The sequence below is a fragment of the Chondromyces crocatus genome, from assembly GCF_001189295.1.
Classification (GTDB): domain Bacteria; phylum Myxococcota_A; class Polyangia; order Polyangiales; family Polyangiaceae; genus Chondromyces; species Chondromyces crocatus.
On record NZ_CP012159.1, the window covers coordinates 2,931,961 to 2,989,631 of the forward strand.

At 68.3% G+C, this 57,671-nt stretch carries 42 protein-coding genes and 1 tRNA gene (2 of these 43 only partly in view); 16 read left to right on the forward strand and 27 right to left on the reverse strand.

Going from position 1 to position 57,671, the window contains the following annotated elements; translation table 11 throughout:
- From CMC5_RS10910 to CMC5_RS10920, 3 genes are all read right to left on the reverse strand, one after another.
- A protein-coding gene (locus CMC5_RS10910) for an MlaE family ABC transporter permease (protein WP_245678395.1) crosses the window boundary here: on the reverse strand, positions 1 to 410 show its 5' portion. It extends 370 nt beyond the left edge of the window; 410 of the gene's 780 nt are visible here — the first part of the coding sequence; it begins with the start codon at positions 408 to 410; its stop codon lies off the left edge, out of view.
- A gap of 55 nt (positions 411 to 465) precedes the next feature.
- A complete protein-coding gene (locus tag CMC5_RS47410; protein ID WP_245678396.1) occupies positions 466 to 792 on the reverse strand; it encodes a hypothetical protein in 327 nt (108 codons plus the stop codon).
- 315 nt (positions 793 to 1,107) lie between these two features.
- Positions 1,108 to 1,875 carry a rhomboid family intramembrane serine protease gene (locus CMC5_RS10920; protein WP_050430349.1) on the reverse strand — a complete coding sequence of 256 codons (768 nt, stop codon included), beginning with the start codon at positions 1,873 to 1,875 and terminating at the stop codon, positions 1,108 to 1,110.
- A gap of 79 nt (positions 1,876 to 1,954) precedes the next feature.
- Here CMC5_RS10920 and cysS point away from each other — a divergent pair, with 79 nt between their 5' ends.
- On the forward strand, positions 1,955 to 3,505 hold the full coding sequence (gene cysS, locus CMC5_RS10925; protein WP_050435841.1) for a cysteine--tRNA ligase: 1,551 nt from the start codon (positions 1,955 to 1,957) through the stop codon (positions 3,503 to 3,505).
- 127 nt (positions 3,506 to 3,632) lie between these two features.
- A complete protein-coding gene (locus CMC5_RS10930) occupies positions 3,633 to 4,583 on the forward strand; it encodes a DnaJ C-terminal domain-containing protein (RefSeq protein WP_050430350.1) in 951 nt (316 codons plus the stop codon).
- A 41-nt stretch (positions 4,584 to 4,624) separates the two neighbouring features.
- Here the strand turns inward: CMC5_RS10930 and CMC5_RS10935 are convergent, their stop codons facing one another.
- The 3 genes from CMC5_RS10935 to CMC5_RS10945 all read right to left on the reverse strand — a co-directional run bounded on the left by CMC5_RS10935 (position 4,625) and on the right by CMC5_RS10945 (position 7,498).
- Positions 4,625 to 5,425 (reverse strand): crotonase/enoyl-CoA hydratase family protein, encoded by an 801-nt coding sequence (locus CMC5_RS10935; RefSeq protein ID WP_050430351.1) that lies wholly within the window; start codon positions 5,423 to 5,425, stop codon positions 4,625 to 4,627.
- A 39-nt stretch (positions 5,426 to 5,464) separates the two neighbouring features.
- The gene (locus CMC5_RS44230; protein WP_218920251.1) at positions 5,465 to 6,667 is read right to left on the reverse strand and encodes a chorismate-binding protein; all 1,203 of its coding nucleotides are present in this window, start codon (positions 6,665 to 6,667) and stop codon (positions 5,465 to 5,467) included.
- 222 nt (positions 6,668 to 6,889) lie between these two features.
- Positions 6,890 to 7,498, reverse strand: coding sequence for a response regulator (locus CMC5_RS10945; RefSeq protein WP_044245019.1), 609 nt, complete (start codon positions 7,496 to 7,498; stop codon positions 6,890 to 6,892).
- A 472-nt stretch (positions 7,499 to 7,970) separates the two neighbouring features.
- Here CMC5_RS10945 and CMC5_RS10950 point away from each other — a divergent pair.
- Positions 7,971 to 8,044: transfer RNA gene (locus CMC5_RS10950), tRNA-Pro, on the forward strand.
- Between the two features lie 163 nt (positions 8,045 to 8,207).
- Here the strand turns inward: CMC5_RS10950 and CMC5_RS10955 are convergent.
- The 4 genes from CMC5_RS10955 to CMC5_RS10970 all read right to left on the reverse strand — a co-directional run bounded on the left by CMC5_RS10955 (position 8,208) and on the right by CMC5_RS10970 (position 14,117).
- Entirely contained in the window at positions 8,208 to 9,143 is a 936-nt protein-coding gene (locus CMC5_RS10955; RefSeq protein ID WP_050430353.1) for an NmrA/HSCARG family protein, read from the reverse strand.
- Between the two features lie 148 nt (positions 9,144 to 9,291).
- Positions 9,292 to 12,051, reverse strand: a complete 2,760-nt coding sequence (locus CMC5_RS10960; protein ID WP_050435842.1) for a hybrid sensor histidine kinase/response regulator — start codon at positions 12,049 to 12,051, stop codon at positions 9,292 to 9,294.
- Between the two features lie 203 nt (positions 12,052 to 12,254).
- A complete protein-coding gene (locus tag CMC5_RS10965) occupies positions 12,255 to 13,232 on the reverse strand; it encodes an electron transfer flavoprotein subunit alpha/FixB family protein (RefSeq protein WP_050430354.1) in 978 nt (325 codons plus the stop codon).
- 57 nt (positions 13,233 to 13,289) lie between these two features.
- A complete protein-coding gene (locus CMC5_RS10970) occupies positions 13,290 to 14,117 on the reverse strand; it encodes an electron transfer flavoprotein subunit beta/FixA family protein (RefSeq protein WP_050430355.1) in 828 nt (275 codons plus the stop codon).
- 108 nt (positions 14,118 to 14,225) lie between these two features.
- On the opposite strand from CMC5_RS10970, the gene nadB reads away from it, so the two are divergent.
- The 6 genes from nadB to CMC5_RS44235 all read left to right on the forward strand — a co-directional run bounded on the left by nadB (position 14,226) and on the right by CMC5_RS44235 (position 22,214).
- A complete protein-coding gene (gene nadB / locus CMC5_RS10975) occupies positions 14,226 to 15,896 on the forward strand; it encodes an L-aspartate oxidase (protein WP_050430356.1) in 1,671 nt (556 codons plus the stop codon).
- Positions 15,893 to 16,840 (forward strand): CPBP family intramembrane glutamic endopeptidase, encoded by a 948-nt coding sequence (locus CMC5_RS10980; RefSeq protein ID WP_050430357.1) that lies wholly within the window; start codon positions 15,893 to 15,895, stop codon positions 16,838 to 16,840. The genes nadB and CMC5_RS10980 overlap by 4 nt, the downstream gene beginning before the upstream one ends.
- Positions 16,837 to 17,952, forward strand: coding sequence for a patatin-like phospholipase family protein (locus CMC5_RS10985; RefSeq protein ID WP_082362381.1), 1,116 nt, complete (start codon positions 16,837 to 16,839; stop codon positions 17,950 to 17,952). Before CMC5_RS10980 ends, CMC5_RS10985 begins: the two co-directional genes overlap by 4 nt.
- Positions 17,934 to 18,413: an MBT domain-containing protein gene (locus tag CMC5_RS10990; protein WP_050430358.1), complete on the forward strand. Its 480-nt coding sequence runs from the start codon at positions 17,934 to 17,936 to the stop codon at positions 18,411 to 18,413. Before CMC5_RS10985 ends, CMC5_RS10990 begins: the two co-directional genes overlap by 19 nt.
- 395 nt (positions 18,414 to 18,808) lie before the next feature.
- A complete protein-coding gene (fusA, locus tag CMC5_RS10995; RefSeq protein ID WP_156338442.1) occupies positions 18,809 to 20,896 on the forward strand; it encodes an elongation factor G in 2,088 nt (695 codons plus the stop codon).
- 7 nt (positions 20,897 to 20,903) lie between these two features.
- Complete coding sequence (locus CMC5_RS44235) at positions 20,904 to 22,214, forward strand: P-loop NTPase family protein (RefSeq protein ID WP_156338443.1); 1,311 nt, start codon at positions 20,904 to 20,906, stop codon at positions 22,212 to 22,214.
- Here CMC5_RS44235 and CMC5_RS11005 read toward each other — a convergent pair.
- The 3 genes from CMC5_RS11005 to CMC5_RS11015 all read right to left on the reverse strand — a co-directional run bounded on the left by CMC5_RS11005 (position 22,168) and on the right by CMC5_RS11015 (position 25,840).
- The gene (locus CMC5_RS11005; protein WP_245678398.1) at positions 22,168 to 23,481 is read right to left on the reverse strand and encodes an MFS transporter; all 1,314 of its coding nucleotides are present in this window, start codon (positions 23,479 to 23,481) and stop codon (positions 22,168 to 22,170) included. The two genes, CMC5_RS44235 and CMC5_RS11005, sit on opposite strands and share 47 nt — an antisense overlap.
- Positions 23,482 to 23,622: 141 nt before the next feature.
- Complete coding sequence (locus CMC5_RS11010; protein ID WP_156338444.1) at positions 23,623 to 25,362, reverse strand: NYN domain-containing protein; 1,740 nt, start codon at positions 25,360 to 25,362, stop codon at positions 23,623 to 23,625.
- A 43-nt stretch (positions 25,363 to 25,405) separates the two neighbouring features.
- The gene (locus CMC5_RS11015; protein ID WP_050430361.1) at positions 25,406 to 25,840 is read right to left on the reverse strand and encodes a DUF6918 family protein; all 435 of its coding nucleotides are present in this window, start codon (positions 25,838 to 25,840) and stop codon (positions 25,406 to 25,408) included.
- Between the two features lie 355 nt (positions 25,841 to 26,195).
- Here CMC5_RS11015 and CMC5_RS11020 point away from each other — a divergent pair, with 355 nt between their 5' ends.
- The 3 genes from CMC5_RS11020 to CMC5_RS11030 all read left to right on the forward strand — a co-directional run bounded on the left by CMC5_RS11020 (position 26,196) and on the right by CMC5_RS11030 (position 31,195).
- Entirely contained in the window at positions 26,196 to 27,503 is a 1,308-nt protein-coding gene (locus CMC5_RS11020; protein ID WP_050430362.1) for a hypothetical protein, read from the forward strand.
- A gap of 150 nt (positions 27,504 to 27,653) precedes the next feature.
- On the forward strand, positions 27,654 to 29,306 hold the full coding sequence (locus tag CMC5_RS11025; RefSeq protein WP_245678399.1) for an NHL repeat-containing protein: 1,653 nt from the start codon (positions 27,654 to 27,656) through the stop codon (positions 29,304 to 29,306).
- 245 nt (positions 29,307 to 29,551) lie between these two features.
- Positions 29,552 to 31,195, forward strand: a complete 1,644-nt coding sequence (locus tag CMC5_RS11030; RefSeq protein WP_245678400.1) for an NHL repeat-containing protein — start codon at positions 29,552 to 29,554, stop codon at positions 31,193 to 31,195.
- Here CMC5_RS11030 and CMC5_RS11035 read toward each other — a convergent pair.
- Complete coding sequence (locus CMC5_RS11035) at positions 31,183 to 32,640, reverse strand: NTP/NDP exchange transporter (RefSeq protein ID WP_050430363.1); 1,458 nt, start codon at positions 32,638 to 32,640, stop codon at positions 31,183 to 31,185. The genes CMC5_RS11030 and CMC5_RS11035 overlap by 13 nt on opposite strands.
- A gap of 12 nt (positions 32,641 to 32,652) precedes the next feature.
- The gene (locus tag CMC5_RS11040) at positions 32,653 to 33,777 is read right to left on the reverse strand and encodes an NADP-dependent oxidoreductase (RefSeq protein ID WP_050430364.1); all 1,125 of its coding nucleotides are present in this window, start codon (positions 33,775 to 33,777) and stop codon (positions 32,653 to 32,655) included.
- Positions 33,778 to 34,558: 781 nt separating this feature from the next.
- Between CMC5_RS11040 and CMC5_RS11045 the strand changes: the two genes are divergently transcribed.
- Together CMC5_RS11045 and CMC5_RS49350 are read left to right on the forward strand one after the other, a co-directional pair.
- On the forward strand, positions 34,559 to 34,936 hold the full coding sequence (locus CMC5_RS11045) for a hypothetical protein (protein ID WP_050430365.1): 378 nt from the start codon (positions 34,559 to 34,561) through the stop codon (positions 34,934 to 34,936).
- A 6-nt stretch (positions 34,937 to 34,942) separates the two neighbouring features.
- Positions 34,943 to 35,176 (forward strand): DUF7336 domain-containing protein, encoded by a 234-nt coding sequence (locus tag CMC5_RS49350; protein ID WP_082362382.1) that lies wholly within the window; start codon positions 34,943 to 34,945, stop codon positions 35,174 to 35,176.
- An 89-nt stretch (positions 35,177 to 35,265) separates the two neighbouring features.
- Here CMC5_RS49350 and CMC5_RS11050 read toward each other — a convergent pair whose 3' ends face one another.
- The 8 genes from CMC5_RS11050 to CMC5_RS48435 all read right to left on the reverse strand — a co-directional run bounded on the left by CMC5_RS11050 (position 35,266) and on the right by CMC5_RS48435 (position 49,261).
- Positions 35,266 to 36,669: an SET domain-containing protein-lysine N-methyltransferase gene (locus CMC5_RS11050; protein ID WP_063796252.1), complete on the reverse strand. Its 1,404-nt coding sequence runs from the start codon at positions 36,667 to 36,669 to the stop codon at positions 35,266 to 35,268.
- Positions 36,670 to 36,800: 131 nt separating this feature from the next.
- Entirely contained in the window at positions 36,801 to 37,985 is a 1,185-nt protein-coding gene (locus CMC5_RS11055) for an acyltransferase family protein (RefSeq protein WP_063796253.1), read from the reverse strand.
- A gap of 248 nt (positions 37,986 to 38,233) precedes the next feature.
- A complete protein-coding gene (locus tag CMC5_RS11060) occupies positions 38,234 to 38,497 on the reverse strand; it encodes a hypothetical protein (RefSeq protein WP_218920252.1) in 264 nt (87 codons plus the stop codon).
- A gap of 671 nt (positions 38,498 to 39,168) precedes the next feature.
- Entirely contained in the window at positions 39,169 to 39,519 is a 351-nt protein-coding gene (locus tag CMC5_RS44240; protein ID WP_156338445.1) for a PE-PGRS family protein, read from the reverse strand.
- Between the two features lie 3,658 nt (positions 39,520 to 43,177).
- The gene (locus tag CMC5_RS48425; RefSeq protein WP_156338446.1) at positions 43,178 to 43,552 is read right to left on the reverse strand and encodes a PE-PGRS family protein; all 375 of its coding nucleotides are present in this window, start codon (positions 43,550 to 43,552) and stop codon (positions 43,178 to 43,180) included.
- Between the two features lie 1,450 nt (positions 43,553 to 45,002).
- Positions 45,003 to 46,238 (reverse strand): tetratricopeptide repeat protein, encoded by a 1,236-nt coding sequence (locus tag CMC5_RS11085; protein ID WP_050430372.1) that lies wholly within the window; start codon positions 46,236 to 46,238, stop codon positions 45,003 to 45,005.
- A 1-nt stretch (position 46,239) separates the two neighbouring features.
- On the reverse strand, positions 46,240 to 47,046 hold the full coding sequence (locus tag CMC5_RS48430) for a hypothetical protein (protein ID WP_050430373.1): 807 nt from the start codon (positions 47,044 to 47,046) through the stop codon (positions 46,240 to 46,242).
- A 31-nt stretch (positions 47,047 to 47,077) separates the two neighbouring features.
- Positions 47,078 to 49,261 carry a serine/threonine-protein kinase gene (locus CMC5_RS48435; protein ID WP_050430374.1) on the reverse strand — a complete coding sequence of 728 codons (2,184 nt, stop codon included), beginning with the start codon at positions 49,259 to 49,261 and terminating at the stop codon, positions 47,078 to 47,080.
- Positions 49,262 to 49,615: 354 nt separating this feature from the next.
- On the opposite strand from CMC5_RS48435, the gene CMC5_RS11100 reads away from it, so the two are divergent.
- Both CMC5_RS11100 and CMC5_RS48440 read left to right on the forward strand, forming a co-directional pair.
- A complete protein-coding gene (locus tag CMC5_RS11100) occupies positions 49,616 to 50,641 on the forward strand; it encodes a PAS domain S-box protein (protein WP_050430375.1) in 1,026 nt (341 codons plus the stop codon).
- A 10-nt stretch (positions 50,642 to 50,651) separates the two neighbouring features.
- The gene (locus tag CMC5_RS48440; protein ID WP_050430376.1) at positions 50,652 to 52,841 is read left to right on the forward strand and encodes a vWA domain-containing protein; all 2,190 of its coding nucleotides are present in this window, start codon (positions 50,652 to 50,654) and stop codon (positions 52,839 to 52,841) included.
- 48 nt (positions 52,842 to 52,889) lie between these two features.
- Here the strand turns inward: CMC5_RS48440 and CMC5_RS11110 are convergent, their stop codons facing one another.
- The 4 genes from CMC5_RS11110 to CMC5_RS11125 form a co-directional block, all read right to left on the reverse strand.
- Positions 52,890 to 53,990, reverse strand: a complete 1,101-nt coding sequence (locus tag CMC5_RS11110) for an STAS domain-containing protein (protein ID WP_050430377.1) — start codon at positions 53,988 to 53,990, stop codon at positions 52,890 to 52,892.
- A gap of 305 nt (positions 53,991 to 54,295) precedes the next feature.
- Positions 54,296 to 55,492 carry an STAS domain-containing protein gene (locus CMC5_RS11115; protein WP_063796254.1) on the reverse strand — a complete coding sequence of 399 codons (1,197 nt, stop codon included), beginning with the start codon at positions 55,490 to 55,492 and terminating at the stop codon, positions 54,296 to 54,298.
- 301 nt (positions 55,493 to 55,793) lie between these two features.
- The gene (locus tag CMC5_RS11120; protein WP_156338447.1) at positions 55,794 to 56,915 is read right to left on the reverse strand and encodes a PAS domain-containing protein; all 1,122 of its coding nucleotides are present in this window, start codon (positions 56,913 to 56,915) and stop codon (positions 55,794 to 55,796) included.
- A 189-nt stretch (positions 56,916 to 57,104) separates the two neighbouring features.
- A protein-coding gene (locus tag CMC5_RS11125) for a PAS domain-containing protein (protein ID WP_050430379.1) crosses the window boundary here: on the reverse strand, positions 57,105 to 57,671 show its 3' portion. 567 nt of this gene lie beyond the right edge of the window; only the last 567 of its 1,134 coding nucleotides appear in the window; its start codon lies beyond the right edge, outside the window — the gene reads right to left on this strand; its stop codon occupies positions 57,105 to 57,107.

Consider the following 57,671-nt stretch of genomic DNA (forward strand, 5'->3'; position numbering starts at 1 on the left):
TTCAGCGGGTCCGCGCCCAGAGCACGGATGGCATCGATCTGCTCGGTGACGGCCATGGAGCCGACCTCGGCCGCGATGCCTGCTCCGATGCGGCCGCCGACCACGATCGCCGTCAACGTGGGCGCCAGCTCGCGTGAGAAGGAGAGACCGATGACGCGCCCCGTGTACTCCATCCCGCCGAACTTCTGCAGGCCGAACGCGAACTGCACCGCCATGACCATCCCGACGAAGAGCGCGGTGACCGAAGCGATCCCGAGCGAGCGCGTGCCGAGCGACTCCATCTGGTAGATGGTCGACGAGATCTCGAGGGGCCTCCGGAACGTCGCGCGGATGGCGCCCCAGGTCATGTCGCCCAGCTGTCCCAGATGCTCCAGGAAATGGGTGAACGTCTCCCAGACGCGGGACGTCATGGGAGGAGGCGGCGGAGGGGCCAGGCTCGGGGAGTGCCCCGTCTGACTCGGGCGATCAGCTGTCATGGGTGGAGAGGGTTGAGAATCCGCGCACCAGGTGCCCGAATGCGTCGAGGCTGCGCTCGAAGTGGGCGGGGTGCGCGACCAGCAGCAGGTCGTAGACGCAGCCGTCCTTCTTCAAGACCCAGACGTCGAACTTCTTCGGAACACCGTCCAGTTTTGCCTGGAGCACGGTGTGCATGGCTTCGCGGCCATCCATGGGGACGACTTCCTGCGACAGGATGTCTCGCTCCGTGAATTGCAGGAAAAGGTGCTGCGTCAGTGCGGTGAGGGGAACGTCATCCTCGCCGCGGCAGCGGCCGTTGATGGCGATGGTCGCCATGTTCCTGTCATCCCGGAACACGATGGTCGAGTGAGACACCTCGACTTGCTGCCATCCGGAGGGGGCGCGTGGGATCCTGAACGCGACATCCGTGCCTCGGTAGACGGTGCCGTCGAAGGATGGACCGCCGCACGCGACGAGGGCGGAGGTCATGAGGAGCAGGGCTGACAGGGGGCGAAGGAAGGCCATACATCGCATCAGCAGCGGGGCCGACGCTAGCACGCCAGACCGCTCTGGGTGATGGTCGAGACGCCACTTCAGTGCTGGTGGGAAGCTGACATGGGAGAGGTGAGCACGGGAGGCAAGGGGTGCCACTCAAGGAAAAGGCCACCGACGCGCAGGCGGACGGGAGCCAGATGGAGGCATCCGGCCCCATCCGTTTGGTGGTGGGCGGCGTGAGGAAGAACGCTTCTTTGGCCAGTCAGGTGATTTTCGTCGGCTCCGGCCGATCATGAAGCCACGGATGAGGAACAGCCCCGCGACGAACCCTCCCAGGTGAGCGAAGAACGCCACCCCGCCGCCGCGGAGACCGATCGCGCCGAGCGCGTTGAACAAGTTGGCGGCGAAATATTCGAGGATGACGATCCAGGCCGGCAGCTCGAAGAACAGGCCGAAGAACACCGTCACGGGCGCGCGGGGGTAGAGCGAACCATACGCTGCGAGGACGCCGGAGATCGCTCCAGAGGCTCCCACCATGGGGATGTGCGAGGCAGGATCGATGAAGAACTGTGCCGCCGCCGCACCGAGCCCGGCGAGCAAATAGAACGCGAGGTATCGCCCTCTGCCGAGCGCATCCTCCACGTTGTCGCCGAAGATCCACAGGAAGAGCATGTTGCCGCCGAGGTGGAGCCACCCCGACGGGTCGTGCATGAACATGCTGGTGAGGACCGTCCAGCTCGCGTCGAGCGGCGTCTGGAGCAGCCGCAGCGGGACCAGGCCGTACTCCGTCAGCAGGCGCTGAGGTGGGTAGCCGGCGGTGATGAGCGCGCGCATCCAGACGAAGGTGAGAATGTTGAGCGCGATCAGCGCGTAGGTGACCACCGGCGTGCGACGGGACGGGAGGTGGTCACGGACCGGGAGCATCGCGGACCCAACTTAAGCACGGCTGGGGCTGCGTGACACCGCCTGGGCTGCCTGTTAGACCCGGTTCGCGATGTCCGAGTTGCGCCTCCGCCTGCACGACAGCATGACGCAAAAGCTCACCCCGCTGGTCCCGCGCCAGCCTGGTGAGGTGCACATCTACTGTTGCGGGCCCACCACGTACGATGTCGCTCACGTGGGCCATGGGCGGGCCGCGCTCGCCCCCGATGTGCTCGTACGCCATCTCAGGAGCCGCGGGCTCCAGGTGACCTACGTCCGTAACGTCACAGACGTCGACGACAAGATCCTGGCTCGGGCGTCGGAGAAGGGCGAGCCGCCTCTGGCGCTGTCGGCGCGCATGGCCGCCCTCTACCAGGAAGACATGGCCGCGCTGGGTTGCCTGAGGCCCGATGTCGAGCCACGCGTCTCGGAGCACATCCCGGAGATCATCGCGCTGATCGAGCGCCTGTGCGATGTCGGCGCCGCTTACGTGATCGAGCTGCCGAACGGCGCGCGGGACGTCTATTACGCCGTCCGGAGCTTCGCGGGTTACGGGAAGCTGTCCAAGCGCAACATCGAAGAGCTGTGCGCGGGGGCGCGCGTCGAGGTGGTCGAACAGAAGCGCGATCCCCTGGACTTCGCCTTGTGGAAGGGCGTCGTCGACGAAGGCGCCTGGGGCTGGGACAGCCCATGGGGGAAGGGACGGCCCGGGTGGCACATCGAGTGCTCCGCCATGGCGTGCCGGTACCTCGGCGCTGGCTTCGATGTGCATGCAGGCGGGATGGATCTCATCTTTCCTCACCACGAGAACGAGATCGCTCAGAGTGAAGCTGCCTGCCCGGCCGATGTCCCCTTCGCGTCCATCTGGATCCACAACGGCTTCGTCAACGTCGACAAGGAGAAGATGGCGAAGTCACTCGGCAATTTCGTCACGCTTCGCGATGTGTACGAGCGGAACGATCCAGAGGCCTTGCGCTACTTCCTCCTGAGCGTCCATTACCGGGGACCGATCGCCTTCGACACCACGAAGCGTGAGAACGGCAGGGTCGTCTTTCCTGGCGTCGTGGAGGCAGAGCGTCGCGTCGACTACCTGTACGGCACCCTGGAGCGGCTGGAAGCGCTCGGGGCAGGTGCAGAGGGGGTGGACCTCCCCGGGACGTTGCCCCGGGGCCTGGCGGCAGTCGCTACCCTGGCGGCGGAGGCGCGGGAGCGCGTCGAAGCGAGCCTCGATGAGGACCTGAACACCCCGGTCGCCCTCTCGGTGCTCGCCGACATCGCCAAGGCGGCCAACGAGCTCGTCGACCTGGTCCAGAGGCGTCGAAAGGATCAGGCGGTCCAGCAGCTGGCGCCTTCGCTCGCTCGTCGTCTGCTGCTCGCTTTTCGAGGGACGCTGGAGGCGCTGGGTCTGCTGCAGACCCCGCCCGGAGCGTACCACGCCCGCACGCAGGCACGTCGCCTGGGTCTCCTGGGGCTCGCGCCCGAAGCGGTCGATGCGCGCGTGGCGGAGCGAGCAGCTGCCCGTCAAGCGAAAGACTTCGCCCGGAGTGACCGTCTCCGGGGAGAACTCGACGCGCTGGGGATCGAGATCGCCGATACCCCCACCGGCAGCACCTGGCGGGTGACTGTGTCCTGACCAGAGGCCGCGTTTGCGGCTGCGGTTGACGACGGCAGGTAGACGGGACGAAGACGGAGATTTAGGTTGTCGGGTGCCCGGATAGACGGGCTCGCTCTGGCCGCACCGCTGTCTGGACAAGTTCCCAATGGCCCGTGACCTCTATGCTGTGCTCGGAGTCCCTCGTGACGGGGATGAAGAGACGATCAAGAAGGCTTTCCGTAAGCTGGCGATGAAGTACCACCCGGACAAGAGCCCGGGGAAGGCCAACGAGCAGAAGTTCAAGGAGATCAACCAGGCCTACGAGGTCCTGAGCGACAAGCAGAAGCGCGCGCTCTACGACGAGTTCGGTGAGGAGAGCCTCTCGCAGGGGTTCGATCCCGAGCGTGCTCGTGCTTTCCGGCGTTACGCGGGCGCGCGGGGGGCGGGCGGTGGAGGGGCGCCTGGCTTCGACGTGCAGGAGATCTTCGGCGGCGGCGGTTTCGGCGGTTCAGGCGGCGTGGGCGACCTGTTCGGCGACCTGTTCGGTCGAGGCGGCGCTCGCCGCGGGCAGCCCGCGCGGGGACGCGGGAGTGACGTCGAGCATCATCTCACCGTGGATTTCAACTCGGCGATCCGTGGGACCACGATCACGGTGCAGCGGCCCGGAGAGGGTGAACCGGCGACCGTGCGCATTCCTCCGGGAGCGCACGAGGGGAGCAGGCTGCGCATCCGTGGACAGGGGAGCCCTGGGCCAGGCGGAGGTCCTGCGGGCGATCTGATCCTTCACATCCACGTCACGCCGCATCCCTTCTTCCGACGCGAAGGCGATGATTTGCATCTCGATGTGCCCATCACCGTGGGTGAGGCGTACCGAGGAGAGAAGATCCGTATCCCCACACCCGACGGCGAGGTGGTGCTGAAGGTCCCGCCCCGCACGCAGACGGGGCAGGTGATGCGGCTCCGAGGCAAAGGCGTCGCTCGCAAGGGCAAGGATGCCGGGGATCTCTACGTGCGATTCCTGGTGCACGTCCCCACGAACGATGATCCCGAAGTCGAGAAAGCGGTCGAGCTGCTCGAGAAGCACATGCGTGATCCACGGAGCGATCTGCGCTTCTGAGCTGTGCTGAGCGAACGGGACGAAGCTCGGCGCGTGCTTACCTACCGCCCGCTGTACCTGGGGGGGCGCTTCTCCATGAACGACGAGAGGGCCTCACCCAGGTCTTCTGAAGCCAGGAAGGCCGAGTTCCACGCGGCCACGTACTCCAGCCCTTCGGCGACGGTCTTGCCCTCTCCGTAGCCCAGGACCTGCTTCACGCCTCGCACAGCGAGAGGCGGATTGGCTGCGATCTCACTGCAGAGCGCTCGTGCCCCTGCGAGCAGCGCTTCGACGTCGGAGAAGACGTCGTTCACGAGTCCGATCTCCCGGGCTCGCGTGGCGGGGACGTCCTTCCCGGTGAAGGCCAGCTCGCGTGTGTGACCCTGACCGATGATGGGCGGAAGCCGTTGCAAGCTACCGAGGTCGGCGACCATGGCGATCTTCGTCTCGCGGAGGGAGAAGCGCGCGTCTGCGGTGCACAGCCGGATGTCACAGGCCGCGGCGAGGTCGAGACCGCCGCCGATGCACCAGCCATGGATCGCTGCGACGACAGGTACGGGACACGCGGAGACGGCATTGAACGCGCCTTGCAGCTTCCGGATCAGGGCCAGCAGCTGCATCCTGGGCCCAGCGGTGCCGCCGCTGGTGAGGTGGGGGCCCAGCTCGTTGAACGCGGCGGGGAGATCGAGGCCATAGCTGAAGGCTTTGGCCTGTGATTTCAGGAGCACCGCTCTCACATCGGGATGCTCGGAGACTTCCTGCATCGTCGACGTGAGTTCCGCAAAGAACGCGGGCGGCATGGTCGCGTGTTCGAGGGTGACGATGGCGACGTGGTCAATGACCTCGATCCGGCAGAAGGGCATGGGAGGGATGCTGCGCAGAGCACCCCGCCGCTGCAAGCCTCACGAGGAGGATGCTTCGCCCGCGTCTGTTTCTGCAGCCTCTTTGGCAGCGGCTTCGGCTTTGGCAGCCGCCTCGGCTTCCCGCTTGGCCGCCGCCTCGGCCTTCCGCTTGGCTTCTTCCTCGCGCGCGTGGAGCGACTCTTGAGCCGCGCGGATGGCCGCAAGCAGTGGGCGCGCCTGACGTAGTACTTCGTAGTGAGCGCTGCCGTCGGAGCTGACCGGCGCTGCTGCCGTGACGGTCAGCTCTCCATGGAGCAGGACCGCTGACGCGCGTCCGAGGGCCAGGTTGACCTCCCCGCCTGGCAGCAGGTATCCAGCGGCTCCGCCGTAGAGCATGCGTGGCCCGGCTTCGAACATGCGTGCGAGCCGCGCCGCCGCTTTGGTGGGGTCACCGACCGGAGCACCGGCGAGGAGCACGTTCCCGATTTCGTCGATGGCCGTGGCAGCGTCGGCATCCGCGTCCGGCAGCGTCTCGAAACTCTCGTCCGAGGCTCCGAAAAGCGTCATGCCAGGTGCAATGGGCGTCTCCACGAAGTCCAGGAAGAAGAGGTTGGACCTGGGGGAGAGGACTCGCAGCGCACGGTAGGCATCGAACACGTTCGCTCCTCTCGGAGCGGCCTTGAACGAGCGGGCCAGCGTGAGCTGTTTTGCCTCGCCAGCCGCGAGTCGCGTGCGTGCTGCGGCGCTCTTTGCAGCGAAGACCTCATCGGATGGCATGGGTTGGAGCGCTTCGGGAAGCGCTTCCGGATCGGGGATCTCGAGTGGAGAGAGGTCCGGGGCCTGTGCGAGCTCCCACGCACAGCGTCTGACCATCCCCTCCGAGGCCCCCGCGATGGTCATCGTCTGTTCGTGGTGATCGAAGAGTGCCACGGTCGGTGCTTTGATGAACCGGCTGAGGAGCGCCATCTGACCCCAAGGATCGAAGCCGAGCGCCAGCTGCAACGCCTCGTAGGCGATGAAACCCACCAGGCCCTGATTGAGCATGGCCGCGAGGCGCCGCGTCCCGTTCGTATCGCCGTCCAGGAGCGCTTCGTCCAGCGTGGCGCTCTTCGTGAGCTCGACCATTTCCTGTCGGAGCGCCGCCAGCGCGTCCTTCCCGTTCGGGAAGAGGGTCTCGCTCCGAGGTCGGTACCCGACGGCGGCATAACGGCCCTCTCCCCACTCGAAGAGGAACGTCGGACGCTCCGGCGCGAGAGTCCTCATCGACGCATAGGCGCGGACAGGTGTGACGTGATCAGCGGGAAAGACACGAACGACGACCGAACTCATGTCCGGCGAGCGTACATGCATCATCTGCGTCGGCGAAGAGGTGCGCGTGCCGCGTCATCGGCGGGCGATGCTTCCGACGCTGTCGATGGAGCCGTGCGTGGAGACGCAATACCCCCCTCTGGGGGGAGACGCAGAGCCGGAGTGGCCCGGCTCGGCTCAGTAGTGACCGAAGAGGTCCTGGATCCGCGATTCGAGCGCGACGGCGATTTTGTAAAGCGACGAGATGGACGCCGACGACTCTGCTCTCTCGATCTGGGAGAGGAGAGAGACGCTCAGACCCGTCCGCCGCGCCATCTGCTTGAGGGTCAGATCCTTGTCCTTGCGGAGGTTGCGGATCGTGTCGCCGATCACGCGGTGAAGTTGCTCCTCCGGGGTGCGCGCGAGACCCTTCTTGCGCATGACCCGCGCGAGCACCTCGCGGAACTCGTCCACGTTGAACGGCTTCTTGATGTAGTCGACGGCATCGAGCTTCATCGAGGCCACGGCGCTCTCGAGGTTCGGGAAGCCGGTGAAGATCACCACGGCGATGTCGCTGTCGACCTTGCGGATCCGCTTCAGGACTTCGATGCCATCAAGCTTCGGCATCATCAGATCGAGGATGATCAGATGGTAGCCACCAGCCCTCACCTCCTCTTCCACCGTTGTCGGATCGGCTAGCGTCTTTACCTGGTAGCCGTCTCGCTCGAGCAGCGTCTGCATGTAGTCGCAGATGGCTCGGTCATCATCGACGATCAGAATGCGTACAGCGGGAAGCTCGATTGCCACCAGTTCCTCCTATCCCTCTCCGCGGCCAGCGGGCCGCTCCCCCCCAGGGGGTCGTGAGAGCGACGCCATGCAGGCGAGGTCTCACTTCTCTTGCCGAAGCCCGGTCGGTCGAACCCGACCAGGCCTGACTGGATTCTGACACCCGGCAGAGCACGTCGCCCCGCCTTCGGTCCAGATTCCAGTGACACTTTAACACGCACCAGGCAACTAGGACCTCAGAGTTTTTGTTCTTCCGAACGCTTTCTTCCTGCTCGTACCCCGTCCTGGGCGCGCTCGCGTGCCAGCTTGGTGGTTTGCCCTTCGTTGATGCCGCTCTGGGGGCCCTTCCCGGCTGATGGGCGGGGATGATTCCAGGACATGTCGAGGGAATGCGAACAGAAGAAGAGAATTCTTCCTCTCGGACGCTTGACAGAAGGGCCTAGTTTGGCGATGTTGCGCGCCCACGAAATGCGGGCGTTGCTTCGTAGCAGCGCGGGGCGTAGCGCAGCCTGGTAGCGCACTCGGTTCGGGACCGAGGAGTCGGAGGTTCAAATCCTCTCGCCCCGACTAAGTTTTGACGATTCAGCCGTGCCGGCCATCACGGCTGTCACTCCGGGGCAAGCGAGCACGCTGGCACCGAGAAGAGTGGCCTGACCAACGGGACAAAGAGCACCCTGAGGTTCAACGATGAGCCTCGGGGTAGCTCGGACCCGAGACGGTGCCTGTTGGTTCAGCTCGGTCCGAGCTGGTCGGGTTGGTACCTCCCTCCGGGATCGCGCTCGGCCCAGCCTGACTTGCGCAGGAAGTCCTCGAACGTGAGCATCCCTGGATGCAAGGCGCGAAGCTGGGGAATCGCAGCCTGGAAGCCGTGCTTGAAGACGGCGGTGAACAGCTCCGCCATGTCCTCGTCCTGCGCGCGGATGCGGGCAAGGCTGGCGGAGCTTCCGGCGAACTCCACGGGGAAGCCGAGTACCCGGGAGAGGGTGTTCGCGATGTCGAGCATCGTCAGCTCGTCCCCGGCGAGGTCGAACCTCATGCCGATGAACTCCTGGGGTCGGTCGAAGGCCATGACGACGAAGCGAGCCAGATCCTCCAGCGCGATCATCTGCAGCTTCGTATCCGGGTCCCAGGGCATGAGCAGCTGTCCTCGAGAGATGCCGCTGCAGAAGCCCAGCTCCGGGTCCTCGAAGTTATCCATGAAGAAGACCCCGCGGACGATGGTCAGCGGGAGTCCGATCGCGCGACCATATTCTTCGACGGCGAGCTTGCCACGATTGACGGATAACTCGGGCGCAATGGTGACGCCGCCGCCGGAGGATTGAATGAAGTGGGCGACCGCCGCATCCTTCGCGGCCTTCATGAGGTTCTTCCCTTGCCTCACTTCGCCAGCTTCCCCGAGCTTGGACCCGGGGGCGCCATCCCAGTAGTTCTGTACCCCGAAGACCCCATGGACGCCGTCGACTGCGGCCTCGAGCGACGTCCGATCATCGAGGTCTCCCGCAATGACGCGCACACCGCTCATGGCGAGTGAGCGTGCTGCGGGTTTGTCCGGGCTCCTGCAGAGCGCTCGTACACGGTAACCGCGTCCGAGCAGCTCGCGCGCGACAGCGCCCCCTTGTCTTCCTGTCGCGCCGATAACGAGTATCTCGCGTCCTGCTGTGTTCATAGACAGGAGCGTATCAGTGGAGGTGTGCGCATTAGCAAGCGCTCTCGGGCGCACGTCGAGCGCATGTTCCGCTACGCCCCGGGCTCATACAGCGCTGTCGCTTCCGTCCGTTCAATCGTGCCCGAAGCGTCGATTCGGGCACATGGCGTCATCCCGTGCGTCCTGCGAGATTCGCGATCACTGCTGCCAGCTCGGACGCTTCAATGGGCTTCGGCACATGAGATTGAAAGCCGGCGAGCAGCGCACGAGTTCGATCCTGGGCGCTCGCATATGCCGTGAGAGCTGCAGCGGGAATGCGTCCCCCTCGCTCCGGGCTGCGAGCGCGGAGCCGCCGGATGAGGCTGTATCCGTCTTCGCCCGGCATCCCCAGATCGCTGAGGATCACGTCTGGTTTGATGCGCTCGATGGTCGCCAGCGCGTCCGTCACGGTGGCTGCGGTGGTCACCGTGGCGCCCTTGCGTTCCAGCACTGCGCCGACGAGCTCGCGGGCGTCGGGCTCGTCATCCACGACGAGGATGTGCAGCCCTTGCAGTGTGGGCTCGCTGTCGAGCAGCGCCGCTGCATTGTCCAGCTTGCGCAGCGCGCTCGCGCCCACCGCAATCGGCATCTCGACGGTGAAGATCGCCCCCCTCCCCTCGCCGGCACTCTCGGCGCGGACGACACCGCCGTGCAGCTCGACCAGGTGGCGAGCGATGGCGAGGCCCAGACCGAGGCCGCTGTGGGGGCGGGTGCTCGTGCTGTCTGCCTGGCGGAAGCGGTCGAAGACGTAGGGCAGGAACTCCTGGGCAATGCCCTGCCCGTTGTCGCGGACTTCGAGGCGGGCCGCTCCCCCGATCCGGACCAGCTGCACCGAGACCCGACCCCCCTTGGGCGTGAACTTGATCGCGTTGGACAGGAGGTTCCAGACCACCTGCTGCAAGCGGGTCGGGTCGCCCGAGATCGGCCCTGCGGATGGGTCGAGCGACACGCTGATCTCGATCCCCTTCGCGTCGGCACCGTGGCGGACCGCGTCGATGGCCGCGTGGACGACTGGAGGCAGATCGAGTGCGGTCACCTCGAGCCGCAGCTTGCCCGTGATGATGCGTGATGCATCGAGCAAGTCCTCCACGAGCTGCGCCTGCAGCGCGCCATTCCTCTCGATCGCTTCGAGCGCCCGGGCCTGGGTCTCCGGCTTGAGAGATCCCTGCCGGAGCATGCGCGTCCAGCCCAGGATGGCGGTGAGCGGCGTGCGGAGTTCGTGGGACAGCGTGGCGAGGAACTCGTCCTTGGCGCGGTTCACCTGCTGTGCCTCGCGATAGAGCTGGGCATTGTCCAGCGCGAGCGCCGCGAAGCTGGAGAGCTCCTCCGCCAGCGTGAGATCATCGAGGTTGTACCGGCGGCCCGGCTGCGCCGAGACGAGGGTGATCGCGCCGCGGGTCCTGCCGCGAGCGCGCAGCGGGACGATCATCGCGGAGCGGACCCCGAGCTCTCGCAACAGCGCCAGGTAATTCAGATCCCGGTCGTCCGGGCGGACCGCTGCCGACAGCTCGACGCGGCGTTCTCCGGGGCCCAGCTCGGTCCACGTCCCGGAATCCGAGTCCTGGATGTCGGGCCACAGGATCGACTCACCGGTGCGGAGGACCCCGTGCACCGCGTACGGCACATCGGGCTCGGATGGATACCGTCGACGGAGCGCATCGATGACATCCCCCTGCGCGGACTCCAGGTGGATCGCAGAGAGGCGCACCACGGACCCATCGGACTCGAGGATGTCCACGATGGCGCCATCCGCGACGTGAGGCGCGGCCAGGCACGCGACGTTGCCCAGCGTCGCCTCGAAATCGAGTCCTGACAGGGCGAGCTTGCGGCTGGCTTCGCTGATGAACTGACGACGCTGATCCTCGCGGCGCTTCTCCGTGACGTCACGGAATACCAGCACCACCCCGATCAGCTCGCCTTCGTCGTTGCGGATGGGCGCCCCGCGCTCGTCGACGGCCAGCTCGGTGCCGTTCTTCCGCACGAGCTGGGTGCTCTCCGCCAGACCGACGAGGGTGCCACTCCGGAGCACCTTCGTGACGGGGCTGTCCAGCTCCTCGCGCGTCCGCTCGTCGAGGGTTCGGTAAACATCACCCAGCGGCAGCCCGCGCGCCTCGCTGATGCTCCAGCCCGTCAGCGCTTCGGCCATCGGGTTCATGAACTCGATGCGCCCTGCGCTGTTGGTGGCGATGACGGCGTCTCCGATGCTCTTCAAGGTGGTCGCCAGCCAGGCTTCGCTGACGCGCAACTTGGCTTCGAGCTGCTTGAACTCGGTGATGTCGGCGAAGATGGACAGCGCACCGACCAGCTCGCCGTCACCCGACACGATGGGCGCGCAGCTCCCGAGGAGCATGCCGTGGGTGCCATCGAAGCGCTGGAAGTGGACCTCCTCGGCGGTGATCACGGCCCTGCTGCTCAGACAGCGGTTCATCGCCCAGTCACTCGACGCATAGGGCCGCCCGTCGGGGTGGAATGCCCGGTACTGGCCCCACTGCTCGACGGTATCCGCCGTCGCGCTGCCCGCCCAGACCCGCTCGGATGCGCGGTTCTGGAGGATGATCTTGCCGTCTGCATCCGAGACCAGCATCCCGTGCGGGCTGTGGTTCAGGATCACGTCGAGGAGTCCACGATCCTGGCGAGCGAGGACCCGCAAGCGCTCCACCTCACGGCGGAGGGCCTCGACTTCGAGCTCGTCGGGGGGCGCCGTCTCCTCCACCGGCGTGAGCTGGAACGTGGCGCTCGCGGCGGGGCGAACACTGGCAATGACGCGGTCGATCTCGGCGACAGCGGGCCCGATGAGACGTCGCTGCTCCGCGCTGACGGCCGCGTCGAGGATCACCGAGCGGGCCCTGCTGAGCGCGGAGATCAGCGACGTATCCGCACGGTCAGGCATGCCAGAGGAATCCCATGAGCCCATAGCGCTTACAAGAGGGCCGAGCAGCCCCTCCATCACGTGGTCGCCCGAGACAGCGAAGGCGCGCGAGGACAGAAAAATGCTGTAACCGTACCGGGGCGTCCCTACGGAGAGGCTGGCAGAACGTATCGGGGAAAGGCAGATCCGCAGCTCGGGTGACTCCCCAGGGAGTCACCCCGGGATCAACCGCGTGCGGACTGGATCTGCTTCGTCAGCTCGGGCACAGCTGCGAAGAGGTCGGCCACGAGACCGTAGTCGGCGACCTGGAAGATCGGCGCGTCGGCATCCTTGTTGATGGCGACGATCACCTTCGAGCCCTTCATGCCAGCGAGATGCTGGATCGCGCCGGAGATCCCGATCGCGATGTAGAGCTGAGGGGCGACGATCTTGCCGGTCTGACCCACCTGCAGATCACCGGGCGCATAGCCCGCGTCGCAGGCGGCACGGCTCGCGCCGACGGCGGCTCCGAGCACGTCCGCAAGCGGATCGATCACCTGGTTGAACTTCTCCTTCAGAGCGCGGCCACCCGACACGACGACCTTGGCCTCGGCGAGCTCCGGGCGGCTGCTCTTGACCTGATCGAACGAGACGAACTCCACCCGTCCTGCCGCTGCACCCGGCTGCGTCACCGCCACCGCCTCGACGGCCGTCTGAGCGCCCGACGCATCTGCGGCGGCGAAGGCACTCTGCCGGACGCTCACCACCTGGATGGGGGTGGAGACGCTGACGAGCCCGAAGGCGTTGCCTGCGAACATGGGACGCCGGTAGCGGAGGGAGCCGCCCTCGGTGATCACGCCGGTGATGTCGCTGGCGTAGCCTGCGTCGAGGCGCGCCGCGACGCGCGGCAGGAGGTCCTTCCCGTAACCGCTGGCTGCACCGACCACGACGGCGAAGCCGCGCGACTTCGCCACCTCGGCGACGGTCGGCGCGTAACGCTCTGCGAGGTAGGTCTCGAGCGACGCATCCTGCGCGACGAGCACCTTGGCCGCACCGAGCGACGCAGCCTCGGCAGCCGCGGCATCCAGCCCGCTGCCGATGACCAGGATCGAGTACGTGCCTCCGAGCGCCGTCGCCGCCTGGCGCGCGAACGTCACCGCCGAGTGCGTCGTCTTCTTCAGCTTGCCTTCGGCCGCCTCGGCGACCACGAGAACATCAGCCATGGTTCCACCTCACCGCAACACGCGAACAGAAAATCGAAGAAGTGCTTGCCTCGTGCCTCACAGGACCTTCGCCTCGTCCTTCAGGCGTGTGACCAGCTCACCGACATCCTTGACCTTGATGCCAGCCTTGCGAGCCGGCGGCGGCTCGAACGAGTGGTACTGCACCTTGAGCCCCTGATCGGCCGCGAGGTCGGCGAGCTTCACCTCCGCGAGCGGCTTCTTCCTCGACGCCATGATGGCGGGCAGCGCCGCGAAGCGGACGCCGTCGTTGTACTTGAAGGTGCGGGCCGTCTTCAGCGAGTACACGCTGGTCGGTGCGACGATGCGCAGATCCACCGTGACCACGGCGGGCAGACGCACGCGCAGCGACGCCACGCCGCCATCGACCTCGCGGCCGACGAGCAGCGCGCCCTGCTCCTCCTGGATGGTCGCGGCGAACGTCGCCATCGGCCAGTCGAGCAGCTCGGCGAGCGCCTGACCCACCTGGTTGGAGTCACCGTCGACGGCCTGCTTGCCCATGAGCACGACGTCCGGCTTCTCGCGCTCGACGAGAGCCTTGAGTGCGCGAGCGACGAGCGCCCCATCGAGCTTGTCGTCGGTCACGTCGACACGGATGGCGCGGTCGGCGCCCGTCGCGAGCGCGGCGCGGAGGGTCTGCTCCGTCTCCTTCGGACCGAACGTCACCACCACGACTTCGCCCGTGCGGGCCTTGGGCGCCTTGCCGTCCTCGGTGAGGCGCAGGGCTGCCTCCAGCGCGTACTCATCGAACGGGTTGGGCTTCCATTCGAGCCCGGTCGTCTCGATCCGTTCACCCGACGGCGGGATTTTGACCTTGTTCGCGTTGTCCGGATCAGCGACGCGCTTCAGTGCAACGAGGATCTTCACGGCTACCCTGTCTCCTGAGTTTGTGGTGATGACGCGGGGCGTTAGCTAGGAAACGCTCAATGACAGCGTTGTCGTTGTGCGTCAAGGAGCCTGCTACGCTGCCGCGCCGTGGCTGTCACGACCGATTTTCTCGTGGTGGGCAGCGGAATCGCAGGGCTCACCTTCGCACTGGATGCTGCCGCGTTCGGCGAGGTGACGATCATCACCAAGCGGAGCCGCGAAGAGACCAACACGAGGTACGCTCAGGGAGGCATCGCCGCCGTCTTCGATCCCGAGGACACGGCCGAGGCTCATGTACAGGACACGCTGGCGGCGGGCGGCGGCCTCTGTCACCGCGTGGTGGCGGAGATCTGTGCCAACGAAGGGGCAGCGCGGGTGCGCGAGCTCATCGAGCGGGGGGCCAGCTTCGACGCGGAGGATGGCCGGCTACGGCTCGGTCGTGAAGGCGGCCACAGCGCGCGACGCATCGTTCATGCCGCGGATGCGACCGGTCAGGAGATCGAGCGTGCCTTGCTCGAGCGGGCGGCCAACCACCCGAACATCCGGATCCTGGAACACCAGACGGCCATCGATCTGATCATGCTCTCCCGCTTCGGCGGCCCCGATCTGTGCGCTGGAGCCTACGTGCTCGACGAGAAGGGTGGAGACCGAGCCCATGGCTACACCGTCCAGACCTACCTGGCGCGGGCCACCGTCCTCGCCTCCGGCGGCGCGGGCAAAGTGTACCTGTACACCTCGAACCCCGACGTCGCGACAGGGGACGGTGTCGCCATGGCGTACCGCGCGGGCGCCGAGATCTCCAACATGGAGTTCTACCAGTTTCACCCGACCTGCCTGTTCCATCCGCAGGCGAAGAGCTTCCTCATCACCGAAGCGCTGCGAGGGGAGGGGGCCGTGCTGCGGCTCCTGGACGGCACGCCGTTCATGAGCAACCACGACCCCCGCCGTGAGCTCGCACCGCGCGACATCGTGGCGAGGGCCATCGACTTCGAGATGAAGCGCACCGGCAGCGACTACGTGCTGCTCGACATCACCCACAAACCCGCGAGCTTCATCCGCGAACACTTCCCGACCATCCACGCCCAGTGCAAGCGGTTCGGCGTCGACATCACCTCCGAGCCCATCCCGGTCGTACCTGCCGCGCACTACCTCTGCGGCGGCATCAGCACCGACCTGCACGGGCGCACGACCATCCCGGGCCTCTGGGCCATCGGGGAGTGCGCTTGCACCGGCCTGCACGGGGCCAACAGGCTGGCTTCCAATTCCTTGCTCGAAGGCCTGGTCTTCGGTCACCGCGCCGCGACCAAGCTGGGAGGCCAGCTCCACGAGCTGCGACAGAGCCCCTTCCCCAGCGTGCCCGAGTGGCATGCCGGCGACGCCGTGGCCAGCGACGAAGAGGTCGTGGTCACCCACAACTGGGACGAGCTTCGCCGCACCATGTGGAATTACGTGGGCATCGTCCGTTCCAGCGCCAGGCTGAGGCGAGCGGCTCGCCGCATTGCCCTCTTGCAGGACGAGATCCGGGAGTATTACTGGAAGCACCTGGTGACCCGCGAACTCCTCGAACTCAGGAACATCGCCACCGTCGCGGAGCTGATCGTCGCCTGTGCCGCTGCACGTCACGAGAGCCGAGGGCTGCACACCACCATCGACCATCCCGAGGTGGACCCCAGGTTCGCAGCGGACACCGTCTTGAAGAGAGGCGTCCCTCCGCATCTCCGTGGCAACGGAGGCCCCGCCGCCGCGCCAGCCGCGCCCTCCTGGGTCGACCCCCGATGAGCGATCCGCCTCCCGCCTTCCGGGAAGACAAGCCACGCGGCCTCCGCGGAGGTGATCTGGGCGACCCCGAAGAACGACCCATGTCGCTGCCTCTGGCGGCCGTCTGGGCCCTCTCGATCACCTTCCTGTTCGTCTGGTTCCTCGCGGTGCTCGTCGCCATCCGGCCCTCGGCCCAGTCGGACCTGGTGAGCACCTTCGGATGCCAGGCCGTGGCCTACCTGCTCGGCCTCTTCGGCATCCTCCGACTCCACGCACCGCACGCCTCGATCCGGGATTTTCTCGGCATCCGGCCGACCCACCTCGCGTTCTTTCCCCTCGCCGTCTTGCTCGGCCTCGCGCTGGAGGCGCCGATCGGCGCGCTCTACGACCTCATTGCGCGGCGCTGGCCGACACCTCGGGAGGGCGAACTCGAGCTTCTGAACACGCTCGCCAGCGGGACGGCCATCGAGCAAGCCACCCTCGGGCTCGTGCTCGTCGTGCTCGGTCCCGCCCTGGAGGAGGTGCTGTTCCGCGGCGCGCTCACCCGCCCCCTCCTGCGCCGCTACGGCGCGCCCGTGGTCATCGTGGCGACGGCAGCGCTCTTCGCCATCGCCCACTTCCAGCCTCAGAAGTTCCTCCCGATCGGCCTCTTCGGCCTGGCCCTGGGGATGGTGCGGTACGCGAGCGGCTCCATCCTCCCTGCCATGCTGATGCACGCCACCTACAACGCCGTTCCGTTCGTCGCCCTGCTCGGCGCGTCGGCCGACGTCGGTGCTGCCGAGGCCGTGCCCACCGACGCTCCTCGCCCCTTCGACCTCCGACAGCTCCTGATCGACCCTGCATCCCTCCCGCCGGCAGCCGTCGCCGGGAGCACCGTCCTCGCGGCCCTTCTCCTGGCAGCCGTGTTCGCGCTCGCCGCCAGGTCCAAGACGGCCACTCAAGCCCGCCACAGAGACCACGCATGAAGACCACCGAACCCTCAGGGGGCACTCCCCGGGCCCGTGTCAGTTTGTGCCTTCCCGGCGGCGGCCTGTCGGGAGCCCTCTACCAGATCGGCGCCCTCGCTGCCCTCGAGGACGGCGTCGCAGGCTTCGACAACCAGAGCTTCACCCTCTACCTCGGCAGCGGCAGTGGCGCGGCCGTCGCTGCCGCGATCGCCGGCGGTGTCCCTGTCGATCGCATCTACCGCGCGCTCCTCGATCCGGCCGACAATTTCTTCCCGCTCGAGCGAGGTCACCTCATGCACCTCGACCTCGACGAGTGGCGACGCGCCCTTGGCACGAGCTGGGTCGCTCTGCGCCACGCCTTCGCCAGGCTCACCTCGCGGGGTGACACACCGACCAACGCACCGGGTCATTACCTCCTTCTCGAGCAGCTCGACAGGCTCCACGACTCGCTCCCTGCCGGCCTCTTCAAGCTCGACCGCTACGAGCGCTTCCTCGCCGAGTTCTTCCTGCGCCGAGGCATCCCCAACGGGTTCCGCGCCATGCCCAGGCGGCTGCTCATCCCGGCCCACGACCTCGACTCGGGAGAGCGCGTCGTCTTCGGCTCCTCCGGCTACGAAGACATCCCTGTGTCGCTCGCCTGTGCGGCCTCGCTCGCTCTCCCCCTGTTCTTCTCGCCCGTGCGCGTCGACGACCGCCACTTCCTCGACGGCGGACTGGGCCACGTCGCCCACCTCGATCTCGCCGAGGCCGATGGCGCAGATCTCGCCATCGTCGTGAACCCCCTCGTCCCCGTCTCCACGGCGCGGCGAGCCATCCCGACCGGACATGGCGCGCGGGACAGCGTGCGCGACAAGGGCCTGCTCTGGATCTACAACCAGGCCCTCCGCGTCGGTGCCCACGCGCGCCTGCACCAGGACGTCGCGCGCGTCACCGCGTCGAGCCCGCTCCAGGTCCTCGTGCTGGAGCCCGAGCCCACCGACGCGCTCCTGTTCCTCCAGAACCCTGCCGGCCTCAAGGCGCGACGAACGATTCTGGAGTATGCCTACCGCACCACACGCGAACGGATCACGCACTGGATGGAGCGGAACCGCGCCGTCGTGGAGCGCTTCGCATGGCAGGAGGCACGTTGACGGTGATCACGAAGGGCGCGGCCCTCATGCTCGGCCTCATCCTCTCACTCGGCGCTTGCAAGCGTCAGTACGCGGTGGGGGACGAGGTCCTCGTCGAGTGGGAGGGCAACGTCTACCCCGCCTCGATTCTCGAGGCCGTGAGCCCCACGAAGTACAAGGTCCACTTCGAGGGCTACGATCCCGTGTGGGACGACGTCATCCCCCGTGATCGCATCCGCGGCCTCGCCGAAGGCAAGGTGGTCCACCCCGAGCCGCCGCCCAAGGTGCGCGCGAAGGCTCTCCAGGCCGCGCAGACCAACATGTACAAGGTCGGCGATCGCGTACGGGTCGATTTTCACGGTCACATCTACACGGCCGTGATCACGGCAATCGTCGGACAGGAGCGCTACCGCATACACTACGAAGGCTACGGCCCCGAGTGGGATGAGACGGTCGGTCTCTCCCGGATCCAGCCCAAGTAGGTCGCTCCGGCGAGCGCCAGAGCGCCGACCTGAACAGAAGCCGAAGCGCAAATACAAGGCTCAAATGTGCGGGTTTGGGAGTGCTGCCGATTTTTCTCTGGCGTGGCGAGGCTGCGCGAATTAAAAGCCGCGCCGAGTTTCCGGTGTGAGGACCGCATTGCGTGTTCGGCTCGTGCGCTGAGGGGGGAAGCGCCGCGTCGTTCACGGTGGCCCTCTCACCCGACGAAGGTGAGACTTGCTCGACGTGGCTGGTCTCACTGGTGACGCGGATCCCGTCACGGTTTACGTGATCCGCTCCGGGCTTCAGGGTACCGCCGTTGCGGGCCTCGCCCGAAAGAGGCCGGGGCGCCCTCGTTGCGCCTCTTCAGCAGCAGCAGTAGCACCATGGAGCTCCAGTGATCGCCGAACTCTCCAAGCTGAGGAACATCGGGATCAGCGCCCACATTGACTCGGGCAAGACCACGCTGACCGAGCGCATCCTCTTCTACACGAAGCGCATTCACGCCATCCACGAGGTCAAGGGCAAGGACGGCGTCGGCGCCAAGATGGACTCGATGGATCTCGAGCGCGAGCGCGGGATCACCATCCAGTCTGCGGCGACGCACTGCACCTGGGCCAACCACCAGATCAACATCATCGACACGCCAGGCCACGTCGACTTCACCATCGAGGTCGAGCGAGCCATGCGCGTGCTCGACGGCGCCATCCTGGTGCTGTGTGCCGTCGCTGGTGTGCAGAGCCAGTCGCTCACGGTCGACCGGCAGATGCGCCGGTACGGCGTGCCCCGCATCGCCTTCGTGAACAAGTGTGACCGCGCTGGCGCCAACCCGCTGCGCGTCCGCGACCAGCTCCGCGAGAAGCTCAACCTGAACCCCGTCCTGCTCCAGCTCCCCATCGGCTTGGAGGACAAGTTCGTGGGCATCGTCGACCTCATCAAGATGAAGTCCTTCCGCTTCGAGGGACCGAACGGTGAGACGATCATCGAGGGACCGATCCCCGACGACATGGCCGAGGAGGCGAAGAAGGCCCGTGAGACGATGCTCGACGGCCTCAGCATGTTCTCGGACGCGCTGACGGAAGCGATCCTCGAGGAGAACGTCACCGAGGAGCTCCTGGTGAAGGCGGTCCGTGACGCGACCATCAAGCTCCAGATCGTCCCCGTGATGATGGGCTCCGCCTACAAGAACAAGGCGGTCCAGATCCTCCTCAACGCCGTGAACGCCTACCTCCCCGCTCCGAGCGACGTGCCGAACAACGCCGTCGATCTGAGCAAGAACGAGGAGAAGGTCTCGCTCACGAGCGATCCCGAGCAGCCGCTCGTCATGCTGGCGTTCAAGCTGGAAGACGGTCGCTTCGGCCAGCTCACCTACATCCGCGTCTACCAGGGCACGGTCACCCGCGGGAAAGAGATCATCAACACCCGCACGGGCAAGAAGCACAAGGTCGGCCGCCTCGTCCGCATGCACTCGGACGACATGGAAGACATCGACAGCGCCAGCGCTGGCGACATCGTTGCCCTCTTCGGTATCGACTGCAACTCGGGTGACACCTTCACCGACGGCACGCTCAACTACGCGATGTCGTCGATGTACGTCCCCGATGCCGTCATCCACCTGACGGTGGCGCCCAAGGACAACAAGGCCCAGGCCAACATGTCCAAGGCCCTGCGCCGCTTCTCCAAGGAAGACCCGACCTTCCGCGTCGGCGCCGATCCCGAGACGGGTGACACCGTGATCTCGGGCATGGGTGAGCTTCACCTCGACGTGTACATCGAGCGCATGAAGCGCGAGTACTCGGCCGAGGTGATCGTGAGCCCGCCGCGCGTCGCCTACCGCGAGACGGTCACCCGCCGCGTCGACTACAGCTACACCCACAAGAAGCAGACCGGCGGTTCGGGTCAGTACGGCAAGGTCGCGGGCTTCTTCGAGCCCTACGCCGACGGCCGCTACCAGTTCAACGACGAGATCGTCGGCGGCGCCATCCCCCGCGAGTTCATCTCGTCGGTCGACAAGGGCTTCCAGTCGATGCTCACCAAGGGTGCCCTCATCGGCGCTCCGGTCACGGGCGTGGCGGTCACCGTCAATGACGGCGCGGCCCACGCGGTCGACTCGTCGGACATCGCCTTCCAGGAGGCCGCACGCGGCGCCTGGCGCGAATCCTATGCCAAGGCTGCCCCCCACATCCTCGAGCCCCTCATGAAGGTGGCCGCGGAAGGGCCCAGCGAGTTCCAGGGCGGCATCGTCGGCATCCTGATGCAGCGCCGTGGTATCATCATCGGGTCCACGGAGGCTGACGGCTTCTGCCGCGTCGAGGCCGACGTCCCCCTGGCCGAGATGTTCGGCTTCTCGACCATCCTCCGCTCCGCCACCCAGGGCAAAGCCGAGTTCTCCATGGAGTTCGCACGCTACGCTCCGGTCCCTGTCCAGATTGGCGAGGAGCTCATCAAGAAGTACCGCGAGGAGCTGGCCAAAAAAGCAAAGTGAGGTCCCCATGTTCCGGAGAGAGGTGAACGAGCGGAGCCCGATGCGTGTGTTCGAGGGATCGATGCACGGCGGGCTCGGACCCGGCAATGTCGGCATCGTCGCCTCTCCTCCGGGAGTCGGGAAAACCGCACTCCTCGTGCAGATCGCGCTGGATGATCTCCTGCGCGATCGCAAGGTCCTTCACATCTCCAGAGAGCACGCGGTCGACCACGTGCGCTCGTACTACGACGAGATCTTCCACGACATCTCCCAGACCTCCAGGCTCGAAGGCCCGGAGGCCATCCTCCTCGACATCGAGCGGGATCGGCTGATCCTCTCGCTGCTCGGTCAGGTGCGCCGAGGCGCACCGAGCGAGGGCGGGATCGTCCAGAAGATCCAGGAGATGGTGCTCTTCGCGCGCGACATCGCGCACTTCGAGCCCGACGTCATCGTCATCGACGGCTTCGACGCTTCCACCTCCACACCGGAGGCCGTGAAGGCGCTCGCCGACCTTGCACGAGAGCGCAGCGCAGAGCTGTGGTTCTCGGTGCAGACCCCGGCGGGCGCCGACGTCGGCGCGTCCCTCCCTGCCCCGATCGCCGCCATCGTGAACGACGTGGCGGTCGTCGTGTGTCTCCAGCCCGAGCGTGACGTGGTCCGCCTCCGCCTCCTCAAGGATCACGCGAACACGAACCTCAAGGATCTGCACCTGCGGCTCGACCCTCACTCGATGCGCGTCATCGACGAGGACGTGCGGCCTCCCTCGGAGCGCCCCCGTGATCCCCGCAAGTTCCGCCTCATCTCGGGTGGCGCCAAGGGCGCCGAGGCCGAGTTTGGCGCCTGCGCCGAGCGCTGGGAGTTGCACGAGACCAACTACAGCTTCGAGGGTCACAAGCTCCTCGAACGCGAGCGCGGCGTCGTCACCCTCAGCGAAGACGAGCTGCGCAAGGGCGACTTCAGCCTGATGTACGTCTCCCGTCGCCTCGGGCGCGTGCTCAGCGAGATCCCGCTCGTGCGCAACGTCCTGCAGACGATCTGGCACCAGCTCAACGCGGCGTCCCAGGTGTTCGTCGTCGGCATCATCCAGGAGGATGGCACCGTGCGTGGTGGGACGGGCTGGGGTGCAGAGCTGGCCCGACTCTGGAAGAAGCCGCTCTACGTCTACGACCAGCAGCGACGCGGCTGGTTCCGCTGGAGCGGGAAGGCGTGGGAGATGGACCTCGCGCCCACGATCTCGCACGAGAGCTTCGCCGGCATCGGCACCCAGGACCTCTCCGACGAAGGTCGCGAAGCTATCCGGGACCTCTTCCTGCGTAGCTTCGGCGCGCCTGCGAGCTGATCGCGTCCCGCGACGGCCGCTCCCGGAGCGGCAGCAACAACCCCAGGAACGCAACGGACAGCGCGACCCCGAGGGCGAACAGCCCTCTGTAGCCGAGCGCTGCCACCACGTAGCCGGACAGCATGCCGGGCGTCTTGCCCAAGGTCTCCACCCCGGCCAGCAGCGTGTAGTGCGTCGCGCCGACGGAGCGGCGCACGCGCGACATCATGAACGCGAACATCGCCGTGGTCAGCGCACCTCCGAAGAAGTGCTCCAGGATCGACACGGTCAGCACACCCGCCGCCGGTGGCTTCCCACCCAGCGACGCCAGGTACCACGGACCGGAGAGCGCAGCGGCCCTGAGCACCGCCGCGAGGCCCACCGCCCCGAGCAGCGGCATCCGCCTCGCCAGCTCCCCTCCAGCGAGCGACCCCGCGATCGACGCCACCATCCCGTACGTCCCGATCCACTTCCCGATGTCCGACATCGTGTAGCCCGACCCGATGAGGTACGGGATGAACATCGCGTCGACCATCGACTCGCCCAGCTTGTACGTCCCCACGAAGAGCAGCAGCCACCCGGCACCGGGCACCTTCAGCGCCTCCAGCAAGCTGCGCAGCACACCCCGCAGCGACCCGGGCGAGCCCTCCGCCGCGCGCTCGTCGCCGTCGCCCGCGCTCTCTGGTTCGCGCAGCATCAGCGTCGCACCCAGTGCAGCGAGCACCAGCGCCGACATGACGAAGAACATCCCGCTCCAGCCGATCCACGGGCTCGCCCACAGCAGCCACCCGCCAGCGATCAGCATCCCCACCTTGAAGCCCACCACCTGCGCCGCGTTGCCGCGCCCGAGCTGATGCGGCTTCAGCAGATCGATTGCCAGCCCATCCACCGCGATGTCCTGCGTCGCCGCCAGCAGGTTCATCAGCAGGATCAACACCAGCAGCGGCGTCAGCCCTTGGGACGGCGGCGTCATCGCCACCGTCGCGCACGCGAGCGCGAGCAGCACCTGGAGCGGGATGATCCACGACTTCCGCCGACCCACGCGCCGCGACCCGTACCGATCGACCAGCGGCGCCCACAGGAGCTTGAGCGTCCACGGCATGGCCAGCGCCCCCGCCAGCCCCACCTTCTTCAGGTCCATCCCTGATTCGGTCAGGTACCCACGCAGACCGTGTGCCTGAAACCCGAACGGCAGCCCCTGCGCGAGGTAGAGCGTGGCGAGCGCCGCCAGCGTGCCAGCAGCGGCGGGCTCGCGCGCTCCTGGTTTCGACACCCGACCCGTGTTCACGCCCTGCATTCTAGGCGGAACCGCCGTCGAACCCGTCGTCGATGGCGAACCGACACCACCACGGCGCCCGACGCCCCGAGGCCGTGGAGCGCGGCCTCACCGGACGGCGCCAGGGCCCCCCCCCGCGCCCGACGTCTCGGCTCACTCCGCGGGCGTACCACCTTGCGGCGAGGTACGGACGCTCTTCGGCACCGCCGTGCTCGGCGGCAGGAACGCGGCCGAGAGCGGGATCCCCGACGCGGGCGTGTGCTCGTCCGGCGGCAGCGCCCCCAGCAACCACCGCTCCAGCTCGTTGCGCTCCTCGGAGGTCAACGACAGCTGAGCGACCTCGCACAGGGCGAGCACGTTGCGCAGGAACGCATGCCCAAGCACCCGCGGAGGCCACGCCCGCGGCGCGTCGTACAGCGGAAGCCCACCGTGGATGATCCCACGCACCACCAGCGTCACCGCCACACGCGACGCGCTGCACGACCGCTCGGCGAGCCGATCACGCGCCAGCTTCGACGCCACCCCCAGGTGGAACGACCGCTCCGAGAGCACCTCCGAGAGCACCTGGAACACCGCCGCGAACTCGATCGAGGGCAAGCTCGGCGCGCCGGTGATCTGCCGGATCCGCTGCACCGAAGCGGGCAGGTCCGCCACGGCCGTCGGCGTCGTCTCCTCGGTGTCCGGCGACAGCAGCCGGTGCCGCCCTGGATCGGCCAGCATCTCCACGCCGTCGCGCTCCAGCACCACCAGCGCCGGGTCGGCCACGTCGAGCAGCAGATCGCGCAGCGAGCCCGCCTCGCCCCAGTGCTCGTCGACCACCTCGCTCCCCAGGCGACGGAGCACCTCGTGCGACGCCGACGCCAGCGTCACCGGCCCGGGTGAGTTCGTCACGTACGAGCGCACCACCCGCACGATGCTCGCTCGCAGCGCGTGAGAGCGGGCCTCGAGCGGCGCCTCCTCGGTCACGGGCAGCGCCACCAGGAACCAGCTCTCGGCGTCGGTGTCGATCAGCCGCAGCCGCGGCTCCCGCCGCAGCGTCTCCTCCGTCAGCGCCCGCAGCCCGCGGAAACCGAGCCAGTCCTTGCTCGCGCTGAACTCCGGAAAGCGCAGGTAGATCCTCGGCAACGACCGCGCCGGCAGTTGCCCTGCCGCCCGCGTCGCCTGGTACACCGCCTCGGCGATCTGGGCGAGCAGCGGCCCCTGATCTCCCTCGCCCGAGGTGGAGCGTGGCGTGCTCGGCCCGTCTCCCGCTGCGATACGCGTCGGCATGGGGGGCGGCGCGTCGCTGCCCGACCCGCGCGTCCCGGCCGCAGCGCTCCCCGCGCCGGTGTAGCTCAGCGCCTCGTCGGCGCTCGTGATCCCGAGCGCGTCCGCGATGAACCGATCGTCGGGCATGACCTGATCGCACGCCGCCGTGTAGGCCGCCGCCGCGTGGCCCACGGCCACCACCACCGTGCGCCGATCGTGCGCCCGCAGCCGCAGCAGCACCGGCGTGAAGTCGGCGTCGCCGGACATGATCACGAACTCCTCGAAGCGCGTCGGATGGCTCAGCGCATCGAGAATGTCCATGACCATCCGGATGTCCGAGCTGGTCTTTCCTTGCGCCGTCAGCGGCGGACAGTCGACCACCTCGAACGCCGCGCGCGTGAAGTACGGCCGGTATTTGTGGAAGGTCTTCGGGTTCAGGTAGCACTTGCGGACCAGCACCGCCGTCGACGGAGCGCCCTCCACGCCCTCGGCCCTGGCACCCACCAGACCGCGTTCGAGCCAGGTGATCCAGCGCGCAGGCTCTGTCGCGAACACCTCGGCCGCGTACGGATCGATCCGCGTCAGGCCGAGGTAGATGTTGTCGAAGTCGACGAACAGGGCGGCGCGCGTTCGCTTGCCGTACATCGCGGTGCTCTTTGCGGGCGCGTTCTCGTCCACGCTGTTGCGCTCAGCCTGCGTGTTTCTGGAGCAGCTGGCTCAGCCGAGGCACCGCGTCCTCGACGTGCTTCTTCGCCGAGCCCCGGAGCTTGTCGTACGCGCCACGGACGACGCCGTTGCTCGAGTTCCTCGCCTTCGCGTCGGTCACGCTCAGCAGCGCGTCCGCGACCCGCGAGCGGTTGGCCGTCAGATGATCCGCGGGCTTCCCCTTCTCGACACCCTCGAGCCAGATCGGATCGAGCTTCCCGACGAACTCCGGCAAGAGCCTCTCCACCACGTGCGCGACGAAGCCGGGCTTCACCCCCTTCACCGCACTGTAAGCCGCCTTGACCGCGAAGCCGGAGAGCCCACCCTTGTCGCCGACCTCCTGGTCGATCAAGCGGCAGCAATCATCGATCACTTGGGCCTTCTTGCTCGGATCCGTCAGCTTCTCGCTGAGACTCATGCCTCTGCTCCTTCGGAGGGTGGCAGCGCGCGCGGCGCTTGCACGTGGACGGCGGTCTTTACCACACCGCAACCGGAAACGTGTCTGCACCCTTGCACCGCTCGAAGCCAGCCCACACCGGTCCGCGCGGTGGGTGCGCGAGCGCGTGTCCATGACGGTTGGACCTCCCTTCCTCGCATGCGCGGTAGCTCACCTTCAGTCATACTCGCGATGTAAGTCTGGTCACCGTCTGGTCGCGGACCGTGGGACGACTGTCGCCCACGTCAGGGATTCGTCCCAGGTGAGGAAGGCCAGGCCGGCAGCGCCGGCGGCTCCCGCGTTCTGCGACGGCGGTCTCCTGACTCGAGGGGGGGGGATGGACGTCATCTGCACCGTGTGTGGCTCTGTGTCCCAGGTCTCCGTGGAGGTCTGGGCCGCGTCCCAGACGACACCGGACATGGCATTTGCTTGCGTGGACTGTGGCAAGGCGGACGCAACGCCGAGCCCGGAGACCCCACTGAACCGTGAGGCCATTCGCCCACCACCACCACCGACCCCGCCGCCGCGACGCCCGTCCCAGCCGGCGGAGTTCGACGAAGGCGACACCATCGACGACCTTCGTCTGCTCATGAAGAAGTCGCTCGCGGCGGTCGTCACGAACCGTGTCGAGCGCACGAAGACCTTGCCGTCGGCGTCGGCGCACCTCGTCGCCACCTCCTGGCCGCCGCCGCAACCCGGTGCGTCCAGCGTCGCCACGGGCGTCGAACTCGAGCCTTCGCGGCCGACGCCCGTCTCCCCGGAAGACCCCGACATCGAGGCCACCGCGAGCGTGCGCCACATGATCCAGGTCTGCGACACGCTCGTCCCGGTCCACGTACGACAGCCTCTGCTGCCGCGCCGTGCGTGGGCCGCCCTGGTCGCCTTCGGTGCATGCACTGCGGCCCTCGGTGCGGCCGCTGGATTTCATGCCGGCGCCACGTCCCGCCCCCTGGTGCTCGCCCCCATGACCGCCCCGCCCACCGCGGTGATGATGCCGGAAGCACTCGCCCAGAACCACGCGCCACCCAGGCCGACCGCGCGTGGCCAGGCGCCGATCTCTCGACCTCCTCCGCTCCCTGACGCGGAGGAGTCCGTGTACGACCTGGAAACCCCACTGCCCGCGGAGCCCACGCCGACCGCAGCGTCCCTCCAGCCTCCGATCACCCCGTCGCGACCCGAGCCCCCGAAGGGCGGCGTGCTCGCGCAGGTCGTCCACGATGCCGACATGGCGCCCGACGCGTCCTCCGAGCCGCTCGCCACGGCGAGCGTTGCGCTCGCCGAACAACGCCGACCCGCCCCGGCCGAGAGCGTCGCTGCTGCGCCGACCCCGCAGGCGCAGGCGCCGCGACCTGCGCCCCGCCGCGTCTCCGAGCAAGCGCTGAACGACGCCATCTGGGAAGCCGTCGCCGCATCGCCGCCCGCCCAGCCAAAGCCCATGTCTGCCCCGCACGCCGTCGCGCGCACCTCGACCCCGACCTGGCTGTCCACGCTCTCGTCGCCTCCCGCTACCTCGCCTCCTGCGCCGGTCTCGGCCTCGCCGCCTCCCGCTGCCTCGTCTCCTGCGCCGGTTTCGGCCTCGCCGCCTCCCGTCACCACCCCCGCGCCTGCGTCGGTTTCGGCCTCGTCGCCCTACGGCGACGGCTGACGTCTCGGAACGTCCTCTCCCACCGATCGATCTCGCTCGCCCGTGCGATTGCCATAGCGCGCGACACGCCTACATAGCTTGCATCGCCTGGTGCAGCGCTTCGCTCGCACCGGCGCGCCGCCGCCTTCGGGCAGGCATGGAGGTCGGGCCATGACGAGGTTCGCGTGCGCTTCCGCGGCGACGCTGACGATCCTGCTCGACGGCAGCCGCCTGATGGCGTGCGAGCCCACGCCCCTTGCTCAGGGGGCCGCGCTGCACAGCGCCAACGGCATGGCCTTCGACGCCGCGGGCGACCTGCACGTCGCGAGCTTCCTCGGCAACGAGATCGTCAAGTTACGACCCAGCGACGGCCTCGTCCTCGGACGCATTGGCAAGAGCGACGGCGTCGACGGCCCCGACGACATCACCTTCGGCCCCGACGGCTCCCTCTACTGGACCAGCATCGTCTCTGGCGAGGTCGGTCGACGCACCCCGCTGGGCGTCACCACCACGCAGCACGTGGCCTCTGGGGTCAACCCCATCACCTTCTCGGGTGACGGCCGCCTCTTCGTCGCCCTCGCCTTCTTTGGCGACGCCCTCTACGAGCTCGATCCCGACCTCGTCGATCCTCCCCGCCTCATCGCCAGCAACTTCGGCTTCCTCAACGGCATGGACTTCGGCCCTGATGGTCGCCTCTATGCCCCGGTCTTCAGCGAAGGCAAGGTCATCCGCATCGACGTCGACTCCTGCGAGGACGCCACGGATCCCTACACGGAGTGCGACATCGACATCGTGGTCGACGACCTCTCCTTCCCTGCTGCCGTCAAGTTCGACCCCCTCGATCGCCTCCACATCCTCGACCAGGCTGGCGACGTCCATCGCTTCGACCTCGTCACCCAGCAGAATCTCCTCCTCGCCCAGCTCGCCCCTGGACTCGACAACCTCGCCGTCGATGCCCTGTGTCGGGTCTTCGTCTCCAGCGGCAACGACGGCTTCGTCGTTCGCCTGAACGGCAACGGATCCACCGACGAACTCAGCCCCGGCGGCATGATCGCCCCTGGCGGCCTCGCGCTCCTCGGCACCGGCAGCGCCGCTACCCTCTACGTCGCCGATGTCTTCTCCCTGCGGGCCTTCGACCCCGCCACCGGCGCGCAGACCGGCGTGCAGGCTGGTGAACTCGGCGCCTTCAGCGGCCCGACCCTCACGTCTCCGACCAACGTCTCCCCTGACGGATCGAACCTCCTCGTCAGCTCCTGGCTCGGCAACGTCGTCCAGGTCTGGGACCCTATCGCCGAGGCCGTTCTCGAGAGCTTCACCGACGTCGAACTCCCCAGCAACGCCATCCGCTTCGAGGGCGACGTCATCATCGCCGAGCTCGGCTTCGTCGCCGACACCGGCCGCATCACCCGCCACGGCACCAGCGGCAGCGCCGTCCTCGCCAGCGGCCTGGGCGCACCGGGGGGCCTCGCCGCCTCGGGCGACGACCTCTGGTTCTCCGACTGGGGCACCGGCGAGATCTTCCAGCTCATCGACGGCGGCATCGTCCTCAGCCCACCCCTCCTCCTCGTCGATGGCCTCGACCAGCCCGAAGGCCTCGCCGTCCGCGCCGACGGCAAGCTCCTCGTCGTCGAGAGTGGCGCGGGCCGCCTCGCACTCGTCGACCCGGCGACCCTCACCGTGACCCCCCTCGCCACCGGCCTCGCCACCGATCTCCCTGCCGTCACCGGCCTCCCGGCTCAGCTCACCTTCAGCGGCCTCGCCGTCGCCCCCTCCGGCACCGTCTACATCGCGGGTGACGAAGGCAACGTGATCTACAGCCTCTGAGCCGCGGACCGGCGCCCCCTCGCACCTCGTCCCCACCTCCCGTGATCACGCACACACCGTCGTTTCTGCGGTGATCCAGCCCTCTTGTCCGTCCGCAGGAGCTTGCGTCCGTCGGACCGTCTTTCACACTGAACGGTTCTGCTCGCCCCTGCGTCTGCCACCGCACGTCTCGCAGAACCTGCATGGATGCAGCGCTTCTGCCGCAACGCCGCGCCGCAGCCCTGGGCGGGCCTGGAGGTCGGACCATGACTCGATCCGCGTGTGCTCCCCTGTCGACCCTGACGCTCCTCCTCGGCGCCCTCGGCCTCACCGCGTGCGAACCCACCGCCCTCGCCCAGGGCGCCGCGCTCCACAGCGCCAACGGCATGGCCTTCGACGCCTCGGGCAACCTGCACGTCGCCAGCATCCTCGGCAGCGAGGTCGTCGAGCTCCGGCCCAGTGACGGCCACGTCCTCGGACGCACCGGCAAGAACCTCGGCGTCGACGGCCCCGACGACATCACCTTCGGCCCGGATGGCTCCCTCTACTGGACGGGCCTCGCGGCTGGCGAAGTCGGCCGACGCACCCCGGCAGGCGTCACCACCTCCCAGAGCGTCGCCCTCGGCGTCAACCCCATCACCTTCTCCGACGACGGCCGCCTCTTCGTCGCCCTCGCCTTCCTCGGCGACGCCCTCTACGAACTCGACCCCGATCTCATCGACCCTCCCCGCTTGATCGCGAGCAACTTCGGCTTCCTCAACGGCATGGACTTCGGCCCTGACGGCCGCCTCTACGCACCCGTTTTCGGCCAGGGCAAGGTCATCAGCATCGACGTCGACTCCTGCGACGACGCCACCGACCCCTACACCGAGTGCGACGTCGTCACCGAGGTCGACGACCTCTTCATCCCTGCCGCCGTCAAGTTCGACCCCCTCGACCGCCTCCACGTCGTCGACCAGAGCGGCGAAGTCTTCCGCGTCGACCTCGTCACCCAGCAGAAAGACCTCATCGCCCAGCTCGCCCCTGGCCTCGACAACCTCGCCTTCGACGCGAGCGGCGATCTCTACGTCTCCAGCGCCAACGACGGCTTCGTCGTCCGCGTGAACAGCAGCACCTCCATCGACGAACTCAGCCCGGGCGGCATGGTCGCCCCTGGCGGCCTCGCCCTCCTCGGCACCGGCAGCGCCGCCACCCTCTACGTCGCCGATGTCTTCACCCTCCGCGCCTTCGATCCCGCCACGGGCGTGCAGACTGGCCAGATCATCCCCTTCTCCGGCCACTCGGCCCTCACCACCCCGACGAACGTCGCCCCGGATGGCGCGAACCTCCTCGTCAGCTCCTGGTTCGGCAACGCCGTCCAGGTCTGGGACCCTGCCACCGAGGCCGTCCTCGAGAGCTACAGCGACTTCGAGTTCCCCAACAACGCCATCCGCTTCGACGGTGACCTCATCGTCGCCGAGCTCGGCTTCGTCCCTGGCACCGGCCGCATCTCTCGCGAGACCGGAAGTGGCCGCACCGTCCTCGTCAGCGGCCTCAGCGCCCCGGGTGGTCTCGCTGCCTCGGGCGACGACCTCTGGTTCGCCGACTGGGGCACCGGCGAGGTCTTCCAGCTCATCGACGGCGGCGTCGTCCTCAGCCCGCCCCTCCTCGTCGCGGGTGGCCTCGACAAGCCCGAAGGCCTCGCCGTCCGCGCCGACGGCAAGCTCCTCGTCGTCGAGAGCGGCGCGGGTCGCCTCAAGCTCATCGACCCGTCGACCCTCACCGTGACCACCCTCGCCACTGGCCTCGCCACCGGCCTCCCGGGCATCACTGGCCTCGCCGCCTCGTTCACCTTCAGCGGCATCGCCGTCGCCCCGTCGGGTGACGTGTACGTCGCCGGCGACCAGGGCAACGTGATCTACACCCTCTGATCGACAGCGCCTTCCTCTCGCGCGGCCTCCACCTCCCGCGACCGCCGCGCGTGACTCCTCCCCAGGAACACCGCGATCGCGAACCACGCCCCTGACAGCGCCGCCGCGATCCCGGCCAGCCCCGAGAGTGCGAGCCCCAGCGCCTCGAACCCCGTGTACATCCAGGCGCTCAGCGTGTCGCCGCCCCGGTAGATCACCGTGTCGATGAACGCCTTCGCCTTGTACTTGTCCTCGCGCGACACCACCGTGAACAGCACCTCGCGCGCTGGACGCGACAGCGAGAAGTTCGCGATGCGCCGCACCACCTGGAAGCCCACCACCACCGAGAGCACCGGCGCCTGCGTGAGCACCCCGAAGCCGAGCAGCGTCAACACCGGCACCACGCACAGCGTCACCCCCACCCCGAGCCGGAGCATCGCGTGCGACGCCAGGAAGAGCTGCGCCAGGAAGGTCACGCTGTTCACGACGAGATCGATCCGCGCGAACAGCGCCGCCCGCTCCCCCTTGTCCGCGATCGCCGCCCCCACGATGCTCGTCTGCTGGAAGTACAGGAACGTCGACGTGATCGTGTACAGGAACAGATACCCGCACACCGCCAGCAGGTAAGGCGACCGCAGCGGCGCCAGCAGCGACGACCACACCGTCCCCCGGATCGGCTGCTCCTCCGTCGGGACCCCCGCTCCCTGTGCCTTCGTCCCTTCGGCCTTCGTCCCCTGCGCCTTCGCTTCCTCCGCCGCGTCTCCTTGCGCCTCCGCCCCTCGCTCTCCCGCGCCGAGCGCCTCTGGCTCGGCGTGGATGCCGCGGACCGCGAGCGTCGTCGGCACCAGGATCCCAGCGGCCAGGAGCAGCATCCCGGACGGCGACACCTTCAGGAAGGCCGCTGCTTCCGGCGGCGCGAGCACCAGCGACGCCGCGGCCGAGCCCACGATCCCCCCCAGGCTCCCCCCGGCCGCGATCGCCCCGAAGAACCGCTTCGCCTGCTTCTCGTGGAACACGTCCGCCATCAACGCCCAGAGCACCGAGATCGCGAACACGCTGAACACGCTCGACCACACGAAGAACGCCCGCTCCACCCAGAGCGCCCCTGCCTCCGGCAGGTGCCCGAGGGCGAGCCAGAACGCCACCAGCATCCCGGCCGACCCCAGGTAGATCCCGGGCACCAGCCGCCGCGGCGTCGACCACTTCACCACCGCCGCGTAGAGCGGCATCGCCACCAGCATCACCACGAACGTCGCCGTGGTCAGCGAAGACAGCTCTGGCCGGAGCCGCGTCGCGATCTCGTCGCGCACGGGCCGGATGAAGTACCACGTCCCCAGCACCGCGAACGCCACGAGCGCGCCCCAGAACACGCTCCTCGATTCCCTGGGCCGCAGCGGCTCCGCGCCGAAGAGCGTCGCGCGGAGTTTCGCGCGGAGACCAGTGGACGTCGAGGTCGTGTCGTTCATGCGGTCACCCGATCACTTCGGTTCTTCGCCGATCAGGAGCACCAGCTTCCCCCGCGTGTGCCCCGTCGCGATCTGCGCGTGCGCCTTCTCCACCTCTGCCAGCGGGTACGTCTGCGTCACGTGGACCTGGAGCTTCCCGGCCTCGAAGAGCCCCCGGATCGCATCGAGCTGCTTCGCGTCCGGCCGCACGTTCGCCCCCACCCCGAGCGCACCGTGCTTCTCCAGCGTCGCGGCGTCGGGCGTGCCCACCAGCGTCACCACGAAGCCGCCCCGGCGCACCAGCGGGATCGCCGCCGTCAGCACCTCGCCACCCACCGCGTCCAGCACCACGTCGACGTTGCGCACCACGTCGGTGACCCGCGTCGTCGTGTAGTCGACGACCTCGTCGGCCCCGAGCTGCCGCAGCAGATCCAGGTTCTTCGTCGATGCCGATGCGATCACCCGCGCGCCCCGGAGCTTCGCGAACTGGATCGCGTACCCACCGAGCCCGCCCGAGCCCCCCTGGACGAACACCGTCTGCCCGGCCCGCAGGTGCCCCGACTCGTACAGCGCTTGCCACGCCGTCAGCGCCGACGCCGGCACCGCCGCTGCGTCCCGGAACGAGAGCGTCGACGGCTTTCGCGACGCCTGCCTCTCCGGCACGATCGCGTACTCCGCGTGCGCGCCACCGCGCTCCCTCCCCATGTACGTGTAGATCGCGTCCCCCGGCTTGAACGCCGTCACCTTCGGCCCCACGGCCTCCACGACCCCCGACAGCTCCCACCCCAGCGTGTACGGCAGCCGGATCAGCCCACGCAGGCTGCCAGCGCGCACCTTGCTGTCGAGCGGGTTCACCCCGGCCGCCACGACGCGCACCAGGAGTTCCCCCTCCTGCGCCACCGGACGCGGCACGTCCTCGTAGCGCAGCACCTCGGCCCCGCCGAACTCGTGGATGCGCACCGCCTTCATCGTCGCCGGCGTCGGCTCGGCCTTCGCGTCCGGCGAGCTTCCCGAGGCCGCCGGATCGACCGAGGCCTCCGCTGGCGCGAGCGCCCCTCGCGTCTCCGAGCTGGCCGCGCACGACGCCGAGGAGAGCGCCCCGAGCGCCAGCATCAGCAACGATCCCACCCCGACCCAGGCCGAGCGCGACGTGGTCATGCGTTTCTCTTTGCTCCCATCCAGTCGACGCCGCTGGCTCCGTGCGCGCGGGTCCCCTCGTCGTAGTGGCCCCCCGTCACTCGCTCAACGCAAAACGCGGCACAGATCCTTTGCCTGCCAGGCACGTGCGGCTCGGCCATCCCGGTGGTGTGCGGTGTGAGGAGGCGAGGGCGCGAGTTGGGCGAGGTCGCGAGGCGAGGCGTGTCCCCGAACGGCCGTCCCGCGGTCCGCGAGCGCGGTCTTTGTGTCGTCGACCGGTCAAACCCCCCTGTGCACGAGTGACCGGAGGGTGTTCGACCAGTCAAACCCCCCTGTGCACGAGTGACCGGAGGGTGTTCGACCGGTCAAACCCCCTTGTGCACGAGTGACCGGAGGGTGTTCGACCGGTCAAACCCCCTTGTGCACGAGTGACCGGAGGGTGTTCGACCGGTCAAACCCCCTTGTGCACGTGTGACCGGAGGGTGTTCGACCGGTCAAACCCACAAAGACCACGAAAACGGGCCCCGGACGACGCCTCGACCGTGGTGGAGACCACGAAACAGGCCTCCGTGGACCGTCCTCGCCACCCTCGGGTCGCCTTCCTCCTGCCGTGTCGTCCGTCCTCGCGGCCCCTGACGTGAGCGCGCCTGCGTCGCCCGCGACCCGGATGCCGCGACGCGGACATAAGCTCAGTGCTCCAGCTCACCGTCCTGGATTGCCCGCGCGCGCCTCGCGGCGGTAGGGTTCTTCCGCAGGCCATGGTGCGCACATTGGACGCCATGGCGCGAGGGAGGACCCAGCCATGTCCGGACACCGAGTCTACGAAACGCTCCAGCGCTCCGACATCGAAGCCCTGTTCGACGTCGGCGCTTACGTCGCCCTCGCTGGCGACGCCTCGCACACCCATGGGGCCACGGACTTCAAGGCCTTCCACCTGGAGCTGAACCTCGGCATCTCCGACGAGCAGATCCGCGAGCTCCAGAGCCGCCACAACGCGACCTACATCAAGCTGAAGCCCGGCCTGATGCTCGGCGGCGGCAAGGTCGACCTCGAGGTCTACCATTACGAGCAAGACCTCCTCGCGCTTCTCGACAGCAGCTCGCAGTACAACCTCCGCACCGGCCGCGCCGCCTACGACCATGGCGAGACGCTCGGGATGATCGACCTCAAGCTGAAGTAGCGCCCAGTGCCGCGGGTCCACATCCTTCAGCATGCTTTCAAGACGCCTGAAGGGGTGGGACCCCTCGCGCTGATCGGCGTGTACCCGAGCAAGGAAGAGGCGGAGGCGGCCGCGGCTCGCCTTCGTTCTCAGCCGGGATTCCGTGACCACCCGGAGGGCTTTCAGATCAGCGAGCTGTTCCTGGTCACGGGGCCAAGGGACGCATCCCCCAGAGCAAAGCGACGCAGAGCGCGGCGATGACCGCTCCACCTTGACCTCACCCGTCGTGCAGAAGGTCGCCGTGACGCTCCTCGCGTCGTGGCGCGCTTCCCGTCACGGCGCTCCTCGCGTCACGGTGCGAGGAGAGCCGCGCTGCGGATCGTGCCTCGGCACAGGGCACTGCCGCACGGGCAAGGGGAGGGGGAGCGGCTCGGTCCCGCGAGGGTCGCGTGATCGAGGGTGATGGCTTCGCCCTTGCGGATCGGGCGCCTCGCGACGAAATCGAGGCCGTCGAGGGCCACGGTGGGGTCGCAGCTGTGGTGGGTGGGGAACCACGCCTCCGGGTCGTCGCTCCACATGGCGTGGACCTCGTCCGAGATCGGGTGGGCCCACCGGGCGAAGACCTGCTTTCGCCAGGAGGGCCAGGTGCGCTCCACGTGCGCGCGGGTCACGAGCTGCATGGGGCGCTCCTCGTTGCAGAACACGCGCTCGCCTGCGGCGATGTCGACGGTGGCCACGATGCCGAGGCCTCTCTCGGGGTGGTGGCGGAGGGTCCATTTCGGTCTGCGCAGGTCGCGACGGCGCAAGGCCGTGGTCAGGATGTGTTCGATGAAGCCCCGGTGCCCCCCCGGGTCGTGGGAGAGGATCAGGTCCGCGGCGCCCGGGGCTTCGGGCGGGTAGAACAAGCCGGGGTTCGAGTTCACGTCGAGCAGGTAGAGCCGGCCGTCGCGGTCCATGCGGATGTCACAGCGCGCATAGCCCACGCCCTTCAGCGCCTCGAAGATGCGCGCCGCCACGCCTTGCAATCGTTCGGCGAGGTCGGCGTCCTCGACGGGGCGCGACGAGAGATCATCGTAGCCGCGCCATTTCAGATCGAAATGCTTGAACGATTCTCCGGGGGGAAACACGACTTCGAGCGGGGGGTAGCAGCGCGGGGAGCGCTCGCCGGCGGGCGGCTCCGCCACGAGCACGGTGAACTCGCGCCCCTCGACGAACTCCTCGATGAGCGCGCCGCCATGCGCGTCCACCACCTGGTCGACCCTGGCGAACAGGGCGTCGGCGTGGGTCACGCGGCTCGCGGCAGTGAGGCCGAGGCTGCCATAGCCGTCCGGATGCTTGACGAAGAGCGGGAAGCGCAGGTGAGCGGCGGCGAGCTCCGCCTCGTCACGACTCTCGGCGAAGACATGACGCGGGGTGTCGATGCCGACGGCGTGGCACATCAGCTTCATGGCCTTGCGGGTGATCGGGTAGAAATGCGGGTCCGCACCCGTATAGGCCTGGCCCTGGCGTTCGAGTTCGATGACCACCTCGAGGCCGGCGCAGTCCTCTTCCCAGGTGCCGTCGCAGAGGTTCACGAAGGCATCGAAGCCGCGCTTGGCGAGCTGTCGCACGGTGCGTACCGCCGTGGCTTTGTCGACGAGGCACACCTCCCACTCGTGCGACGGGGCCCAGAGGGACGGGTCCGGGTACGGGTCGAGCCCGTGAAACGGCGACTCCGAGCGCTCGTAAGACGCCAGCAGGGTACACAGCCGCATGGAATGAAATTCTTATCACCGTGTCCCGCGCGCGAGCCAGTGGAATGGGAGGAGGGGTGCGCAGCGGAATGCCGTCATGACCGGGTGCGTACCATGGCCGCGTGGTGAACGCCTCTCGGCGCAGAGCGTGTCTATGGGATGCCCGTCGCGCCAGGTCCGTCGGTGGCGACGTGGCGGCGGCGCCCGTGGCGTCGAACGATCGGCTCCTCGAGATGGGTGTACATGAGGACGGCGACGACGATGGAGATGGCCATTGCGGCGAGTGCCAGAAGGGTTCCCGACCACCAGGCAAAGCGCTGCTGGGGGCCGACGGCGTGTCGGAAGATGCGCAGGACGGGGTAGTGCACGAGGTAGAGGGCGTAGGAAGCATTGCCGAGGGCAATCAGGACAGGATGCCCCAGCCATCCGGTGTGGCCGGCGAGGTCTCTGGTGGCCAGGGTGGGGATGACCATCGCGAGGGGAACCGCCAGGGCGGCGCCGAAGAGGTAGGCGGTTGGCAGGATCGGAATGGCCAGGAAGACGAGGCCACCGAGGAGCAGCGGTGGCCACAGAGGAAGCCGCGGCCACAGGCGTGCCTGAACGAGTCGCGCCGCGAGGATTCCCAGGATGAATTCGAGCAGTCGCGTGGGTGGGAAGAAATAGACCAACCATACTTGCGTGATGGGCAAGGGCATCCACCAGGTGCCCGTGTGTGGCTCTCGAAGGAGGTAGGTGAGGGCGGGAAAGAGAACGATGAGCGCTGCGACGAGGGCGAACCAGCGCCACAGCCGGTGCGCAGGGATTCGCTGGAACCGGGGATGAAGGAATGGGAAGAGCGCGTAGAAGAAGGCCTCGCAGGAGATCGACCAGCTCACCGGGTTGACGCTGCCGAGGTAGTCGATTCGTGGCACCCAGTTCTGGAGCAGGACCAGGTTGATGAAGGCCGTGCCAGCGTCGAGGCCTGCTTCTGCGCCGGGTAGCAGGGATGGCGTCGATATCGTCGCCAGGAAGAGGATGGTGACCAGCCACGTCAGCACATGATTGGGAAAGATCTTGGCCGCACGGCGCCGCCAGAAGGCACGAGGAGGGTCCGATGGAGGCGCCGACCAGGTCAGGATGAACCCGCTGAGGACGAAGAAGGACGACACCGCGGCCGTCGCGGGTAACAGGGTGAGACGGAATGGATCCGTCTGCGGGTCGGTTCGAAAGAACTGAGCATGATAGAAGGTGTGGGCGAACAAGACCACCGAGGCGAGCACGAACCGATAGCCGGTGAGTATGGGCAGCCTCCGACGCTCGGCAGGGACGGAGTCTGCAACTGCGGGTGGCGATTGCATGACTCTCTCCTTAGAGAAGGGCTCGCAAGCAGGGTAGTGGGCGAGATGAGGGATGAAGAATGCATCGTCGGGTGCCAGACGGACGAATGACTGGAGAGATGGAGGAATGGAAGAGATCGTGGAGGAAGGCCTCGCGCGACCTGACCCTCCGCATGACCGACGCTGCCGAGAGGGGCGAGGTCTTTGCACGCTCCTTGGCGGCTTCAGGGATGTCGTCAGCGTCGCGTACGGCTACTCATCCGTGGACATCATGAGTCAGGCACGATCTTCCACTGGCCTGGTGTCACCGCAAACTCCCACTCGGCCTGGGACAGCGCTCCATCCAGTGTGTCGTGGTAGGTGTCCGTCAGCTCGCGCCCCTCCGCGTCGACGTAGAGAAGATAGAAGCCAGGGTCAGATGCGTACTGCACAATGCTGAGGGCAGCAGGCGACAAGAGAATCGCGCCATTGCGTGTGTGTCGTGCCTTCCCTGCGGTTCCTTCGGGCAATGCGATCTGTCTCAGGAGCTTCATGGTCATCGAATCTACTCCGCCATGGCGCTTTCGATGATACGCCCGCCCGGAGCGTCGTGAAGGCCGCTGCTCTCTCCCTGGAAGACCGCTACGTGTGCATGGCTGGAGCCGTCGCTGCCGCTCCTCGACGCAGCCCATGAATGCGTTCATGAGCTGCGATTCGCGGGCTGGCGTTTCTCGGGCTGGCGCTTCTCGGGCTGGCTCGGTCTCGTTCGGTGCTCTCACCCGGGGATACCTGCGGTGCCGGGCTGGGTGCAGGGACCGGGAGGGGAGGGGAGGGGAGGGGAGGGGCTGTGGATCAGGGGAACGGGGCGCTTCCCTTCCGGGTGCAGGTTTCCAGGATCAGGAATGAGCGTGAGACGGGTGCGGCTGTGAGGAGCCGGGGCGATGGCCGGAGTCTGGAGGGGGTGGCTGGCAGATGACCGGGGGGGGCGGGCAGGTGACCCGCGTGTGGGCAGGTTTCCTGCTCCCGAGCAGGGCAGCTCTCGGTCGATGCCATGATGGCCGTGCGCTCGAGGGGATGAATGGTTCCTGTCAGAAGCTGGCAGGCGACCAATCACCCATGGAGACCTACCCTTCAGGAGATGAGGTATCCACGGACCATAGATGCTGTCGCCGCGGCCATGACGCGGGCCGCGTGACATGATTCTAGGGCGGCGGACGATTGATGATCAGGGGAACTCTTGCTGCGGGGCCTTGATGCCTGGCGCGCCAGCGTTCTGCTGAGAGCTGCCCTCGCCTCCCAATCCTGCCTCGCCTTGTGTCAGACGGACCTCTTGTGAGGTGCTGACGGTCGCGCCGCTATAGGCAATGGCAAGGGCGTGACCACCACGGCCACCACCGCCCTGCCCCCCTGCACCGCCAAATCCTCCTGCTCCGCCACTGCAACCTCGCTTGGCGTTCCCACTTGGGTTCCCCCCTGGGCCGCCAGCGCCGCCAGCACCCCCCTCTTGCCAGGCGCCACCAGCACCTCCCTTACCGCCATTGCTGGCTTCGAGGGTGCAGTCGTTCAGAGAGACCATTGCGTGGATACTTGCCAGTGCAATGCTGGAACCGCCGGCTTCACCACCCTGTCCTGGTTTGCCGCCGCAGCCGCCCGAGCCACCACTTCCGCCGCTGGCACCGGCCCCCGCCACGTTCCCTGGGCATGTGGCTGAGCCTCTGGCGCCACCGCCGCCACCGCCACCCTGGCCGGGCTTGCCGGGGGTGCCAGGGCTGCCGCTCACGCCGGCGTAACCACTCTCGGCGGTCAGCGTTCCCAGGCCAGTGCCTCCGCTGCCGGGTTGCCCAGGTTCGCCATCCTCGCCTTCTTCGCCATTGCCACTGGCCGCGCAACTCCAGCTGCCTGAAGCTGGTTCTCCATCACCAGGTGCGCCGGCAGCGCCTTCCTGTCCAGCCTCACCTGTCATCCCGCTCGCGAGAGCAGCATCGCCACCTTTGCCTCCGATGGAGGGCGTACCGCCGTCTCCGCCGCACTCACCGATGACTGCGGCGCCGCCATTGGTCATTGCCTCCACGCCAAGCGTACTGCATGCATCCCTTCCAGGGCGTCCAGGCATTCCCCCCTGCGCTTCCGGCACCGGATCTCCGGGTACAGCTGGCGCTCCCGGTGCCCCGTTAGCGCCATTGCCTACAACAATGGCGCATCGCTCTAGCTCCGCGGTCACGCCAGCTGCAAGCACGCCGATCGACGAAGCGCCTGGCGTCTCCGCGTCCGACGCGCGGATCTCCAGATCCTCCAGCCGCGTCGTCCCATCCCCCGCGAGCAGCTTCACCGCTGGCACATCCGGCGGGCCATGCACGCTGGTCTTCGTGTCCTCCTTCCAGATCCATCCGGCGGAGCAATCGAGCCCGCCGAAGATCGTCACCCCTGGGCGCACCTCGACCTGCTCCTCGAACACCTCTCCGCAGGCATAGACGCGGGGCACCCCTCGCTCCACTGCCACGAGTGCGGCGTGACTCAGGCTTCGTTTCGGAGCGTCTTTGTTGCCGCCATGGTTGCCGTCGTCCCCACGAGTGTTCGACACCCAGACGCCACAGTCGTCTTCGACGGCCCTGTCGCTCCCCTTCGGGATGCACGCTACTGGTGTTCCCGTCCCACCGTCACCGCCTGCTCCCGCGCCAGCCGTCGTATTTTCACCATCGATCTCGAACTGGTCGAGTCCACTCAGGGCAGCGCAGCTCATCACGTTCGTTGCGATGAGCAGTCCAGCGCATAGGTAGCTGCTGACCTTTGGTCGCTCCTTGGCAGGATGCATCTCGGGACGGCCCGAGCCGTCCTCGTTCTGTGTGGTAAGTGAGCCGAGAGGGGCTCCATGAGCGGCGCTTGCAAAGCGCGTCGAGGGCCTCTCTCGGGGTATGGCGATCGTCGTTCGTGTCCCCATCCATCCACCTCCTTCGGAAAGTCTGCTTGGTTGTCACAGACTCGCTCGGGGATATCCCACGACGGAGCGTGAAGGAGCCCTTCACCGAGAAATCGGTCGAGAGCCGAGTACAATCACGAATGAGGGGGGATGGCGATCAGCGGAAATCTTGCTCAGTGGCTGCGATGCCGTCCGTGCCGCTGTTCCCCGCGTCATGGTTGTTGCCGCCAAGGCCACCTGTTCCAGGGGTGCCTTGCACACGGCGTGTGTCCTCACTCAGGGCGACAGGCGTACCCTTGTAAGCGAGGCTGAAGGTGTTGCCACCCGCGCCACCGCCGCCGGGACCACCCTGGCCTCCGGTCCCGCCAATGCCGCCAACGCAAGCATTCGCTGACGACCCGACGCCTGTGCCCGGTGTGCCTCCCGGGCCACCTGCACCGCCTCGTTGTGAATCGCCGCCGACCCCTCCCTTGCCGCCGTTACCTGCTTCGAGGCTGCAATCGTTCAGGGAAAGTTTTGCTTCGACGCTTACGAGCGCGATGCTGGAGCCACCTGCTCCGCCTCCTTGCCCCGGCTTGCCCCCGCATCCACCAGAGCCGCCGCTTCCGCCGCTGGCACCGGAGCCCTGAGGGACGCCGCCGCAGAAGGAAGGACCTCGGGCGCCGCCGCCACCTCCGCCGCCTTGTCCTGATTTCCCAGTGCTGCCCGGGCTGCCGGTGGCCCCTACATAACCACTCTCAACGGTCAGCGTTCCCAGTCCTGAGCCCCCGCTTCCGGGCTGCCCAGGAACGCCATCCTCGCCAACCTGACCATTGCCAGTCCCAGCGCAGCTCCAAACGCCCACCGTGGGTTGGCCAGTACCCGGGAAGCCGAAGGACCCAGACACCCCAGCCTCGCCGTTCAGGCCCGTGTCTGCGCGGCCATCGCCGCCTTTGCCGCCAATGGAGGGATCGACGCCATCATCCCCGCACATGCTCGCGACCTCTGCACCCCCTGCGGTCGTCGCCCCCGCCCCGCTCATGGTGCAGGCATCGCGTCCCCCATTCCCTGGCGCTCCTGCCTGCGCTCGCGGCACCGGATCCCCCGGCATAGCCGGCTCCGCGCCCGGCGCACCCGGCGAGCCGTCAGCGCCGTTTCCCACAATGATCGCACATCGTTCCAGCTCTGCGGTCACGCCTGCAGCGAGCACACCGATCGACGAAGCCCCCGACGTCTCAGCGTCCGGTGCGCGGATCTCCAGATCCTCCAGCCGAGTCGTCCGATCCCCCGCGAGCAGCTTCACCGCTGGCACATCCGGCGGGCCGTGAACGCTGGTCTTTGCCGTCCCCTTCCAGCTCCATCCCGCAGAGCAATCGAGTCCCCCGAAGATCGTCATCCCAGAGGAGACCTCAATTTGTTCCTCAAACACCTCCCCGCAGACGTACAAGCGTGCAATTCCCCGCTTCGCCGCCACGAGTGCTGTGTGTTGCAGGCTTTTCTTGGGCGCATCCTTGCTGCTGCCGTCGTTGCTGTCGTCCCCCCGGCTGCTCGATACCCATACGCCGCAGTCATCATCGACGGCGACTTCGTTGGTCTTCGGGATGCACGCCACCGGCGTGCCCGTCTCCTCACCACTTCCTCCTCCAGCGCTACCCGTCGTATCACCACTGTCGATCTCAAACTGGTCGAGCCCGCTCAACGAGGAGCAAGCCATGACGCTCATCGCGCTAAGCAGTCCAGCGCATAGATACCTTCTGACTACGCCCAGTCCGTGCTCGGCTCTCTGCTCCTGAGGGCCTCTCGCTCCCTCTTGAACAAGTACTCGGGGCAGGCCAGAGAGCGTGCGTTTGTCTGCACTTCTCATGGGTAAGGAGGTCCTCTCGCGTTGTTCGCATCGTGTCAAATTCGTATTCATCCCGCCGCCTCCTTCAGAGGGTCGGCTGCGTCGTCGTGCAGTGCAGGAAATGTCCTGCTGGCGACCCTGCTTGAAAAAGCCCTCTTCACAGAGAAATCAACCCGAACTCTCGTTTGGGTGGCAATAGGCATGGCAGCGTTCGACGGGTGTCGTGCTCCAACGGGGGGCCGGTGAATGGATGACGAGCAGGAAGCAAGCTCGTCCCCGAAGGACTGAGTGCTCCCGTCGACCATGGGAACTGTTCTGCCCCATTCGCCACGTGCCTACAGGCTAGTGCTCGCCCCGATGAGGAACAATCACAGCTGCCAACCAGGGGTTTTCCCGCTCAGCGACTGAGGAGCGACGTAACGCCGTTACAGGCCGTCGGAACATTCAGCCGAGGATGGGTAGTTCGAAGACAGGCGAGCCACCCCCCTCGATGGCTCAGGGGAACTCTTGTGCGTCGGCTTTGCTGCCGGACTCCCCCGCGTTGTTCGCCCCGTTGCCATCACCACCTAGCCCGCCTGGACCCGCGGAGCCTTGCAAGCGGCGGATCTCGCCGCTCGTGCTGACCGGGGTGCCCTTGAAGGCGATGGAGAGGGTGTGTCCTCCGGCGCCACCGCCACCGGGGCCCCCTCGACCGCCGTCCCCTCCGTCCCCCCCTCTGCAGCCTGCGCGGGACAGGTTGACTCCCGTGCCTCCTGGTCCCGACGTTCCACCAATCCCTCCGAGTTGGAGATCGCCGCCGAGTCCGCCCTTGCCGCCGTTCCCTGCTTCGAGGGCGCAGCCGTTCAGAGACAGCGTTGCCTCGATGCTCACGAGCGCGATACTTGAGCCGCCTGCTCCGCCGCCTTGCCCTGGCTTGCCGCCGCAGCCACCGGAGCCGCCGCTTCCGCCGCTGGCGCCTGAGCCCTGCGTTGCGCCGCCAGGACAACTGCCCGGACCTTTTGCTCCGCCACCCCCTCCGCCTCCTTGCCCCCGTTTGCCAGCAGTTCCCGCATTGCCGCTGATACCAATGTAGCCACTTTCAGCGCTCAAGCTCCCATTGCCAGTGCCTCCGGTGCCCGCGTCACCGTCGACCCCTGGCTCTCCTGCATAACCAAGTCCGGTGCCGGTCGCACAACTCCAGGTGCCTGCACCGTTGGGCTCTCCAAGACCCGCTTGGCCCAATGTGCCGACCTCACCGGGCTCACCATCGCGTCCTACCATGAAGGTTCCATCGCCACCCTTTCCTCCAATGGATGGCTCGCCTCCATCTTCCTCGCACATGTTCACGACCTGTGCGCCCCCTGGGGTCGTCGCCCCATCCCCAGCCATAGTGCACGCATTACGTCCCGGATTCCCTGCCGTTCCCCCCTGCGCTCGCGGCATGGGATCCCCCGGCGCTCCCGGCGCCCCATCGGCACCATTGCCTGCAACAATGGCGCATCGCTCCAGCTCCGCGGTCACGCCAGCTGCGAGCACGCCGATCGACGAAGCGCCCGGCGTCTCCGCATCCGACGCGCGGATCTCCAGATCCTCCAGCCGCGTCGTCCCATCCCCCGCGAGCAGCTTCACCGCTGGCACATCCGGCGGCCCGTGCACGCCGGTCTTCGTGTCCTCCTTCCACACCCACCCCCCGGCGCAATCGAGCCCGCCGAAGATCGTCACCCCTGGGCGCACCTCGACCTGCTCCTCGAACACCTCGCCGCAGGCATAGACGCGGGGCACCCCTCGCTCTGCCGCCACGAGTGCAGCGTGCCTCAAGCTCTTCTTGGGTGCGGCCTTGCTGCTGCCGTCGTTGGCGTCGTCTCCCCGGCTGAGCGACACCCAGATGCCGCAGTCATCCTTGACGGCCTCGTCGCTCCCCTTCGGAATGCACCCTGCCGGCGTCCCCGCGCCGCTCCCCCCATCGCCGCCGCCGCCATCGCCGCCGCCGCCGCACGAATTCGTCTGTGCGCAGTCGTCGGAAGCGCTCGAGCATCCCGCACTGGCGCCGAGGACCGCGGCGGTCATGAGTCCCAGTGTGGCCAACCCCCGTCCGAGTCGTCGTCGTGTCGTCGTGTTCATGGTGTTCCCTCCGTCGTGTTCTCGAAGCTTGCGGGCGTGCTCGCGTTCCAGTCTCGCCTTCCCGGCGTCGGGGTGGCTTGCGGCAGCCCTTTCATCATCGACGCTTTCTCGCGAGCCGCCCGCGCCGAGCACGAATTCGCGCGCACCGCCGACGCATGCGCCATCGGCTCGTACCCCACGGATCCGTGCGTCAACCCTGCGTGGGCATCGACGCTGTGCATCAGAAGGTCCCTCGCAGCGAGAGTCCCCCACCTTGCCAGCTCACGCTCGGCGCGATCTCCACGGACTTGCGGTTCGACCGGGAGGCGAGCACGTAGGACGTGACCATGTACGCGGCGGTGCCGGCGAGGACGACGCCTCCGCCGATGAGGAAGGCGGTGCCGGTGTTGGCGAGCGCATCCTGGTTGTCTCGCATGCCGCGCAGCGCGGTGCAGGCGCCAGGCTGTGGCGTCGGCGAGCACCTCTCCCCTGTCCCGTCGGCCACCGTCCCTTGCAGGTGGCTCAGCAATGCGTCGGCCGCGCGCGCCTCTCGCCCCGAGAACCCGTGCAGCACGGCGCCAGTGACCATCCCGAGGGCGCCCACCGCGAACCCGCCCACGAGGACGTACGGCAGCGGGTGCTTCGCCACCGGCGGGGGCAGTTGCTCGTCGTGGATGACGGATGTCGACGTCGAGGTCGACATCGACGGGCGTGGCTTCAGCTTCACGCTGAGTGGCTCCTCGCCGCCAGCCTTGCCGGCCACGTTTTCGTATTCGGTCCCGTAGTTCTCGGCGCGTATCTCCAGGATGTGAGGGCCGGGGCGGAGGACGAGCGCGTCCAGCCAGGGGCCGCGGCCGAGGGAGCGGCCGTCTTCGAGGACCTCGGCGGTCGGCGGGTCGAGGGTCAGCCGCACGCGGGCGACGTGCTTGATCGCCTCGTCGTACAGGGTCTGCGCCGTCTTGCGCCGGTCCAGGGTCGCGGGCGTGACGGTGGGGCCGCTGGTCGGGGTCTCGCGCAGTGCGTAGGCGAGGTGGCGCACGGCGTCCTCGTAGCGCTTCAGCTTGACCTCGCAGCTCCCGAGGTTCAGGGCGACCTGCGGGTGCTGCTTCATCAGCCAGGCGGCGGTGAGGAGGGTGCGGCACTCCTCGTATTTCTCGGCATCCCAGGCGGCGACGCCGCGCTCGAACATCTCGCGGGCCATGCGGGTGAGGTCGTCGTCGGCCGAGGTGTTCTCGGAAGGCGTGGGCTGCGGCTGGGCCTTGGAGGCGGTCGCAGGTTGCGCTGGCGAGGGCTGCGCTGACGAGGGCGGGGACGCTGCGGGTCGTGCTGCTGGAGGTTGCGGCGTTGCGGGTTGCGTTTTCGGCGCGGCAGGGGTCGCTTTCGGCGCGGCAGGAGGAGGCACCTGCGCGACGGCGGGCGCGGCGAGCAGGGTCGTCGCGAGGAAAGCAACTCGGGTCCAGGAACGCTCGTGGCTCATGTCAGAACTCCGGGATGCGTCCGCCAGGCGGCGGCTTCTGAGGGGGTTTGGGGGGCGCCGGCGTCGAGGTCGTCGTCGGCAGGGGGGTCGGTTTCGACGTCGTGGTGGCAGCCGGTGCGAGGGGCGCTGGCGTCTCGATGGTGGGAGGTGGGACTGCGGGGGCCGTGACGGCAGGAGGCGTCACGACAGGAGGGATCACGACAGGAGGCGGTACGGCAGGCGGTGGAATTGCGGGAGCCGTGACTGCGGGCGTCGTGACTGCGGGAGCCGTGAGTGCGGGAAGTGGGATCACGGGAGGCGCAGGTGGCGCTGGGGGGATGGTGACGATCGGCACGGGCACGGTCGGCGCGCCAGATGGCGCGGTCGGGTCGGGGGCCGTGAGCGGTGCGCGAGGGGTCGAGGGGTCGTCGACCGGTGGGTGGGGTGGCTTTGGCGTGGCGGGGGAGGGGGTCGATGCAGGGACCGCGCGTGTCGTGGGCGCGGGAGCGGCGTGGCGGCTCCTTGCGTCACGGAGGGACAGGGCAGCGGCGAGCACGAGGGGGGCGAGGATGGAGAGGGCTGCGCAGAGGGCGCTGAGCCAGCCAGGCCAGGCGTGTCGCGGGGCGTGGAGAGGCGCGGCGTGAGGGCGCGCGGCGTGCGGGCGCGCGGTCGGTCCGCGGGTCGGGGTGGTGCCGTGGCTGTCGAGGGCTGCTTGGACACGGGGGGCCTCCAGGGCGCGACGCTTGTTCTCCTCGGAGGTGGCGCGGTTGGCCACGCGACGCTGTGTCGCTTCGGTGGGGAGGTACTTGCTGAACTCGTCGTCGCTCATGGTGTTCGTGCGCTCGCAGGTTGGAGGCGCGTCAGAAGGGACGCGGCGGCGGCCGAGGTGGCGACGTGGGGGGGGTCGGGGCGGTGGTGGTCGGTGGCGGCGTCGTGGGGGGCGTCGTGGGGGGCGTCGTGGGGGGCGTCGCGGGAGGGCTCGGGGCGCGCGGCGATGCGGTGGTCGCAGGGCGGCTCGTGGTCGCCGTGGTCGCCGTGGCCGCAGGGGTCTGCGCAGGGCGAGGGGTATCGTGCGTCGTCGTCGCGGCGGGAGGGGTCGTCGTCGTGGCAGGGCGCGCGGTCGTGGCAGAGCGTGTCGTTGCGGCAGGGGAGGGCTCTGCGGAGACGGCGTTCCTGGTGGGGTCGACCGGAGGCGTCACCGGAGGCGTCACCAGCGGCGCAGCGAGGGAGGGGCTGGCTTCCTGGGCGTCGGGAGAGGTCTCCGTGGGCTCGGGCGGGAGCGGGAGGGCGGCGGCCTCGGTGGTCTCGGGCAGGGGCAAGATGATGGGGGGAAGGACTTCACGGGTCGTGGTGGGGGCGGCCGTGCGCTGGGGCGGGGCGGCGCTTCGGGAGGTCGACCAGAGGCGCAGTCCAGCAGCCAGGACGAGGACGACGGCGCACGAGGCGAAGGCCCAGCGCAGGCTGACCCAGAGGGGGCTGCGCGGCGCGGTGGTGGGGGGGGCGACGCGCACGGAGCCGGCGTGAGCTTGCGGGGTGTCGGTCGACGATGCGCCGTGGGCGTCGGCCGAGGAGGTGCGTCGGGGGCTCGCCGAGGGGGCAGTCGATGGGGGGCTCGGGCCGCCTGGTGACGGGCTGTGGCTGACCTCCGGGATGCCGGTCGAGGGGGCGCGTGGGATGCTGGTGGAGGGGGCACGGAGGGCGCCAGGGGAAGGGGCGTGGCTGGCTTGCGGGGTGTCGGCGACGGGGCGCCAGGTGGTGGGGAGCGCAGCGTCGAGGCTGGCGCGGAGGTGCTCCTCGGGGCGCATGCGCGCGGTCTCCTGGAGGAGCGCGAGCGGGATGCCGCGGCGGGGGGTGGGCGCTTCGTCCGGTCGGTCCGGCCTGGGAGAGGGCGGGGCGGCGGGGGACGTGGGAGGGTGCAGGGGGAGGGTGCGGTCGCCGAGGGGGGCGCCGCCTTTGCCGGAGTCGAGGGGGTCGGTCATGGGCTGCGGGGGCTTCTCGGGCGAGGGCGTCTCGGTGGGAGCGTGGCGCGGGCTCGAAGGGCGACGGTCGGCCATGACCGGCGTGGCGCGGTCGAACTCGCCTTCGGCGTGGGGGTGTGCGGCGGCGTAGCGCGTGTACTCGTCGGTGAGGGCGGCGTGGGCGGTCTCGGCGTCGGGGCGATGCGCGGGGTCCTTGGCGAGCATGCGGTCGACGAGGGCGCTGAGGCGCTCGGGGACCTGGTCGAGCACGGAGCTGGACAGGGAGCGCGGGGTGGCGTGGAGGTGGTTCTGCTGGACGACGCGGCCGCTGGGGAGTTCGCCGGTGGTGGTGCCGAAGGCGTGGCGGCCGGTGATGAGTTCGTAGAGGATCAGGCCGGCGGCGTAGACGTCGGAGGCGCGGGTGGCGCCATGGGCGAGGATCTGCTCTGGCGCCATGTACTGGACGGTGCCGATGTCGGAAAACAGGTCGCTGGAGGCGTTGCCGTCGACGCGCCGGGCGACGCCGAAGTCGACGACTTTGACGAGCCCGTCGCGCAGGAGCATGACGTTCTCGGGCTTGAGGTCGCGGTGGATGATGCCGCCGCCGTGGGCGACGCGGAGGGCGTCGACGATCTGGATGGCGATGGAGAGGGCGCTCTTGAGGTCGATGCGGCCAGCGTGCTGGAGCAAGCGGCGCAAGGAGATGCCGTCGATGCGCTCCATGACGAGGTAGACGAGGCCGCCGTCGGCCATGCCGGCGTCGTAGAGGCGGACGATGTTGGGGTGGTCGAGGTCGGCGAGGATGCGCGCTTCCTTGCGCTGGCCGATGACGAAGGTGGCGTTGCGGTCGCGGCCCTGGCCGAGGATCTTCAGGGCGACGGGGCGGTCGAGGTACTCGTCGACGGCGTCGTAGACCTGGCCCATGCCGCCCTCGGCGATGAGGCCGGTGATGCGGTATTTGTGCAAGCGGTCGCCGGTCGTGAGCGGGAGGTCGGCGTGGGCGCCGCTGCTCGTCCCCGTGCGGAGGATGCGCGCCGTGCTGGAGGCGCGCGCGTCGGCGAGGCCCAGGAGCCGGCGCCAGTTCATCCGCAAGCCTCCTGCGGGCGCGAGGGGGCGGTGCTCGGGGGAGCGGGGGTCCACGGGGGGGGCTGGAGAGGGCGGCTCACGGGGCGCTGGTTCGTCGGGTGGTGGAGGGGGGAATGGGTGAAGCGGTCCTCACAGGGTGGCTCGTTCACACCGGACCCCAAATGAAGAAATCGGGAAGGAGCCCGCGTGGGCTCACAACAAGGACAGGCCCCCCGGCGTTGACGCGATGCTAAGCGGTTATCGCGCTGCGTTAAAGGTCCGTGGTAGGGACCAGCGGACGGGCCGTTTTCGGTCCGCATGGTAGGGTCGTGGGTTGCGCGGCCGTCGTGCATCGGGGGGTGTCAGGTCTTTCTCATGAGTGATCCTCGTACGCAGGCGCTGGAAGAAGAGGTCGAGCGGCTCCGCGCGCAGGTGGCCGCGCTGGAGTCGGAGGCCTCAGGGCTGCGAGAGGAGCGGGATCGGTTCCGCCGTCTCTGCGATCTCTCGCCGAACGTCATCTACCTCTACGACTTGGACGAGAGCCGGAACCTGTACGCGAACCGACAGCTCGCCGAGCTGCTGGGGTACGGGACCGAGGACATGCTCCGGATGGGGGGGACCTTGATGGCGACGATCGGTCATCCGGACGACATGGCGGTGATGCCAGAGCACATCGGGCGGCTGCGGCAGGCACGCGATGGGGATGTGCTGGAGGTGGCGTACCGCTGTCAGAGGCCGGATGGGAGCTGGCGGTGGCTGCTCAGCAAGGACATCGTGTTCGGCCGCGACGAGGCAGGAAGGCCGCGGTGGATCCTGGGCGTTGTGGAAGACGTGACCGAACGACGTCGGGCCGAGGACGAGCTGCGGCTGCAGGAGCACGAGATCGCGCGGCAAGCCGAGGAGCTTCTGGTCCGCGAGGCGGAGCGGGCGGCGCTGCAAGACCAGGTGATCGAGGCGCACCAGGTGGCGATGCGGGAGCTGTCGACGCCGCTCATGCCGATCGCCGATCAGGTGCTGGCGATGCCGCTCGTGGGGACGATCGATCGCGAGCGGTCGCAGCGCATCCTGGAGGTGCTGCTGGACGGGATCTCGGAACAGCAGGCGCACGTGGCGATCCTGGACATCACCGGGGTGCGCGAGGCGAATGGGCAGGTGGCCGATGCGCTGATCCGGGTGGCGCGCGCGGCGCGCTTGCTGGGCGCGGAGGTGGTGCTCACCGGGGTGTCGCCATCGGTGGCGCAGGCGCTGATGGCGGCCGATGTGGACCTGGGTGAGACGCTGACCCTGGGGACGTTGCAAGCAGGGATTTCTTATGCGCTCCGACGAACCGGGGGGGCGTCGGGCGGTGAATGGAGGGGGAGACGCGGGCCGGCTCTGGTCAGCGCGCGCTCGATCCGGTAGCCATCGCCCCGTGGTACCCTGGCGACCCCTTGCCGCCCCGGTCCGTCTCCCGCTGACGCTGTGCGTGGTGTGTGCGTGGATCTGCGGGCTCTTCGCCCCTGCTTCGGCGCGCGCGGAGGCACCAGTCGAGCTGCTGCCGGCCATCCCGCCGGGCTCGCCAGCAGCGGGGGAGGGGGTGGTGCGCAGCGTGATCGTGGTCGAGGCGTCGTCGTCGCTGCGGGCGACGGATCCGAAGGGGCAACGCAAGCTCGCCGCCGAGCTGCACGTGGATCTGTCGCGAGACGGGGACGAGGTCGCGGTGGTCGCGTTCGCAGGGACGGCGCGCGAGGTGACGTCGGGGTTCGTGACGATCCGTTCTCCAGAGGACCGGGCGACGCTCAAGCTGGCGATCCGGGGGATCGGGACGGAGGGGGTGTGGGCCGATTTCTCGGCGGGGCTCGCTGCGGGGCGGAAGCTGCTGGAGGCGGCGCCGGGCAGCCCGTCGGACCGGGAGCTGCTGCTGATCCTGGGCGACGAGAGCTGTGATCCGGATCCGCGTGGGCCGCTGGGGGTGGCGGCGCAGGTGGCGCGGCCGCACCGGATGGATGCGTTCTGCCACGAGAAGGTGCTGAAGGAGATCGTGCCGGCGCTCGGGGGGGCGCCAGTGTTCGCGTTCGGGCTGTCGCGGTCCGCGCCGCGGGCGTTCCTGGAGGCGCTGGGGCGCGCGTCAGGGGGGCTCGGGATGGTGGCGGCGGAGGCGGATGATCTGCCGCGTTTCATCGCGGGGATCCATGCGCGGTTGCGGGGGACGGCGCTGATGAAGGGGGCGCCCGGGGCGGCGATCGAGGTGCACGATGGCGCGGGTTCGCTCGACGTGGCGCTGGTCGCGCCGCGGGGGGCAGGGGCGCGGTTGCTCGACCCGGCCGGGGTGGAGGTGCCGACGCACAACGAGAAGCCCGGAGAGGTGCTGTTCGTGGAAGGGCCCGCGTACCGGCTCTTCAAGGTGGCGAGCCCTGCAGTGGGGGCCTACCGGGTCGCGGGCGGGGCCGGGGGGCGCTTCGTGGCGGTGGAGGGGTCGTCGCTGTGGCTGGAGTTCGTGGACGCGCCCGAGGTCGCCGAGGTGGGCAAGGAGATCGAGGTGCGGGTGCGCCTCGCGTCGGCGTCCGGGGAGCTGCCGTCGCTGGCGTTCCTGGATCGGCACGAGCTCCACCTGCGCGGCGCGCAGGCGGCGTCCGGGGAGCTGGGCTGCTCGGGGCAGCTCGCGACGGTGAAGCCGGTGCTGCTGCGGCGGGGCGCCGACGGGATCTACCGGGCGCGCCAGGCGCCGCGCGCGCGGGGGGAGCTGTGCTTCCAGGCGGAGCTCGTGCCGGGTCCGGGCGGGATGCTGACGCGACGGAGCGCGCCGCTGGTGGTGCGGGCGGTGCCTCGGCTGAAGCTCGTGGCCGCCGGGATGCCAGCGTTCGCGCCGGTGGTGCAAGGCCAGGCGGTGGAGGCGATGCTGTCCCTGGAGGGGAGCGAGATCGCGGTGCCGCTGGAGGCGCAGCTTTCGCTGGAGGGAGGGCCAGGGCTGTCGCTGTCGCCGGCGTCGATCGCGCTGACGGCGGAGGGGCCGCGCGTGTTCACGCTGCGGGTGGAGGCGGATCCAGCGGCCGAGGGGGGGCCTCGGTCGGTGAAGCTGGAGGTGCGCCCCGTGAAGCCGAAGGGGCACGAGACGAGGGCGATCCTGCTCGAGGGGGAGGTGACGGTCGTCCCGTTGACGTTCTGGGAGCGCACGCACCCGTGGATCGCGGTGGGCTCGGGGGGGCTCGTGCTGCTCCTGTTCGGGCTGGGGTTGTTCTTGCCGCCGCGCTTCGGTCGTCGGCTGGTGCTGCGCTACGAGGATCGGCGCGCGCCGGAGGTGCCGCGCACGGGGACGTGCGTGCTCCGGAAGCAGGCGCGGGCGGGCTTCTACCGGGGCGCGCGGCTGCTTCTGGGGGCGGCGGGGCCGGTGCGGACGGGCGCGGTCGTGGAGCTGCGGCCCGCGTCGGGGGGCGGGGTGGTGGCGCGGCCGCTGGGGGGCAAGGTCGTGCGGGAGATCCCGGCGGAGGATGCGGTGGCGCTGGGGGAGCCGCGTGAGGTGCGGGCGGTGGTGCTGAAGGACGGGGTGTTCCGCTGCGCGCCGTCGGCACGCTACGAGGTCATCGACACCGGGCTGGTGTTCTGGATCGAGGTGGGGCGGTAAAGAAGGGCGGGGTCCTGGAGGGCCGGTGTCCGGCGCGCAGGCCTTCGCTCAGTCCTCGACCCGGCTCATGTTGCGGATGCAGTAGGAGAGGGCGGCGCGCAGGTTGCGGTGGGTGACGATCTGGGAGAGGTCGGCGCCGAGGGTGATCATGGTCTGGGCGACGGTGGGGCGGATGCCGGCAACGATGCCTTCGGCGCCGAGCAGGCGGATGGCGTTGACGAGGCGGAGCAGGTAGCCGGCGACGCCGGTGTCGACGACCTCGACGCCGGTGAGGTCGAGGACGGCGTAGCGGGCCTGGCTCTGGGTGATGCGGTCGAGGAGGTTGTCCATGACCTCGGCGGTGCGGCTGCTGTCGAGGACGCCGAGCATGGGGAGGGTGAGCACGCCGTCCCAGACCTCGATGATGGGGGTGGAGAGGCGGCGGATGATCTCCTGCTGCTGTTCGATCTTGGCGAGGCGTTCGCGGAGTTCGTCTTCGGCTTTGCGGACGCGGGTGATGTCGATGGAGAAGCCGAGGACCATGACCTGCTCGCCCCGGGCGTCGCGGATGGGGACCACCCAGCTCTCCCAGTGAACTCCTTGGGCGGAGCTGAGGTAGTGGCTGCTCTCGCCCGTGAGGGCGCTGCGGACGTGCTCCATCGCCACCTTCGACTCGCCGTAGACCTCGAAGATGTTCTGCGTCACGAAGTGGCCCTGCGAGAGGCCGACCACCTCCAGCGCTTTGCCCTGCTGGTAGGTCAGGGTGCCCTGGAGATCGCAGCCCCAGATGACGGCGGGGAGGTGATCCGAGAGCGCGTCGAGGAGCAGCTCCTTGGTGCGCGGGGGGCTCTCGGCTTCGCACCGGAAGGCGCCGTGGATGCCGCTGCCGTCCTCGGTACGGGCGGCGTGGAACCGCACGGTCTCGTAGTCTCCTTGCGCGTCACGCACGCGGACGTCGAGCCCTTCGGGCGTGGTGCTCTGCGCGAGGCGCGCCCAGGCGGCTTCGAAGAGGGCCCTGTCCTGGATGTGCACGAGGTCGTGGAGCCGGGCCCCGGGTTCACCTCCCGCGCCCAGGTGGCGTCGCAGCGCCGCGCTGGTGAGCTCCAGCCGTCCGTCGACGGTGGCGACGAAGAGCAGCTCGGGACACGTCGAGAAGAATGAATCCAGCAATGCGCTCGGTGTGTCTACGCCCACAGGGAACTCCGGGTCGTGTGCCAACGGTTCGGCGTATCAGAAGGGCACCCGAGGCGAAAGGCGACAGGGGAGTAAACCCCGCGTGATGAAACCACTTTTTCGGTGTCGGGAGTGTGTGGAGACGCACGGGGGATGCCCTGCGGGTAGGGGCCATGACGTGCGCGCAAATGTTGCCGGCTGCCTCGTTCGAGCATCCACGCATCACCCCATTGCAATGGGACGAGCGAGGTCGGTGCAGGATGGGCTCGTCCTGCGTTCGGGCGAACCGGACGGTGGGTGTTTCAATCGTGCGGGCGCTGCCGTGAAGGCTTGGTGTCGGGGGCGCCGAGCGCACCGAGCGCACCGAGCGCACCGGGGGCACCACGAGGAGACATCTGGCGGATGCAGTAAGAGAGGGCGGCGCGCAGGTTGCGGTGGGTGACGATCTGGGAGAGGTCGGCGCCGAGGGTGATCATGGTCTGGGCGACGGTGGGGCGGATGCCGGCGACGATGCCTTCAGCGCCGAGCAGGCGGATGGCGTTGACGAGGCGGAGCAGGTAGCCGGCGACGCCGGTGTCGACGACCTCGACGCCGGTGAGGTCGAGGACGGCGTAGCGGGCCTGGCTCTGGGTGATGCGGTCGAGGAGGTTGTCCATGACCTCGGCGGTGCGGGTGCTGTCGAGGACGCCGAGCATGGGGAGGGTGAGCACGCCGTCCCAGACCTCGATGATGGGGGTGGAGAGGCGGCGGATGATCTCCTGCTGCTGTTCGATCTTGGCGAGACGATCGCGGAGCGCGTCCTCGGCGTTGCGGACGCGGGTGATGTCGATGGAGAAGCCGAGGACCATGACCTGATCGCCGTGGGCGTCGCGGATGGGGACCACCCAGCTCTCCCAGTGAATCTCCCCCGTCGTCGTGAAGTAGTGGGTAAGCTCGCCGTTGATGGCTCGGTGGACGTTCTCCGTCACCCTGGGCACGTCGCCATAGACGTCGAAGATGCTGTGGCCCAGGAAGTGATTCTGTCGCAGCCCGAGTGTGTCCAGGACCTGGCCCTCCTGGTAGATGAAGGTGCCCGCGAGATTGCAACCCCAGATGACTGCAGGGAGGTGCTTTGCGAGGGCCTCGAGGAGGAGCTCCTTGATGCGTGGGGGGCTCTCGAGGTCGAGTCGCAGCGAGCCGTGAATGGCGGTGCCGTCCTGCGTGCAGGCCGCATGGAGCGTCGCCATTCCATAGGCGCCCTGCACGTCCCGCAAGCGCACGTCGAGCCTCTCGGCGGTGGTGCTCTGCCGCAGGCGCGCCAGGGCCGCTTCGGCGAGAGGTCTGTCCTTCGGGTGGATGAGATCGAGGAGCTGAGCCCCTGCCTCTCCCCCCGCACCCACGTGGTGCCGCAGCGCCGCGCTGGTGAGCTCCAGCCGTCCGTCGATGGCGGCGACGAAGAGCAGCTCGGGACAAGTCGAGAAGAATGAATCCAGCAATGCGCTCGGTGTGTTTGCGGCCACAAGAAACTCCAGGTCGCGTACCAATGGTCCGACGTATCAGATGACCACTCCCTCCGGAAGGCGACTGCGGGGAATCCATGCGTGCCAGGCGTACTCTGGCGATTGCGAGCGTGTGTGGACTCGCACAGCGTACGTGAACCCGGTGCGCGTCATGACCTGAGCGCAAATCTTGCCGGCATGTCGCGTTGACCTCCCACGACGACGGAATGGGACGAGGCGGTATGCAGGTGGGGCGGCGAGGCGAGCGAGGCCGTTGCTGAACGCGACCGGCGACCGTTGGGGGCATCCGCGGGGCGGAGCGTCAATCGTGGGGGCGAGGCGTCGAGGGCGACGGGGAGGACATCTGCCGGATGCAGTGAGAGAGGGCGGCGCGCAGGTTGCGGTGGGTGACGATCTGAGAGAGGTCGGCGCCGAGGGTGATCATGGTCTGGGCGACGGTGGGGCGGATGCCGGCGACGATGCCTTCGGCGCCGAGCAGGCGGATGGCGTTGACGAGGCGGAGCAGGTAGCCGGCGACGCCGGTGTCGACGACCTCGACGCCGGTGAGGTCGAGGATGGCGTAGCGGGCCTGGCTCTGGGCGACGCGATCGAGGAGGTTGTCCATGACCTCGGCGGTGCGGGTGCTGTCGAGGACGCCGAGCATGGGGAGGGTGAGCACGCCGTCCCAGACCTCGATGATGGGGGTGGAGAGGCGACGGATGACCTCTTGCTGGTGCTCGATCTCGGTGAGCCGCAGGCGGAGCTCTTCCTCGGCTTTGCGGACGCGGGTGATGTCGATGGTGAAGCCGAGGATCATGACCCGCTCCCCGTGGGCGTCGAAGATGGGGATGAGCCAGTTCTCCCAGTGAAACCCCTGCAGGTAGGTGAGGTAGTGGATGCTCTCGCCAGCGAGGGCGCGGCGCACGTACTCGCCCAGGCCCTCGACGTTGCCGTAGAGGTCGAGGAGGTTCTGTCCCACGAACTCGCCGCGCTTCACGCCGAGCATCTCCAGGGCTTTGCCCTCCTGGTAGACGAGGGTGCCGTCGCCGGAGCAGCCCCAGATGGCTGCAGGGAGGTTCTCTGCCATCGCGTCGAGGAGGAGTTCCTTGGTGCGGGGAGGGCAGACCGCTTCTAGCCGGAAGGCGCCGTGGATGGCGGTGCCGTCCTCGGTGCGGGCTGCATGGCACCTCACCATGGTGAACACCCCGTGCGTGTCACGCAGGCGGACGTCGAGCCGCTCCGGCGTGGTGCTCGACGAGAGGCGCGCCCAGGCGGTCTCGAAGACGGGCTTGTCCTCGGGGTGGATGAGGTCGAGGAGGTGGACCCCGGGCTCACCCCCGGCGCCGAGGTGGCGCCGCATCGCCGCGCTGGAGAGCTGGAGCTTTGCGTCGAGGGTGGCGACGAACAGCAGCTCGGGACACGTCGAGAAGAACGAATCCAGCAATGCGCTCGGTGTATCTACGCCCACAGGAATCTCCGGGTCGCGCGTCAATGGTCCGGCGTATCAGAACGCCATTCATTACGGAAGGCGACAGCGATGAGCCCGGCGGGGTGACCGCTCTTTTCAATGAGGGATTGTGGGGAGACGCACGGGTAATGCCGTGCGGGTATGCAGCATGACGTGAGGGCGGGGTTACGTGGTGGTGCCCCGGTCCCGCATGACGGCGATGCAATGGGAGAGGGCGGCGCGCAGGTTGCGGTGGGTGACGATCTGGGTCAGGTCGGCGCCGAGGGCGACGATGGTTTGCGCGACGGTGGGGCGGATGCCGGCGACGATGCCCTCGGCCCCGAGGAGGCGGATGGCGCTGATGAGCTGGACGAGGTAGCCGGCCACCCGGGTGTCGACGACCTCGACGCCGGTGAGGTCGAGGATGGCGAAGCTCGCGCCACGCTGGTTGATGTGGGTGAGCACGCTCTGCAGGACGTCGGCGGTGCGGGCGCTGTCGAGGACGCCGAGCATGGGGAGGGTGAGCACGCCGTCCCAGACCTCGATGATGGGCGTGGAGAGGCGGCGGATGACCTCCTGCTGCTGCTCGATCTCGGCGAGCCGGGCGCGCAGCTCCACCTCGGCGCGGTGGACGCTCGTGATGTCGATGTTGAAGCCGAGCACCACGCTCAGGTCGCCTCGGGCATCACGAATGGGGAGGAGCCAGGTCTCCCAGGCCCCCCCATCGAACCGGGTGAAGTAATGGACCACCTC

Coding starts and splice junctions, on each gene's coding strand:
- CMC5_RS11050 (WP_063796252.1), bottom strand. CDS start 36,669: ATGCGGCTGTGTACCCTGCTGGCGTCTTACGAGCGCTCGGAGTCGCCG.
- CMC5_RS48435 (WP_050430374.1), bottom strand. CDS start 49,261: ATGAACTGGCGCCGGCTCCTGGGCCTCGCCGACGCGCGCGCCTCCAGC.
- CMC5_RS10960 (WP_050435842.1), bottom strand. CDS start 12,051: ATGCCTGACCGTGCGGATACGTCGCTGATCTCCGCGCTCAGCAGGGCC.
- CMC5_RS10920 (WP_050430349.1), bottom strand. CDS start 1,875: ATGCTCCCGGTCCGTGACCACCTCCCGTCCCGTCGCACGCCGGTGGTC.
- CMC5_RS11010 (WP_156338444.1), bottom strand. CDS start 25,362: ATGTACGGCAAGCGAACGCGCGCCGCCCTGTTCGTCGACTTCGACAAC.
- CMC5_RS11100 (WP_050430375.1), top strand. CDS start 49,616: ATGAGTGATCCTCGTACGCAGGCGCTGGAAGAAGAGGTCGAGCGGCTC.
- CMC5_RS10955 (WP_050430353.1), bottom strand. CDS start 9,143: ATGAACACAGCAGGACGCGAGATACTCGTTATCGGCGCGACAGGAAGA.
- CMC5_RS11015 (WP_050430361.1), bottom strand. CDS start 25,840: ATGAGTCTCAGCGAGAAGCTGACGGATCCGAGCAAGAAGGCCCAAGTG.
- CMC5_RS11085 (WP_050430372.1), bottom strand. CDS start 46,238: ATGAGCCACGAGCGTTCCTGGACCCGAGTTGCTTTCCTCGCGACGACC.
- CMC5_RS10930 (WP_050430350.1), top strand. CDS start 3,633: ATGGCCCGTGACCTCTATGCTGTGCTCGGAGTCCCTCGTGACGGGGAT.
- CMC5_RS10985 (WP_082362381.1), top strand. CDS start 16,837: ATGAAGACCACCGAACCCTCAGGGGGCACTCCCCGGGCCCGTGTCAGT.
- CMC5_RS11025 (WP_245678399.1), top strand. CDS start 27,654: ATGACGAGGTTCGCGTGCGCTTCCGCGGCGACGCTGACGATCCTGCTC.
- CMC5_RS44235 (WP_156338443.1), top strand. CDS start 20,904: ATGTTCCGGAGAGAGGTGAACGAGCGGAGCCCGATGCGTGTGTTCGAG.
- CMC5_RS10965 (WP_050430354.1), bottom strand. CDS start 13,232: ATGGCTGATGTTCTCGTGGTCGCCGAGGCGGCCGAAGGCAAGCTGAAG.
- CMC5_RS11040 (WP_050430364.1), bottom strand. CDS start 33,777: ATGACCACGTCGCGCTCGGCCTGGGTCGGGGTGGGATCGTTGCTGATG.
- CMC5_RS11055 (WP_063796253.1), bottom strand. CDS start 37,985: ATGCAATCGCCACCCGCAGTTGCAGACTCCGTCCCTGCCGAGCGTCGG.
- CMC5_RS11035 (WP_050430363.1), bottom strand. CDS start 32,640: ATGAACGACACGACCTCGACGTCCACTGGTCTCCGCGCGAAACTCCGC.
- CMC5_RS11045 (WP_050430365.1), top strand. CDS start 34,559: ATGTCCGGACACCGAGTCTACGAAACGCTCCAGCGCTCCGACATCGAA.
- CMC5_RS47410 (WP_245678396.1), bottom strand. CDS start 792: ATGGCGACCATCGCCATCAACGGCCGCTGCCGCGGCGAGGATGACGTT.
- CMC5_RS48430 (WP_050430373.1), bottom strand. CDS start 47,046: ATGAGCGACGACGAGTTCAGCAAGTACCTCCCCACCGAAGCGACACAG.
- CMC5_RS44240 (WP_156338445.1), bottom strand. CDS start 39,519: ATGGTCTCTCTGAACGACTGCACCCTCGAAGCCAGCAATGGCGGTAAG.
- CMC5_RS10990 (WP_050430358.1), top strand. CDS start 17,934: ATGGCAGGAGGCACGTTGACGGTGATCACGAAGGGCGCGGCCCTCATG.
- CMC5_RS44230 (WP_218920251.1), bottom strand. CDS start 6,667: ATGAGGACTCTCGCGCCGGAGCGTCCGACGTTCCTCTTCGAGTGGGGA.
- CMC5_RS10935 (WP_050430351.1), bottom strand. CDS start 5,425: ATGCCCTTCTGCCGGATCGAGGTCATTGACCACGTCGCCATCGTCACC.
- CMC5_RS10980 (WP_050430357.1), top strand. CDS start 15,893: ATGAGCGATCCGCCTCCCGCCTTCCGGGAAGACAAGCCACGCGGCCTC.
- CMC5_RS11030 (WP_245678400.1), top strand. CDS start 29,552: ATGACTCGATCCGCGTGTGCTCCCCTGTCGACCCTGACGCTCCTCCTC.
- CMC5_RS11060 (WP_218920252.1), bottom strand. CDS start 38,497: ATGAAGCTCCTGAGACAGATCGCATTGCCCGAAGGAACCGCAGGGAAG.
- CMC5_RS11020 (WP_050430362.1), top strand. CDS start 26,196: ATGGACGTCATCTGCACCGTGTGTGGCTCTGTGTCCCAGGTCTCCGTG.